The organism is Planococcus lenghuensis, assembly GCF_001999905.1.
Classification (GTDB): Bacteria; Bacillota; Bacilli; order Bacillales_A; family Planococcaceae; genus Indiicoccus; species Indiicoccus lenghuensis.
The window spans coordinates 12,501-70,171 of the sequence record NZ_CP019640.1; the positions used below are offsets into that span (position 1 = coordinate 12,501).

A 57,671-nucleotide genomic window follows, 5' to 3' on the forward strand; every position below is an offset into this window, starting at 1 on the left:
ATCGAACCTGGAGATAGCTGGTTCTCTCCGAAATAGCTTTAGGGCTAGCCTCAAGCGAAAGAGTCCTGGAGGTAGAGCACTGTTTGGATGAGGGGCCCATCCCGGGTTACCGAGTTCAGACAAACTCCGAATGCCAGTGACTTGTGCTTGGGAGTCAGACGGCGAGTGATAAGATCCGTCGTCAAGAGGGAAACAGCCCAGACCGCCAGCTAAGGTCCCCAAATATCCGTTAAGTGGAAAAGGATGTGGCGTTGCTTAGACAACCAGGATGTTGGCTTAGAAGCAGCCATCATTTAAAGAGTGCGTAATAGCTCACTGGTCGAGTGACACTGCGCCGAAAATGTACCGGGGCTAAACGGATTACCGAAGCTGCGGACTGTTCGTATGAACAGTGGTAGGAGAGCGTTCTAAGCCGCGTTGAAGCCGGACCGGAAGGACCGGTGGAGTGCTTAGAAGTGAGAATGCCGGTATGAGTAGCGAAAGAAGGGTGAGAATCCCTTCCACCGAATGCCTAAGGTTTCCTGAGGAAGGCTCGTCCGCTCAGGGTTAGTCGGGACCTAAGTCGAGGCCGAACGGCGTAGACGATGGACAACAGGTTGATATTCCTGTACCACCTCCCCGCCATTTGAGCAATGGGGGGACGCAGGAGGATAGGGTGAGCGTGCCGTTGGTTGCGCACGTCCAAGCAGTGAGGTGGGGAACGAGGCAAATCCCGTTCCCACAACCACCAGGCTGTGATGGCGAGGGGAAATATCCCCGGAGTCCCTGATTTCACACTGCCAAGAAAAGCCTCTAGCGAGGCGGGAGGTGCCCGTACCGCAAACCGACACAGGTAGGCGAGGAGAGAATCCTAAGGTGTGCGAGAGAACTCTCGTTAAGGAACTCGGCAAAATGACCCCGTAACTTCGGGAGAAGGGGTGCTCTTTTGGGTGAACAGCCCGAGAGAGCCGCAGTGAATAGGCCCAGGCGACTGTTTAGCAAAAACACAGGTCTCTGCAAAACCGTAAGGTGACGTATAGGGGCTGACGCCTGCCCGGTGCTGGAAGGTTAAGGGGAGCGCTTAGCGCAAGCGAAGGTGCGAACCGAAGCCCCAGTAAACGGCGGCCGTAACTATAACGGTCCTAAGGTAGCGAAATTCCTTGTCGGGTAAGTTCCGACCCGCACGAAAGGCGTAACGATCTGGGCACTGTCTCAACGAGAGACTCGGTGAAATTATAGTACCTGTGAAGATGCAGGTTACCCGCGACAGGACGGAAAGACCCCGTGGAGCTTTACTGCAGCCTGCTATTGAAGTTGGATACAGCCTGTACAGGATAGGTAGGAGCCGAAGAAGCGTGAGCGCCAGCTTACGCAGAGGCAATGGTGGGATACTACCCTGGCTGTATTGGACTTCTAACCCGCCGGCCTTATCGGCCGGGGAGACAGTGGCAGGCAGGCAGTTTGACTGGGGCGGTCGCCTCCTAAAGAGTAACGGAGGCGCCCAACGGTTCCCTCAGAATGGTTGGAAATCATTCGCAGAGTGCAAAGGCAGAAGGGAGCTTGACTGCGAGACAGACACGTCGAGCAGGGTCGAAAGACGGGCTTAGTGATCCGGTGGTTCCGCATGGAAGGGCCATCGCTCAACGGATAAAAGCTACCCCGGGGATAACAGGCTTATCTCCCCCAAGAGTTCACATCGACGGGGAGGTTTGGCACCTCGATGTCGGCTCATCGCATCCTGGGGCTGTAGTCGGTCCCAAGGGTTGGGCTGTTCGCCCATTAAAGCGGTACGCGAGCTGGGTTCAGAACGTCGTGAGACAGTTCGGTCCCTATCCGTCGCGGGCGCAGGAAATTTGAGAGGCGCTGTCCTTAGTACGAGAGGACCGGGATGGACACACCGCTGGTGTACCAGTTGTCTTGCCAAAGGCATCGCTGGGTAGCTATGTGTGGCCGGGATAAGTGCTGAAAGCATCTAAGCATGAAGCCCCCCTCAAGATGAGATTTCCCATTACGTTTACGTAAGTAAGATCCCTCAAAGACGATGAGGTGGATAGGTTCGGGGTGGACGCATGGCGACATGTGGAGCTGACGAATACTAATCGATCGAGGACTTAACCAAAGAAAAGCGCAGGTGGCCACGCAAGGCCCGACCGGCGTAGAGACGGCCCATGGCGGAAATCCTGATTTCCAGAATGGGACGGCTTACGACCCGAGGGCCTGGCCACCGAGCTAGACACCACAGCATTTCAATGTCGGTTATCCAGTTTTGAGTGAACAAGCACTCAACCAAATAAGTCCAGTGATGATGGCAGAGAGGCCACACCCGTTCCCATCCCGAACACGGCAGTTAAGCTCTCTTGCGCCGATGGTAGTTGGGGGCTTCCCCCTGTGAGAGTAGGACGTCGCTGGGCACCAGAAAAAACAGTCTTGAAAGCATTTGCTTTCAAGACTGTTTTTGTATTGACTTACATAATTTTAACGTGGTTTACACTAAGCTTCGCTAAGCCTCCCTTCTTGTGCTAATTTTTGTTTCCCTATACTCTTGAACTATAATGAGTTTACGAAGAAAGGGTGGATACAATGAACAATCTCTATAGTATTGAAGTAGAAAAACCGAATGGAGAAATGCAGTCGCTCAAGGAATTTGAAGGAAAACCGCTCATCATCGTAAATACAGCCAGCAAGTGCGGCTTCACACCACAGTTTGCGGAACTTCAGCAACTCTACGAAAATTATAACCAGCAAGGCTTAGAAGTGCTAGGTTTTCCAAGCGCTCAATTCAATAGTCAGGAATTTGATAATCAGGAAGAAACAATGACTTTTTGTCAGAAGAACTATGGGGTAACATTTCCGATGTTCGCTACAACAGAAGTTAAAGGTCCTTCAGCTAATCTTTTATTTAAATTCCTTACTTCTGAACAAAAAGGACTTCTGACCGGAACAATCAAATGGAATTTTACAAAATTCCTCGTTGACCGAGAAGGAAAGGTAGTGAAACGGTATGCTCCACAGACTTCTCCAGAAAAGATTGAAGAAGATCTGAAAAAGTTACTTTAAACGATAATTCGGAATTCTTTTACTTCTGGAACCTGTATTGACACTGCTGAAGGGCACTGATAACATTGCGATAATATTCAACAGGACCAGGAGGCGTGTCAAAAAATGTGGGAATCGAAATTCGCAAAAGAAGGACTAACGTTTGATGATGTATTGCTAGTACCTGCAAAATCTGAAGTGCTGCCAAAGGATGTAGATCTGTCAGTTGAGCTTACTCCTTCAATCAAATTAAATATTCCAATCATCAGTGCTGGCATGGACACTGTAACTGAAGCGAAAATGGCGATTTCTATGGCACGGCAGGGCGGTTTAGGAATCATCCACAAGAACATGAGCATTGAAGAGCAGGCTGAACAAGTAGATGCTGTCAAACGATCAGAGAACGGGGTTATTACTGATCCGTTCTTCCTTACTCCGGAACACCAAGTATTTGATGCGGAACATCTTATGGGTAAGTACCGAATCTCGGGTGTGCCGATTGTTAATAATGGGACCGAGCTTAAACTGGTGGGCATTATAACTAATCGTGATATGCGTTTCATTCAGGACTACTCCCAAAAGATCGATGAAGTTATGACGCGTGAAAATCTTATTACGGCGCCGGTCGGCACAACGCTTGATGGAGCTGAAAAGATCTTGCAGCAGCATAAGATTGAAAAGCTTCCAATTGTAGATGATACAGGTACATTAAAGGGACTTATTACCATTAAGGACATTGAAAAGGTGATGGAATTTCCGAACGCTGCAAAAGACCGACATGGGCGTCTCCTTGTAGGAGCTGCTGTAGGAGTTACCGGTGATACAATGAAACGAGTAGAAATGCTCGTAAAAGCCCAAGTGGATACTGTTGTTGTAGATACAGCACATGGGCATTCGAAAGGTGTTTTAGAAGTCGTGAAGGGCATTCGTGCTCATTATCCGGAACTCGTCATCATCGCTGGAAATGTAGCAACGGCAGAGGCAACCCGAGAATTGATCGAAGCGGGAGCAGATGTAGTAAAAGTGGGAATTGGCCCGGGTTCTATCTGTACGACTCGAGTAGTAGCAGGGGTCGGTGTTCCACAGATTACTGCTGTATACGATTGTGCAACAGAAGCACGAAAACATGGAAAAACAATTATTGCAGATGGTGGTATCAAGTTCTCCGGAGATATTGCTAAAGCATTAGCAGCTGGTGGCCATGCAGTGATGCTCGGCAGTCTGCTTGCAGGCACTTCGGAAAGTCCTGGTGAAACCGAAATCTTCCAAGGACGCCGATTTAAGGTTTATCGCGGAATGGGGTCGATTGGTGCTATGGAAAAAGGCTCGAAGGACCGGTATTTCCAAGAGGAAGCAAAGAAACTAGTGCCAGAAGGAATTGAAGGACGTCTCCCTTATAAAGGTCCATTGGCAGATTCAATTCACCAACTGGTTGGCGGAATTCGTTCAGGAATGGGTTATTGTGGTGCTGCTGATTTACAGGCATTACGGGAAGAGGCTCAGTTCATCCGTATGACAGGGGCAGGACTTCGGGAAAGTCATCCACACGATGTGCAAATAACGAAAGAATCACCGAACTACTCCATTTCCTAGGAAGCTAAATAACCCCCTTTCTGTTTACAAACAGAAAGGGGGTTATTTATCATTTGATACAGGACTATTAAATCTGTGCTAAAATAAATGGAATTAGATGGGGAGGTATGGCGGAACGTGAATAATAGGAACAGTAAATCGATGATTGCTGCACTAGTAGTGATCATGTTGTTGTCACTTGTCCCTCCAGGAACAGCTCGGGCAGAAGCACCTATTCTCTATGCCGATGCAGCGATTCTAGTCGATGCGGATACAGGCAGGATTTTATACGCTCATAATGCAGATGAATCGCTTGGTGTAGCGAGTATGACGAAGATGATGACTGAGTACCTATTACTGCAAGCAATTGCCGAAGGACGTGTAAGCTGGGATCAGGAGTATGAGGTGACGGATTTTGTTCACGCGTTGTCTATAGCCCCTGGATTAGCTAACGTGCCGTTACGGCGTGGAGAGACATATAGTGTAAAAGAGCTATACGAAGCGATGGCTATCTATTCTGCAAACGCAGCCACTGTAGGATTGACTGAGATACTGGCAGGTTCAGAAGGTGAGTTTGTTAAAATGATGAATGCAACAGCTGAGGAGCTTGGACTGGAAGGAACTGAATTCGTAAATTCCACAGGTCTCGGTAATTCAGACATGCTTGGTCACCCGCCAGCAGGGACAGACCCGGATGGTGAAAACGTGATGACCGCCCGTTCCGTTGCCAAGTTGTCAAAGCGTTTGCTGGAAGATTATCCTGAGGTATTAGAGACAGCAAGGCTTCCATATAAAACTTTCAGAAAAGGTACATCAGAAGAAATTCTTATGCGTAATTGGAATTTTATGTTGGAAGGCCTGACGTTAGAATACGAAGGAATGGACGGTTTAAAAACCGGAACTACGAATTTTGCCGGTTACTGTTTCACAGGGACAGCAAAGCGGGATGGCAGACGGCTTATCGCAGTAGTGATGAATACAACTAATGAATCAGGAGGCGGTTCGCATGTAACGCGTTTTCATGCAGCCCGCCAGCTATTGGATTATGGATTCGAAGAATTCTCAGTAGAAGAGATTGTTCCAGCGGGTTATCAGTTCCCTGCTCATGAAACTTTAATAGTTGAAAAAGGTAAACAGCAGCAAGTGGGAATTGCAGCAGCGGAACCGCTCCATCTCTTGATTGAAACGGCCGACAGAGCGCTTTATAGGCCAGAACTGATCCTGAAGAATTCCGTTGCAAAGAACGAAATGTTGGAAGCCCCTGTGAAAGAGGGCCAACAAATCGGGATTATAAAAGTAGAGCGAATAATGGGAACCGATTATGGTTTCTTGGATAGCCAATCAGCTGCCACTGGGGTAGTGACGACGGAAGCAGTAGAACGGGCAGGACGATTTGCGCTTGCGCTGGAATCTTCGATTGATTTTATGTCAGCTGCGAGGCTAAACGTGGCGGAATTCGTTCAAGAACTATTTTAAGACCAATCAAATTTAAGGAGACAGCACACGTTTCAGCAGTGTGCTGTCTTTTTTTTAATTGACCAGCTGGCCATTAATTTCTCGATCTGGCATACAATTTCCTCTTCTGCAAGACCGCCGAAACCAATCAGAATTTGCGGATTCCCAATCGGCTGACCAGCGACGCGGAAAGTTTCCAGCCCAGTTATATGAATCCCCTTACTGCGGGCCCGGCTCACTAACTCCTGTTCAGTAAATCCATTCTTTACTGTTAAGACAATATGCATGCCTGCCTGATCACCGGATACACTGACATAAGGCGAGAAGGCAGTTAAAGAGGCAGTCAGCAGTTCCCGCTTATGCCGGTAGATGGTTCGGATCCGATTTAAATGACGCTGAAAATGGCCTTTTTTCATAAACAGTGTGACAAGCTGCTGATCAGTTCTTGGCACTGTAGAGGAGTATAGCAGGAATGTCTCCCTGTACGCCTCCAGTAAAGGAAGCGGCAAGACCATATACGCAATCCGCAATGAAGGCATTAATGACTTGGAGAAGGTGCTTAGGTAGATAACCCGTCCATTCCTGTCCATGCTCTGAAGAGAAGGAACGGGCCGGCCGATGTAACGGAATTCACTGTCGTAATCATCTTCGATAATAAATCGATCCGGATGTCCGGCTGCCCATTTCAGCAGTTGAGTCCGTCTGGCTGCACTCATAACTGCTCCGGTCGGAAATTGATGGGAAGGGGTGACATAAGTAATATTCGCTGCTGATTCATGAAGTTTTTGAACAAGCAGGCCCTCGCCATCAACCGGAATCGGGACAGCGCTGCGATCGTAATGTGCAAATACGGTATGAGTCAACGGATAGCCGGGGTCTTCAAACGCAAAAATCGAAGAAGGAGCAAGCAGACGAATTAATAAAGGAAGCAGTTGTTCTGTCCCTGATCCGATAACAATTTGTTCAGGAGTACAATTAACCCCCCTGGACTGATACAGGTAAGCAGCGATTTCATTTCGGAATTCCCAGTCACCCTGGGGATGTCCGGACTCAAGCAGGCTGGTATTGCTGTCATCGAGCACTTCCCGCATCAGTTTCCGCCAAAGAGAAAATGGAAAAGAATTAGTGTCAACCTTACCAGGGCTGAAATCGGCTAACCGATCAGGCACTGCCGGCATGACAGGCACCTGATTCCGTTGGTATTCCACAGCAAGTTCTTCCACACTTTTCGCATAAAATCCCTGCCGCGGCAAAGCTTCAATATAGCCTTCTGCAAGGAGCTGATCATAAGCCTGTTCTACAGTGGTTCGGCTGATTGATAAGTAGTCAGCGAGCTTCCGCTTACTGGGCAGCTTATCGCCGACTGCTATTTTTCTTTGAAGAATGGCATTTCGAATTCCTGTATATAATTGCTCGTATAACGGTTCAGCAGCATTGCGATTTAGTTCTACCATCAGCATTTCCATTTCAATTCTCCAATCTGGCCTGCATAAGTTATGAGATATTAAGTTAATTGATATGTCCATTGCTAGTATAACGGAAAACGAAAAGAAAAGCAGAAGACTGAAAGAATAGAGCAGATTGGTTGGATAGGTCGATTATCGATCTGTCATCTATGCAAGACAAAAAAATTTATTGATTTACTAAAAAGATATTATTAGGTCTAACTTCTTTTGATATTTATGGTTCTTTTTTCCTTCTCATTGAAAATGACTACTGAGTTCACCTCCAAACAGCTCACAAACCAATAGTCAAAATAATAGTACTAGACTATGTTTTCTAACTACTAAAAGATATACACTTCGATTAAGCTGTTTTGATTCGGCTTATATTAGAATATAGGAGTGAAGCAAATGAAAAAGAAGACACTTGTTTTAAGTTTGGCGACAGCTGTCGCATTCTCCAATGTATTGATCCCTCCGGCTTTTGCAGAAAAGCCAGCCGCTGAAAAGGTAACATGGAATGCAGAAGCGAATGCACCTGTATTTGTCTCAGGAAAGCTTACTGAACCATCCAGTCAACCGGCGAAAGCTATTGTGTTCTCGTATTTAGCAGATAAGCAGGAATTGTTTAAGAGCGGTACTAATCCATCTGCAAAATTTAAAACAGTTGAAGAAACAATAGATGAACTGGGTTTTACACACGTGAAATTACAGCAAATACATAAAGGAGTACCGGTTTATGGAGCAATTCTGACAGCTCATGTAGACGCTCAAGGTGTGTTAACCGCAATATCAGGTGAACCAGTGCAGGAACTTGGAAGTGTCGGAGAGCTGAAAAGCGGAATGGCCATAAAGAAAAAGGATGCATCGGCAGCGGCACTGGCGGATGTGATAGCAAAAATCGGCGGGTCCCCAGAACTGGCACAGGATATTAAACCGGAATTGGTGATTTATGCAGAGAATGGCAGCGGTCGTTATGCTTATGCACTGGAAGTAGAGTTCTTGTATCCGGAGCCGGGGAACTATCAATACTTTATTGATGCACAAACAGGTGAAGTGATAGAGACATACAACCAGCTCCATGCAGCAAAACCGGGAAGCAACGAAGGACTGACAGGTACCAGCACTATCGGGACGGGACGCGGAGTACTTGGAGACACGAAAACGTTCAATACATTGACGAACAGCGATGGGTCTTACTTAGCAGACAGCAAACGGGGATCAGGGATTTTGACGTACGATGCACGAAACCGGACACGGGTTCCGGGGTATTTGTGGCTTGATGCAGATAATGTATTCAATGCATCCTATGATGCAGCAGCTGTTGATGCGCATGCATACGCTGCCCAGACGTATGACTACTACAAAAATGTATTTGCGCGCGATAGCTACGACGGTAATGGTGCGCAGCTTGTATCGACGGTCCATTACGGTCGAAGTTATAATAATGCGTTCTGGAGCGGCTCACAGATGGTATATGGCGATGGGGACGGGTATAACTTCGTACCGCTGTCCGGTGCGCTGGATGTCATCGCGCATGAGCTGACTCATGCTGTTACCGATACTTCAGCTGATCTCGTCTATCAAAATGAATCAGGAGCTATCAATGAATCGATGTCTGATATCTTCGGTACCTTGGTTGAGCATCATTTCAACAATGATCCGGACTGGCTCATCGGTGAGGATATTTACACGCCGACTATCAGTGGAGATGCGCTCAGAAGCATGGCGGATCCGACATTAAACGGGGATCCGGATCATTATTCAAACCGGTACATCGGCACCGAGGATAACGGCGGCGTACACTGGAACAGCGGCATCAGCAATAAAGCGGCTTACCTGCTGGCCAACGGAGGTACGCATTATAATGTGAACGTCAATGGCATTGGCAATCAGAAAGTGGGAGACATTTTCTATCGCACGCTCACTGTCTACTTGACACCGAACGCGACATTCAGCCAGTACCGGGCGGCAGCCGTTCAATCTGCCACTGATTTATACGGATCCGGCAGCACTGAAGTGGCAAGCGTAAAAGCAGCATTTTCTGCTGTAGGCGTGTATTAATCGGCGGACGGCTTGTCAAACGGAATTTCCTGTAGTAAAGTAGGGATAATTTCAAAGACGAAACGCTGATGGGAAGCAGTAAAATGTCCGTTTTTCTTAAGAGAGCCGGTGGGTGGTGCGAACCGGTGAAAAACGCGTTTGAATCCGTCCCTGAGTTGCATGGCTGAACTAGAGTAAGCCATCGCCGGTCCTGAGGCCGTTATGCAATGAAGAGGAATGGACACAGTCTGTTCAATCAGGGTGGCAACGCGGGTAGCTCTCGTCCCTAGCTTAGGGATGAGGGCTATTTTTGTTGCCTTTTTTCAGTCAGCGGAACGACAAAAGGAGGAAACCACATGTTGGACATCCGGTACGTACGGGAGAATTTTGAAGAAGTGAAACAGAAACTCGCAAAACGCGGGGAAGATTTGACGGACTTTGAAGGGTTCAAGGAACTGGACGAGAAACGCCGGGAACTGATCACGAAAACTGAGAAACTGAAAGCAGAACGCAATGAAGTCTCCCAGCAGATTGCAGTGATGAAGCGCAATAAGGAAAATGCCGATGAAGCGATCAAGAACATGCGCGAAGTGGGAGAAACAATCAAGGCAATTGACGTGGAGCTCAAAGAAACAGAGGACCGGCTGAATTATATCATGATGCGTGTGCCGAACATTCCACATGAAAGCGTACCGATTGGCGATTCGGAAGATGACAATGCAGAAATCCGCCAATGGGGAGAGCAGCCTGAATTTGGATTTGAAGCGAAACCGCATTGGGATATCGCAACTGGACTGGATATCATCGACTTTGAACGGGCAGGCAAAGTGACAGGAAGCCGTTTCGTATTTTACCGTGGCTTGGGTGCACGTCTTGAACGGGCATTGATCAATTTTATGATGGATCTACACAGCGATGAACACGGCTACGAAGAAATGTTGCCGCCGTATCTTGTAAACCGGGACAGCCTGACGGGAACCGGACAGCTGCCGAAGTTCGAGGAAGATGCGTTCCTGATTGAAAAGGAAGATTACTTCCTCATCCCGACATCAGAAGTGCCGGTGACGAACTTCTATCGGGACGAGATTTTGAATCCGGACTTGCTGCCGCAGGCGTTTGCTTCTTACAGCATGAATTTCCGCTCTGAAGCCGGTTCTGCGGGCCGGGATACACGCGGGCTGATCCGCCAGCACCAGTTCAATAAAGTCGAGCTTGTTCATTTTGTGAAACCGGAAGATTCATATGATACGCTGGAAACGCTGACCGGTCACGCAGAGAAAGTGCTGCAGCTTCTCGGTCTGCCATATCGTGTGCTGTTAATGTGCACAGCGGATCTCGGATTTACCGCAGCCAAGAAGTATGACATCGAAGTGTGGATTCCAAGTCAGGGTGTCTACCGGGAAATTTCTTCTTGCTCCAATTTTGAAGATTTCCAAGCACGCCGGGCAAATATCAAGTTCCGCCGGGAAGCGAACGGAAAGCCGGAATTCGTCCATACCTTGAACGGTTCAGGATTGGCTGTCGGCCGGACGGTTGCCGCCATTCTGGAAAATTATCAGCAGGAAGATGGAAGCGTCGTCGTGCCGGAAGTGCTGCGTCCGTATATGGGCGGAAAAGAAGTAATCAACTAACTGCCAACCGGAAACAGTTTCTGTTTCCGGTTTTTTATTTGCAGACAGAACGGGTATGGAGAAGAAAGTGAACGAAGGGAGGCGATTGTTTGTCCGCTGTTGAATTTCAGTACATTGAGACGAACGGGATTACACTGCATGCGGCTGTTGCAGGACCGGAAGAGGGGCCTCTCGCAATCCTGCTGCATGGCTTTCCGGAATTCTGGTATGCCTGGCACCATCAGCTTGCGCCGCTCGCAGAAGAAGGATACCGGGTTGTCGTGCCGGATCAGCGTGGCTATAATTTGAGTGATAAACCGGTTGATATTGAACAATACGTAATTGACGAACTTCGAGATGACATCATTGGACTGATCAGGCATTTCGGCAGACAAAAAGCTTTTATTATCGGTCACGATTGGGGTGGCGCCGTCGGCTGGCATTTAGCTGCAAGCCGGCCGGAACATGTGGAAAAATTGATCGTTACAAATATGCCGCATCCGCGCGCAATGCCGCAAGTGATGAAAAAGCATCCGACGCAGATTCTTCGCAGTTCCTATATCGCCTTTTTTCAGCTGTCTGGCATTCCTGAGAAATTATTTGAAACCGGAGACTTCAGCGGATTGAAGGAAGGACTGACCCGTACCAGTTTGCCGGATACATTCACGGATGCAGATCTCGAGAGATACAAGACGGCTTGGTCACGGCCTGGTTCGCTGTCCGGGATGCTTGCGTGGTACCGCGCTTTGCGTCATGGCAGTTTCAATCAAGTGCCAAAAACAGCAGTCACTGTGCCGGTCCGGCTGATTTGGGGTATGGGCGATCAATTTCTGTCTGATGCACTTGCTAAAGAGAGTTTAAAATTTTGCGAGGATGGCAAAGGGGTATTCATTGGAGAGGCAACACATTGGGTGAACCGGGAACAGCCGGAATTGGTAAATCAAATGATGCTGAGGTTTTTAAAAGAAGGGGAGCCGGAACCGTTATAGCCGGTTCCGGTTCTTTTTCTTCTGTTCCCGCAATGAGCGGAAAAAGCGGGAAAGCATGGCACCGCATTCCTCGGCCAGTACATTTTCTTTCACATCGCATTGGTGATTGAACCGTTCATCATTTAGAAGACGATACAGCGAATCCACGCTTCCGGCTTTCATATCCCGGGCTCCGTAGATGACGCGGGGAATTCGTGACTGCAGAATGGCACCCGCACACATCGGACAGGGCTCTAACGTTACGTAAAGGCTTGTATCTTCAAGCCGCCAGCTGCCGGTTGCGAGACATGCTTCCTGAATGGCGAGAAGTTCTGCATGGGTCACGGCGTTCTGAGTGGTTTCCCGGAGGTTATGAGCCCGTGCGATAATTTCGCCGTCATGGACAATGACTGCGCCGATTGGCACTTCGCCTTTTTCTGCTGCTTTTTCTGCTTCTTTGATTGCTTCTTTCATGAACAATTGGTCCTGCTCGATTCCATTCATTACATTATCGCTCCTTAAGCTGAATTGTAGCATCTATTGCAAGAGGGGGGACAGGTAAAAGAGAACTGCGGTATACTAAAGGAAATATGCAAAGAAGGAAGGGAATTATGAAGAAAGCCCACAAACGAGAATCCATATCGCACATGACGATTCGCTATATCCTTTTGTTGGCGGGAGCCTCAATGGCTGCCACTTCAATTGAATTATTCCTCATACCGAATTCCATCATTGATGGCGGAATCATCGGTGTAGCACTGATCTTGAACTATTTGCTCGATATCCCATTCAGTGTGCTCATCGTGATCATCAACCTGCCGTTCCTGTACTTCGGTTACAAACACATCGGTCGGAACTTCTTTATTTCTTCGATCTTTTCCATCATCGCACTTGCCTTTGTAGAGTCATGGCTTCATTCAGTAGCTGCATTCGTTACAGATCCGTTACTGGCGACGGTGTTCGGAGGACTGCTTCTTGGTGCAGGTGTCGGACTGGTCATCCGGAATGCAGGCGCCCTCGATGGCACTGAAATTCTTGGAATCCTGCTGACAAAAAAGATTCCTTTTTCCGTCGGTGAATTTGTCATGTTCTTCAACATTTTCATCTTCACGTGGGCCGGTTTCGTGCTCGGCTGGGAGGAGGCAATGTATTCCATCCTGACCTATTACATCGCTTCAAAAACGATCGATACAGTAATCCAAGGACTGGATGAAACGAAAGCTGTCATTATTATATCAGACGAGTATGAGGAAATGACTTCAGCGATTAATGACCGGCTTGGCCGGGGAGTGACCAAGCTGAAGGGGCAGGGCGGTTATACGGACGACCCAAAAGATGTTTTGTATGTTGTGGTCACGCGGCTTGAAATCTCAAAGCTCCGTCAGATTGTCGTCGATATTGACCGGACTGCATTTATGACAGTGATGGATGCGCAAGAGACGCATGGCGGCAATTTCAAGGCACCGATCCATTAAGCCCATTTGTTCTTTTCCATCTACATTTACATGTGCTTCTATGGTAAAATGAGGGGCACTGAAAATTGAGATACATAAGAAAAGAAGGGGGACTTTTTATGCCGGTACCATTCATTACGGTAGAAGGTCCGATCGGTGTTGGAAAGACATCATTATCCAAAGTGATTGCCGATCAGTATAAATTTCAGCTTTTAAAAGAAATTGTGGATGAAAATCCATTCTTGGATAAATTCTATGAGAACATTGAAGAATGGAGTTTCCAGACCGAGATGTTCTTTCTGTGCAATCGTTATAAGCAATTGTCGGATATACAGAAGGAATTCATCAATCGAAGTGAACCTGTTGTAGCCGATTATCATATCTTTAAAAACCTTATTTTTGCCAAACGCACACTGCCCATGATGGAGTATGCAAAATACAAAGCAATTTATAATATTCTGACGGCTGATATGCCAAAACCGAATATGGTCATTTATCTGCACGCAAGCCTCGATACATTGATGAAGCGCATTTCGCTGCGGGGGCGGGATTTTGAAAAAAATATTACCCGGGATTATATGGAGAAGCTGTCGGCAGACTATCATGATTTCATTGAGAACTTTGAACATGCCCACCCCGAAATTCCAGTCCTGCGCTTTAATGGAGATGAATTGGACTTCGTGCAAAATGAAGCGGATCTGGCTGTCATTATGGGACAAGTGGATCAGACGCTTCAGCAAAGGAGTTTACATGTATGAATATACGCGAAAAATATGGCATTCCCTCTAATGCCGTTATCACAGTGGCAGGTACCGTAGGTGTCGGGAAATCGACAATGACAACGAAGCTGGCTGAAGCTCTTCAGTTCCGGACATCTTTTGAAAAAGTAGATGCCAATCCTTATTTGGACCGTTTCTATGATGACTTCAAAAAATGGAGTTTCCATCTGCAGATTTACTTTCTGGCAGAGCGTTTCAAAGAACAGAAGCGCATGTTTGAATATGGTGGAGGATTCGTTCAGGACCGCTCGATTTATGAAGACACCGGCATTTTCGCCAAAATGCATTATGAAAAAGGTACGATGGATCCGATTGATTATGAGACATATACAAATTTGTTCGAGGCTATGGTGATGACACCTTATTTTCCACATCCGGATGTGCTTATTTATCTGGAAGGATCGATTGAAGATATTCTGGCGCGCATTCAAGAACGCGGACGGGCCATGGAACAGCAGACCCCGATTGATTATTGGTTAGAGATGCATGAAAGGTACGAGAAGTGGATCGATTCCTTCAATGCGTGTCCGGTCCTCCGGTTGAACATCAATGATTATGATTTACTGAACGATCCCAAGTGTACCGAACGGATCACAGAGCGCATCGGTCATTTCATGAAACAGACAGCTGTCTTGAGAAAGTAGTAAAAAAGAGATTCAGGCAACATAGCCTGGATCTCTTTTTATGTTGATGAAAAAAATCATTAACGCAGCTTGGGAACAGGGATTCACACAAAAAAGGCGACCTGGTGGCCGCCTGTATGTATAGTCTGTTTAAATTTTCCGACTTACGTTGTTTAAGAAAAATTCGTTACATAAAGTAACGAATCCAATCTCAAATTTACATGCGTGTGTGTGTAATTCAAAAATGGAGGAGGAAGAGGGATTCGAACCCCCGCGGGATTTGACTCCCCTGTCGGTTTTCAAGACCGATCCCTTCAGCCAGACTTGGGTATTCCTCCGTGTAAGACAAAGATTACTTTATCATGCGGCAAAAAACTTGTCAACGGTTTTTGCGTTTCTTTTCCTGTTTTTCTTGCTATTCTTATACAAACATAAGATTTGCATTTTTAGGCCGTACTTTGTATACTAGTAAATGCCGTGCTAGGTGGGAAGGTAGCGGTGTCCTGTAACCTGCAATCCGCTCTAGCAGGACTGAATTCCTTTCCGAGGCTGTCTGCATGTAAGGTCTGCCTCCTGCACGTAGTGTTGACGTCTGGGTCCCGCGCAATGGGTACCCATGAACCATGTCAGGTCCGGAAGGAAGCAGCATTAAGTGGATCAACTCATGTGCCGCGGGGTCGCCTAGACCGAGCTAACGACAGGAGTAACGCTTATGTGCAGCAGTCGAAGAAAGGTGCACGGCCTTAACTTAAAAATTAGCCTGTCCGCATATGTGGGCAGGCTTTTCTTATGTCAAAAAACGGATTGGCTATATACGCAGCATTAAAAAATAAAGGCATCACTGAATGAAGTCCATCCAGTGATGCCTTTACTTGTTATCATGCATGAATGCGCCGGGTTGTTTCAGGATTGAAAAAATGAGCCCGTTTTAGATCCAACATTAATGGCAACGTATGGCCTGCCTGGATTTCGGTGTGCGCTTCTACCCGTGCAATGAAGTTCTGCTCGCCTAAACGGGAATAGAGCATGGTCTCTGCACCCGTAAGTTCAGATACATCGATATAGGCTTCCACTACAGCACCTGGTGCATTGCGGATATCTTCTTCTTCCGCACTGATATGCTCCGGCCGGATACCGAGGATAATTTCTTTCCCTTCGTATCCTTCTGCCTTTAACAAGCTGAGATGATCAGCTGGTACATCGAGTGCAACGTTATTCGTGATGAATTTCCCGCCTTCAAGCACACCATCGAAAAAGTTCATAGCTGGTGAACCAATGAAACCGCCGACAAATAAATTTTCCGGATAGTCGTACACTTCTTTCGGTGTACCGACCTGCTGGATAAACCCATCTTTCATGACGACAATCCGGTTTGCCATCGTCATGGCCTCTGTCTGGTCGTGTGTTACATAGATGGTTGTCGTTTTCAGCCGCTGGTGAAGCTTTGTGATTTCCGCCCGCATCTGCACGCGCAATTTGGCGTCCAGGTTGGAGAGCGGTTCATCCATCAGGAAAACCTTCGCATCCCGAACAATTGCCCGACCGAGTGCCACCCGCTGCCGCTGCCCGCCTGACAGCGCTTTTGGTTTCCGCTTCAGGTAATCAGTCAGACCTAAAATCTGTGCAGCATCTTCCACCCGCTGTTTAATTTCTGCTTTTGGCAGTTTACGGAGCTTGAGGCCAAATGCCATATTGTCATATACAGTCATGTGCGGATAAAGTGCATAGTTCTGAAACACCATTGCGATGTCCCGGTCTTTTGGTGCTACATTATTCATCTTGCGATCATCAATATAGAAGTCGCCGTCCGTGATTTCTTCGAGCCCTGCAATCATGCGTAATGTCGTGGATTTACCGCAGCCGGAAGGACCGACGAACACAATAAACTCTTCGTCGTTAACATGGAGATTAAAATCCGAGACAGCGGTAACTTTGTTATCATAGCTTTTATGGATATGCTCAAGCTTAATTTCTGCCATTCCAGTTTCCCCTTTCGATTTCGCATAAAAATATACAGGTAACAACCTTACAGCAAGTATAACTTAAACAGCAAAAAAAGTCAGAAGAAGTGCCATGTGTGGTATAATAAAGGAATGAAATCAATTTTTTCAGAAGGAGAGAGGAACGTTGGCATACCAAGCTTTTTACCGGGCGTACCGGCCGCAGTCTTTTTCGGAGATGACGGGCCAGACGCATGTGAAACAGACACTGCAGAACGCTCTCCTTTACGGAAAAACAACGCATGCCTACCTATTTTCCGGCCCGCGGGGCACCGGGAAAACAAGCGCAGCTAAAATATTTACAAAGGCGTTGAATTGCGAACGGGCACCAGTCTCGGAACCCTGCAATGAATGCCCGTCCTGCATCAGCATTTCAGAAGGCTCCAATACCGATGTCATCGAGTTTGATGCAGCATCCAATTCCCGGGTGGAAGAGATGCGGGACATTATTGAACGGGTCCGGTTCTCCCCGGCAAATTCACGCTTTAAGGTATATATCATTGACGAAGTGCATATGCTGTCCAATAGTGCGTTCAATGCATTGCTGAAAACATTGGAAGAACCGCCGGAGCATGCGGTATTCATCCTGGCAACAACCGAGCCGCATAAGCTGCCGCTGACCATCATCTCACGCTGCCAGCGGTTTGATTTCAAGCGGCACGCTCCTGTCGATATTGTCAAACGAATGATTGAAGTGCTGGAAGACGCCGGGATTCCGTATAATGAACAAGCGCTGAAGATCATTGCACAGGCGGCTGCCGGCGGAATGCGGGATGCATTGAGCCTCCTGGATCAGGTAGTATCGTTCAGTGGAGATGAAATGCAGGAAGAGGACGCTTTGCTTGTTACCGGGTCGATCAGTCAGGACACGTTTTATCACATTGCAGGGGCGCTCGTGGATAAGGATATTGCACAGGCGCTGTCGCTGCTGGAAAAACTGGTACAGGACGGAAAAGATCCGGTCCGGCTGGTGGAGGACTTCGTTACATTCTTCAGGGACTTGTTGCTGATTAAAACAGCTCCAGGGCTGGAAGCCATGCTGGAACTGGCATCTGCTGAACCACATTTTGTGGAGCTGGCTGACCGGCTGGAAGCGTCGGCTCTTTATGATTGGATCAGCATTCTGACGAAAACACAGCAGGAGATGCGATTCTCAAATCACACGAAAATCTATATGGAAACCGCTCTTCTGCAAATGGTTCAGGCAGCGCCTGCTGTACATGCGGCAGCTCCCCAACCGGAGCTGGAAGCGAAAATCAGTGCGCTCGAAAGCATGGTGCATGAACTTCAGCAGCAGCTGAAAAATGGCGCTGCTGCTCAAGTGGCAGCGCCTGCTGCTGAACCGCAGAAACGGGCCCGTCCGAAATCGCAGAGCCGGTTCAGTGTGCCGGTCGGCCGGATTCAGGAAGTATTGAAGCATGCAACGAAAGACGATATTAATGCAGTCAAAACAAATTGGGCTTCTGTGTTGGGCAATCTGCAGCGGTCACATGCCGCATTGCTGAATGATGCAGAGCCCGTAGCGGCATCGGCGAACGCTTTTGTGTTAAAATTTAAATATGACATTCACTGTCAGATGGCCTCGGATAATCAGACGTTTGCAGCGGCTTTCAATCAGCTGCTTCAGCAGTATACAGGCAAGTCATATGATCCGGTTTTTGTGCCGGATGAGAATTGGCTGAAGATCCGGGAAGATTTCATCAAAACGAATGGCCTGAAACAGCAGACTGACGAATCGGAAGAGTCTGAATCAAATGATGATAATCCATTCGGAGCAGGAGCTGCCGCCGAAGAAGATCCATTCATTGCAGAAGCGGAGAGGCTGTTCGGTAAAGATTTTGTTGAAGTCCATGATGATTAAGACAGTTAAAGGAGGAGTTATAATGCGCGGCGGAGGAAACATGCAGGGCATGATGAAACAGATGCAGAAAATGCAGAAACAAATGGCGGAAGCACAAGAAGAACTCGGAACGAAGGAGTTTGAAGGAACTGCCGGAGGCGGCATGGTCAAAGTCACGGTATCCGGGCATAAACAAGTGCTGGATATTAAACTTGATCCGGAAGTTGTTGATCCGGATGATGTGGAAACACTGCAGGATGTACTGGTGGTAGCAGTGAATGATGCATTTAAAAAAGCTGATGACCATGTCAACGCTACAATGGGGCAGTTCACGAAAGGCCTTAATCTTCCGGGAATGTTCTAGGAGGAAAACGAATGCATTATCCAGAACCGATATCACGATTAATGGACAGTTTTATGAAACTGCCAGGCATCGGGCCTAAAACTGCTGCCCGGCTGGCGTTTTTTGTGCTAGGCATGAAAGAAGATACTGTACTCAATTTTGCAAAAGCGCTGGTTGATGCAAAACGGAACCTCGGCTTCTGTTCAATCTGTGGTCATATTACAGATACAGATCCATGCTATATCTGTCAGGATAAATCACGTGATGCTTCCACTGTGTGTGTCGTACAGGACCCAAAAGATGTAATCGCCATGGAAAAGATGCGGGATTACAGTGGCTTGTATCATGTATTGCATGGCTCGATTTCGCCGATGGATGGCATTGGGCCGGAAGACATTAATGTGCCATCACTTCTGACCCGTCTTCAGAACGAGGAGATCCAGGAATTAATTCTTGCGACGAATCCTACGATCGAAGGGGAAGCGACAGCGATGTATATTTCGCGTCTGGTCAAGCCTTCCGGTATCCGGACGACCCGGATTGCCCACGGTCTGCCGGTTGGCGGCGATTTGGAGTATGCAGATGAAGTGACGCTGTCAAAGGCATTGGAAGGACGCCGGGAACTGTAGTTGAATGAAAGCACGCAATCCGGAGGCATTATGCTTCCGGTTTTTTGTGTTCATAATAAATTAAATGATGTTTTCGGCTATCAGGACTGACGGGGCGCTTGCGCTTTTCTCGTGTCCAGACTTCAGCGCCCAGCCCCTCAAGGTCGTGTCTGGCTTACCCGCGATGGCAAAGAACGCCATCTTCGGTGAGCCCTCCATCGATTGTCGGGGGCCCGCAGGAAGCGGGTCAGGCAACCGTTGCGGCACGATGCCGCGTTTTAGGTTGCCTTCCTCTATTCGGGGCGCTTGCGCTTTTCTTCTTAGGATCGAAACAGTGACCATATTGCGGTATACTGAAAGGAATGAATGAAATGGTGAGGGTGCAGATATAATGCAAAGGGTGCAGCGGCGTCCGCTCGTGGATGCTCTTTTAAAATTTCAGCAGGGAAAGCCGGTGTCTTTCCATGTTCCCGGTCATAAAAATGGGTTGCTGTCAGCACTGCCGGAAGAAGTCCGGCAAGCAATGAAATATGACGTAACGGAACTTCCAGGATTGGACGATTTGCATTATCCGGAAGAAGCGATCAGAGAAGCACAAGAGTTACTGCAGGAGACATATGGTGCACAACACAGCTTTTTCCTGGTGAATGGGTCGACAGCCGGTAATCTGGCTATGGTACTTGCTGCGTGTGAAAAAGGAGATACGGTGCTGGTTCAGCGCAATTCGCATAAATCCATCTTTCACAGCATTGAGTTCGCCCAATTGCAGCCGGTTTACCTGACACCGGAGTGGGATGAACGGACCATGACGGCAACACATGTCTCACTTAAAACAGTTCAGCAGGCATTTGCCGAATATCCGAATGCCAAGGCTCTTATCCTGACATATCCCAATTATTATGGAATGACCGGCCCTGATTTGAAAAGTATTATCCTTCTTGCCCATGCGAGAGGAATACCGGTCCTGGTGGATGAAGCACATGGAGCCCATTTCACAGCGGGAGCTCCATTTCCAAAATCGGCGCTTGCACTTGGTGCAGATGCAGTTGTTCAGTCCGCGCATAAAACGTTGCCTGCAATGACGATGGGTTCATTTCTTCATATCCGATCGGAATTACTGGATACAGAGCGGGTAATGAAGTATCTCCGGATGATTCAGTCCAGTAGCCCTTCTTATTTGATCATGGCTTCATTGGATGATGCCCGGGCATTTATTCAAACTTACAGTCGGCTGGACAGCCGGTATTTACTTGAAAAACGTCAGCAATTCATTGATAGTCTGAAGACGATTGATGGACTGATTACCATTGAAACAGCAGATCCGCTGAAGCTGATTCTGCGTGCGGAAAGGGTCAGCGGTTATGACTTGAAGGAGGCGCTGGAGCAGGAAGGAATTTATCCCGAACTTGCCGATCCGAACCAAGTATTGTTTGTTCTTCCGCTTCTGAAAGTTCGGCATTCCTATCCTTTTGCAGGAGTGCGAAGCCGGATTAAAGAAGTCATGCAGGCACTTGAGAAGAAACGGTCCGACCAACCGATCCCAGTGCATGAACAGCCGTCTGTAACAACGCCGGAAGTTCTGCAGGCGGATATAAACAAAGCCAGCACAGAATGGATTCCGGTAGCCAGAGCGATCGGCCGAATCGCAGCAGGTGCTGTTATTCCATATCCGCCTGGGATTCCGCTGGTTGTGCCGGGAGAAAAATGGACAACAACGAAATTGGAAGAATTGATGGATTTCATGGCTGAAGGAGCGACTCTCCAAGGAGAACACAGGCTGGAGGACAAGCTGTTGTACGTATTACAGGAGGACCAGACATAATATGAGCAAATCAGGATTATTTATTACATTTGAGGGGCCGGAAGGTGCAGGGAAGACGACTGCGATTGAATGGGTACAGGAAGCGCTGAAACGTGAAGGAATGCCGGTCATTGTAACCCGGGAGCCGGGGGGGATCGCCATTGCTGAACGGATTCGGGAAGTAATCCTGGATCCTGTAAGTACCGAGATGGACGGTCGGACAGAAGCGTTATTGTACGCAGCTGCAAGGCGCCAGCATCTGATTGAGAAAGTGATGCCGGCACTGCAGGAAGGCCGTATTGTGCTGTGTGACCGGTTCATTGACAGCTCACTCGCTTATCAGGGACATGCCCGCGGCATCGGCATCCAGCAAATCCTGGCAATCAATGAATTCGCTATTGAAGGAATGATGCCGGACTTGACCCTGTTGTTTGACCTGCCGCCGGAAATTGGACTTGCCCGCATTGCTGAAAACAAAGAGCGGGAACAGAATCGCTTGGATAAGGAAAAACTGCCGTTTCATCAGCTCGTGCGCAATGGCTATCAGCAAGTGGCGGCCATGTATCCGGAGCGCATTAAAACAATCGATGCCTCGCAAACTGCCAGTAGTGTAGCAGAGACAGCTCTCCAACTGATCAAAAAGCAATTGGAAAGTGATAGGGAGTAAACCTTGTTCATGATACAATGAAAAAAAGCAGATGATAAAGGGGAGAATGGCGATGAAGCTTGTGGTAGCGGTTGTACAGGATCAGGATAGTAACCGGCTGTCCAATGCCCTTACAAAAAATAATTTCCGGGCTACGAAACTGGCGAGTACAGGCGGTTTTCTCCGTTCAGGTAATACGACATTCCTGATCGGGGTTGAAGATGATCTCGTACCGGAACTTCTGGATTTGATCAAAGACAATTGCCGGTCCCGCGAACAGATGGTGGCACCGGTATCCCCAATGGGCGGAAATGCGGATTCTTATATTCCGTACCCGGTGGAAGTCGAAGTCGGCGGTGCTACTATTTTTGTGCTGCCAATCGAACAGTTTTATCATTTCTGAAGTAATAGAGAATAACCGGTAGACGCCAAAACACATGATTCATTCCTTATTTGATGCCCGGAGTCCCCAGACTCCGGGATTTTTCAAAATTTTAACCGGCAGGAGGCAAAACGGTGCAGAAACCACTTGAAGACTATGAAAAAATGCAGCCTGTAGCGATGGAACGAATTCGCCGGGCCTTCCAAAAAGACCGGCTTGCCCATGCCTATCTGTTTGAAGGGGCAGCCGGGTCGGGGATTGAAGACATGACACGCTTTTTTGTGCAGCTCCTGCTGTGTCAAAATCCTTCAGATAGTGTGCCATGCGGGCACTGTCGGGATTGCCGGCTGTACCTTTCCGGTAATCACCCTAATGCTGCCAAGCTCGAACCTGACGGTCAGTATATCAAGATTGATCAGATCCGGGAACTGATTTACCGGATGAATAAAACCGGTTTCAGTGAAGGACGGAAAGTATATGTGATCCGCCAGGCAGATCGGATGAATGCTTCTTCCGCCAACGCATTGCTGAAGTTTCTGGAAGAACCGGAAGCGGATGTAACAGCTATTCTGCTCACTGACCGCCTTCATGCCATGATGGATACGATCCAGTCGCGCTGCCAGCTCATTACGTTCCGGCAGCTGCCCAGGGAGCAACTGATCCGAGAATTGGCCGGACAGGGAGTTACGGAATCTATGGCCGCTACGGTTTCCATGCTCACACAGAGCAAGGAAGAGGCAAAGGCTCTTGCAGAAGAAGAGCAGTTTGGACAGGCACGGAAGACAGTGGTAAAATTGGTGGAAGTCCTGAATGCAAATGTGCATGAAGCACTTTTGCTGCTGCAGACGGACTGGATTCCGCTGTTTAAAGAGAAAGAAGAAGCGGAACGCGGATTGGATATGCTTCTGTTCGCGTACCGGGATATCGCCTCAGTGAAAGCAGGTCTCGAAGAGATGCTTACGTACCCGGATATGAAAGAAACTTGGAAGCAGATTGCTCTTCAGCGCTCATTCGCTGTGCTGTCTGAACAGCTTCAGGCGATTTTGACAGCGAAACAGCAGCTCAGCCGGAATATGAACCGTACGCTGATGATGGAGCAGCTGGTGCTGAATCTGCAGGAGGGATAACAAGTTGTATAAAGTAATCGGTGTCCGTTTCAAGAAAGCGGGTAAGATATATTATTTTGATCCTGGCGAGTATACGGTCAAGGAAGAGGATTGCGTGATCGTGGAAACTGCCCGCGGGGTGGAGTACGGGAAAGTTGTCGTGCCGGTGAAAGAAGTGGGAGAAAACGATGTCGTGCTTCCGCTGAAGCAGGTCATCCGGATTGCCAGTGAAAAAGACCGGCAGCAAGTGGAAACGAACCGCCTTGAAGCAGCGCGTGCTTTTGAAGTAGGCCTTAAAAAGATCATTGAACATAAACTCGATATGAACTTGGTGGAAGTCGAATATACATTCGACCGAAATAAAGTGATCTTCTATTTCACAGCAGAAGGCCGTGTGGATTTCCGGAATCTTGTAAAAGACCTTGCTTCTGTCTTCCGCACACGGATTGAACTGCGGCAGATCGGTGTTCGGGATGAAGCGAAAATGCTTGGCGGAATCGGCCCATGCGGCCGGATGCTGTGCTGTTCGACATTTTTGGGGGATTTTGAACCGGTATCGATTAAGATGGCAAAAGATCAGAACCTGTCATTGAATCCGTCTAAGATTTCCGGACTCTGCGGCCGGCTGATGTGCTGTCTTAAGTACGAGAACGATGAGTACGAGGAAGCCAAAAAAGAAATGCCGGACGTTGGCACACGGATTGCAACGCCGGATGGAGATGGCCGGGTAGTCGGCATAAACCTGCTTGAACGGGTGCTGAAAGTCAAACTGACGGAGCAGGAACAAGTGCTGGATTACTCGCTGGAGGAAATCACAGGCCAAAGAACGAGAGCGTGAGGTGGACGTGGTGAAAGAAAAAAACTTTCTGGATACCATCATGGAGTTCGAGCAGCAGCTCGATTCCATGCAGCGGCAGTTCAGTGAATTGAAAGAGATTGTCGCGCAAACAATGGAAGAACGCCATGCACTGCAACTGGAGAACCATCATCTTCGCGCTCGCCTTGAAGAATTTGATGCGGAACAGATGGCGGCCGGCCGTAAAAAAGCCAAACAGGCTGCTGTTGATATTGGCGAAGGCTACGATAACCTGGCAAGGTTATACCATGAAGGCTTTCATGTATGCCATGTACATTTTGGGAGTTCCCGAAAAGGAAATGACTGCCTGTTTTGCCTGTCATTTCTGAACAAGCAAAACAATTAAATAGGAAATACAGACACAGAAGACGGCGATAGTCGTCTTTTGTTTTGTGAAAAGGAGAGTAGAACATGCTGAAACAGGATGAACGGCTGGATTATCTGCTGGCAGAAGAGTTGCGGATTATTCAAAGCCCTTCAGTTTTTTCATTTTCTCTGGATGCAGTGCTGCTTGCCCGTTTTGCATCTATTCCATTTAAGCGGGGTACAATTATTGATCTTTGCACTGGGAATGGCGCAATTCCGCTGTTTTTGAGCGCTCGGTCAGAATCGCGCATCATTGGCGTCGAACTGCAGGAACGGCTGGCGGATATGGCAACACGAAGTGTCACTTACAATCAGCTTGACCAGCAGATCGATATCATTCGCGGGGATGTAAAAGAAGCGCCATCGCTGCTTGGTTACGAGAAATTTGACACTGTCACGTGTAATCCCCCTTATTTTCCGGCTCATGAATTAAGTGACCGGAATATCAGTGAGTATCATGCTATCGCCCGCCATGAGCTGCATTTAACACTTGATGAAGCAGTCTGTGCAGCAAGCCAGCTCCTGAAACAGAGAGGGAAAGCAGCGTTTGTCCACCGGGCGGACCGGCTTATGGATATGCTGGAGGCAATGCGGCGGAACCGGCTAGAACCGAAACGGCTTCGGCTTGTCCATCCAAAGGCGGGTAAAGAAGCAAATACGTTATTGATCGAAGGTACAAAAGATGGGAAAGCGGCCTTGAAAATTCTGCCGCCGCTCATCGTGTATAATGCTGATAATGAATACACAGAAGAAGTGCGGGAATTGCTGTATGGCAAAAGCTGATCATTATTTTTATGTGCTGGAATGCAGTGACGGCACTTATTATGCCGGTTATACAAACAATCTGGAAAAACGGCTCAATGCCCATAACAGTGGTAAAGGAGCAAAGTATACGAGGGCGAAGCGGCCGGTTACATTGATTCATCGGGAGACTTATGAAACAAAGCCTGAAGCGATGCGGGCAGAGTATGCATTCAAGCAATTGACACGGCCGCAAAAAGACGGCTATATTATGCGAAAGAAGGAGGCGGAGCAGTGAAGTCACAAAAGAGTTTCAGTGCTGAGCAGGCAACGCTCCATCTGGTTGCAACCCCTATCGGAAATTTAGAAGATATCACATTCAGGGCAGTCCGGCTCCTGAAAGAGGCGGATGTAATCGCGGCGGAGGATACACGGAATACAAAAAAATTATGTAACCATTTTGCTATCCAGACACCGCTGATCAGTTATCATGAGCATAACCAGGAAGCCGGCGGCGAGAAAATCCTCGCCTATCTGAGAGAAGGAAAAACCGTTGCGCTTGTCAGTGATGCCGGGATGCCCTGCATTTCAGATCCGGGTACTGCTATTGCAGCGCAGGCAGCAGCAGCGGGATATCCAGTCGTGCCGGTACCCGGAGCCAATGCGGCACTCAGTGCACTCATTGCTTCCGGGCTTTCTTCAGACGCCTTTCTGTTTTACGGCTTTTTGCCGCGCCACAAGAAAGACCGGCGCCAAGCGCTTGAAAAATTAAGCCAGCGGGAAGAGACGGTGCTGTTTTATGAGGCACCTCATCGGCTGAAGGATACACTGCAAGCTTTGAAAGAATCGTGTGGCAGCGACCGGCGGATCGTATTGGCCCGCGAACTGACAAAGAAATTTGAGGAATTTTTGAGAGGAACAATCGGTGAAGCGGCAGCCTGGGCAGCAGAAAATGAAATCCGGGGAGAGTTCTGCATCGTTCTCGAAGGCGGTTCAGGAACGGAAGCAGCAGCTGATGAGTCGAATTGGTGGAAACTGCTGACAGTAGAAGAACACGTGGAGGAGATCATTCGGCAACGAGGTTTGCTGCCAAAAGATGCAGTCAAGGAAGCCGCGAAAGAGCGGGGGGTTCCTAAACGGGAAGTTTATCAGATTTATCATCAGCAATAAAAAAACAGACCCTGAAATAATTTTTCGGGTCTGTTTTCATATTACTTATTAAGATTTGTCTGAATCTCTCTTATAAGTTGCTCGGCGCCTTCCGGGCTCAGGATAAGCTTGCCGCCAACGAGACGGAAATTATTATCCGAAACTTCTCCGGTTACTGCGCATGTCATATTTGGCATGTACTTTTTGAGAATAATTTTATCGTCGTCCACATAAATTTCCAGCGCATCTTTTTCTGCGATGCCGAGTGTGCGGCGAAGTTCGATCGGGATGACTACGCGGCCCAATTCATCTACCTTACGGACAATTCCTGTCGATTTCATGTTCTTGTTCCCCTTTCGGATTTTGAGTCTTTCGTCAAAATTCGACAAAATCCTTTCTTGTCGCTTATCATACCAAGTAATGGGAATTTGGTCAATAAAAATTATGTAATTAATAATAAAATTTTGAAACTCGTTTTATTCGTTAGCAGAATAAAGCATTGGCTTGAAAGACACACAACAAGCGACAGAGCGAGAAATATTGTGCAAATAACATCCCTTCGCTACAATAAAACAGAGATTGAACAAACTGGAGGAATTGGTGTGAGTGAGCAACGCAAGACATTTTATATAACAACTCCGATTTACTATCCGAGCGGTAAATTCCATATCGGTACAGCTTATACAACAGTTGCTTCTGACGTAATTGCCCGTTATAAACGGTTGCGCGGATTCGATGTGCGTTTTCTGACCGGGATGGACGAGCACGGCCAGAAAATTGAGGAAAAAGCACAGGAAGCAGGAAAAGAACCGCAAGTATATGTGAATGAAATTGCGGAAGCCGCAAAGCAAGTATGGGCAACGATGGATATCACCTATGATGACTTTATCCAGACAACAGAAAAACGGCATACGGCTTCCGTCGAGAAGATTTTCCAGCGATTCTTAGATAATGGTGATATTTACAAAGGTGAATATGAGGGCTGGTACTGTACACCGTGTGAATCGTTTTTTACAGAAAGCCAGTTGGATGAGCACCAGCACTGCCCGGACTGCGGGCGCCCCGTCCATAAAGTCAAAGAGGAATCCTATTTCTTTAATATGAAGAAATATGCAGATCGCCTGCTGAAGTTCTATGAAGACAATCCGCATTTCATTGAGCCGGAATCCCGGAAAAATGAGATGGTCAATAATTTCATAAAGCCGGGCCTTGAGGATCTATCGGTCTCCCGCACATCGTTCGACTGGGGAATTCCGGTGCCGGGTGATCCAAAACACGTCATTTATGTCTGGGTGGATGCGCTGTCGAACTACATTACGGCGCTTGGATACGGCTCAGAAGATGAATCCCTGTTCCATAAGTATTGGCCGGCGGACGTACACGTTGTCGGGAAGGATATTGTGCGTTTCCATACGATTTATTGGCCGATCTTCCTGATGGCGCTTGATCTGCCGCTTCCAAAGAAAGTATTTGCCCATGGGTTCATCATGATGAAAGACGGTAAAATGTCCAAATCAAAGGGGAATGTCATTTATCCGGAAACTCTTGTGGAACGGTATGGATTGGACGCGACACGTTATTTCCTTCTGCGTGAACTTCCATTCGGTTCGGACGGTGTGTTTTCACCGGAAGCATTTGTTGAACGCACGAATTTCGACCTTGCAAACGATTTGGGTAACCTGCTGAACCGGACGATTTCCATGGTCAATAAGTATTTTGATGGAACGATTCCGCAAGTGGCAGGAACTGTAACTGCTTTTGACGAAAGCCTTCAAAAAATGGCGGCAGATACAATTGCTTCTTACGAGAAGCATATGGAAAAAATGCAGTTCAGTATTGTCCTGAGTGAATTATGGTCATTTATTTCACGGACCAATAAGTATATTGATGAGACACAGCCATGGGCGCTGGCGAAAGATGAAACAAACCGGGATCAGCTTGCTTCTGTCATGGCTCATCTGGCCGAGAGCCTGCGCTTTGCCGCAGTTATGCTGCAACCGTTTATGCCACATGCGCCGAAAAAAATCATTGAACAGCTTGGCCTTGCGGAAGAGCTGCTAAAATGGGAAACACTCAATGAGTTCGGCGGGATTCCGGAAGGGATAAATGTGGTTCAAAAAGGAACACCGATTTTCCCGCGCCTCGAAGTGGAACCGGAAGTTGCGTATATCCGGGAGCAGATGAAAGGATCGGCGCCGAAAGAGGAAGAAGCTGAAGTGCCGGCGGAAACGCCGGAAGCACCTGAGACGGATGAAATCACAATCGATGAATTTGCGAAAGTGGATTTGCGCGTGGCAACAGTAACGGATTGCGAACCTGTTCCTAAAACATCCAAACTGCTGAAACTGCAGGTGAATTTGGGATACGAACAGCGGCAGGTTATATCCGGTATCGCTGAGCATTATCAGCCGGATGACTTGATCGGCAAGAAAGTGATCGTTGTGACCAACCTGAAACCAGTCAAACTCAGAGGAGAACTGTCAGAGGGAATGATCCTTGCAGGCGAAGGCAGCGGATCGCTTAATGTCGTGACGGTTAATGATCATTTGCCGAATGGCACGCAGATCAAGTAAGGCAGAAAAGGCATCCCGTCAACTGACGGGATGCCTTTTGTATTAGAATAGTCATTATTTGTAATCACAATGTAATGATGCCGTGAACTATGAAATAGGTTTCTTTACTATAATGAATCCATGAAGCGAGGAGAATGACAATGTTTATTGATACACATGTTCATTTGAATGCAGACCAGTACGATGAAGATTTGAACGAAGTTATTCAGCGGGCACTGGACCAGCAGGTAAATACGATGGTGGTCGTGGGATTTGACCGCAAGACGATTGAACGGGCCATTGAACTGGCGGATAATTATGATTTTATCTATGCAACAATCGGATGGCATCCCGTTGATGCAATTGACTGTACGGACGAGGACTTGAAATGGATCGAGAAACTGGCGGCTCACCCGAAAGTAGTTGGAATCGGGGAAACGGGTCTCGATTATCATTGGGATAAATCACCAAAAGAAATTCAGCAGGAAGTATTTCGGAAGCAGATTGCACTGGCGAAACGAGTAAGTCTGCCAATTATCATACACAACCGGGAAGCCACAGCGGATGTGCTGCACATTCTGCAAGAGGAAAATGCAAAAGAAGCAGGCGGTATCATGCATTGCTTTGCAGGCACTCCGGAAGAAGCACAGGAAAGCATTGACATGAATTTCAAGATTTCACTTGGTGGCCCGGTAACATTTAAGAATGCTAAGCAGCCAAAAGAAGTAGCGAAAGCAGTTGCGCTTGAGCACTTGTTGATCGAAACGGATGCTCCTTATCTGGCTCCGCATCCGTATCGCGGCAAACGGAATGAACCATCCTATGTTCCGCTTGTAGCAGAGGAAATCGCACGGCTGAAAGAGCTGTCAATTGAAGAAGTTGCAAAAGCAACAACAGAAAATGCCCGGAAGTTTTTTGGCCTGACGCACTCGTAACGCTTTGGGAAAAGTGCTGCACACAGAGTCTGGTTTCGGTAGGGTCGTGCTGTTCTGCTCATTGTGTTAAGGAGGAAAATCTATGTTCATCAATTTCAACAGGCGTTCAGTCATAAGTAGTAAACAAAAGAAAAAGATCGGCTCCATAATTGTTCTGGTTCTGTTGTTATTAGGTGCTATGACTGCTTTAATGGTTAATGAAAATTCGAAAAATACCATTACGTTTACTGCAAACGGCCAGACTGAACAGGTCCAGACACATGCAAAAACGGTCAATGCGTTTCTAAAAGAACAAAATGTGGATTTTGGTGAACACGATTATATTTTCCCTTCAGTGAACCAGTCAATTCATGGCGACATGGCGATCGAATGGGCACAAGCAGAACAGTATGCTATCTCATTGGAAGATAAAAAAATCACCGCCTGGGCAACAAGCAATCGAGTGAAGGATATTCTGGAAAAAGCGGATGTTACGTTATCTGAACACGAGCGTGTAACACCTGGACTTAGTGAAAAAGCACAGGCTCATATCCCGATTACTATCGAGAGCATTGAAGCAAATGTGGATCAGCAAGCAGCCGGCCGGCATGAGAGCGCTTCTGCAAACTGACTGAAATAATTACCGTTGCAGGCCTTTCCAAAAGAGGAAAGGCTTTTTTGATGTTCAGTTTCACTTAGGTAGCCCGCAAGCTCATTTCATTTGTTCCCGTGAAATCAGCGTTTAACTGTCACAAGACCAATTTGGGTTTGTATAGCTCTCTCTGCTTTTCTGGCTTCTGATCCATCTGTGCGGTAAAATAAGCAAGGATTAAGGGAATGGAGAAATGAACGTGAATATACAAGAAGTGATCGTAGTAGAAGGAAAAGACGATACAGTAGCAGTAAAGCGTGCGATAGGTGCAGATACAATTGAAACAAACGGATCAGCAGTTTCATTTCGAACGCTCGAACAGATTGCACACGCGTTTGAAAAGAGAGGTGTAATTGTCTTCACCGACCCCGATTATCCGGGCAGGCGAATCAGAGCCATCATTGAAGAACATGTGCCGGGTGTGAAGCATGCATTCCTCGAGAAGAATAGAACGCTTGCACCAAATGGCAAGGGGTTGGGGATAGAACACGCAACAGATGAAGATATTCGGGAAGCACTGGCCGCAGTCTATACCAGACGGGATGCAGGTGCTATGTGGCAACCGACACTTACGGATTTATTGGAACATCGGCTGACTGCTCATCCGGCTGCGCGCCTCAGACGTGAGCGGCTGGGAGATCTGTTGAAAATCGGTTATACGAATGCGAAAGGTCTACAGAAGCGGCTGCGCATGTTCGGCATAACAGCCCAGCAATTCGAGGAAGCAGTCCGGACCTTAGATCAGGAGGAAGAGCATGATTAAAGATATTGCAACACCAGTCCGAACAAAAGAAATTATGGCAAAACATGGACTCACGTTCAAAAAAAGCCTGGGGCAAAATTTTCTGATCGACCCGAATATCCTGCGGAATATCACAAGCCACGCCGGTCTGACTAAAGAAACAGCAACAATAGAAATTGGACCGGGAATCGGCGCACTGACAGAACACCTTGCCCGCACTTCTGGGAAAGTGGTTGCGTTTGAGATTGACCAGCGGCTCCTGCCGGTATTGAAAGATACACTCTCTCCTTATGACAACGTTGAAGTAATCCACTCGGATATTCTTAAAGCGGATGTCGGGGAAGTAATTGCGCAGGAATTTGCCGGCTATGAGGATATTATGGTTGTGGCCAATTTGCCTTATTATGTAACGACCCCGATCATTCTTAAACTTTTGTTGGAAAAACTGCCTATTCGCGGACTGGTCGTTATGCTGCAAAAAGAAGTGGCTGAACGTATTACCGCCAATCCAGGGACAAAAGCATATGGTTCCCTGTCAATCGTCATCCAGTACTATACAAAAGCGGAGATGGTCATGACCGTGCCGAAATCGGTCTTTATGCCGCAGCCCAATGTGGATTCGGCTGTTATCCGGATGACCCGGCGAGAAGTGCCTCCAGTTGCTGTAGTGAATGAAGATTTTTTCTTTGAAGTGACACGGGCTTCGTTTGCACAGCGACGAAAAACATTGCTGAATAACTTACAGGCTCAGCTGCCAAACGGGAAAGCGAAAAAAGAGCAAGTACTTTTGGCATTGGAGACAGCAGGGATCGATTCTGGAAGAAGAGGTGAAACTCTCTCGCTTAAAGAGTTCGGCCGCCTGGCAGATGCACTTTATCCTGAATTCGGTTAATTAAGAAACAGGACTTTACGCCAGTTTATGAAAAAGTAAAAAAAGGACATTACTCAGTTGACATCGAATAATGAATGTTGCTAAAATGTTTAATTTATTTGACAAATTGAATTTTTTGTGCTACACTTCTGACATAGTGAGGTGTAGACAAAATGCCAAGAACATTAGCGGATATCAAAAAATCACTGGACTTGCATTTAGGAAAGCGGCTTCTACTGAAAGCGAACGGCGGACGCAAAAAAACCGTTGAGCGAGCGGGGATACTGCGTGAGACCTATCCTTCCGTTTTTGTCGTGGAGCTCGATCAGGACGAAAATGCGTTTGAACGAGTGTCTTACAGCTACACAGATGTATTAACAGAGGCAGTAGAGGTTACTGTCTGCAGCGGACAGGAAGAAGCCTTGGCTGTAAAGTAAAGCAGAGTTTCGTTTTGTGAAAAAAGCACACAATGCCAGAGATGGCGTCGTGTGCTTTTTTTGCGTCTCTCTGTGGTAAACTAAATTCACGAGTATGCGGAAAAGGAGAGAACAGAATGCTTTACGTTAAAGCGCCGGCCAAAATCAACCTGACACTTGATGTTCTCCATAAGCGGGAGGATGGCTATCATGAGGTTGAAATGATTATGACAACAGTGGACCTGGCCGACAGGATCGGATTAACGGCAACAGCCGGAGAAATTCGGATTGATTCCGCAGATCGGTTTGTACCAAGTGATGCACGGAACTTGGCGTATCAGGCTGCACAATTATTGAAAGATACATATCAGGTAAAACAGGGCGTCGCCATCACAATCGACAAACAGATTCCGGTTGCTGCCGGCCTTGCAGGCGGCAGCAGTGATGCTGCAGCAACGCTTAAGGGATTAAATCAGCTGTGGCAATTGAACTTGTCCGAAGATGAACTTGCACATCTTGGTGCACAGATCGGTTCCGATGTGTCATTTTGTGTATATGGTGGAACCGCACTTGCAAAAGGCCGCGGAGAGAAGATTAGGCATTTGCCATCGCCTCCGAGCTGCTGGGTGATCTTGGCGAAACCGTCAATCGGCGTTTCGACTGCTGAAGTGTATGGCGGATTTAATCCCGAAAAGGCGGTTCATCCGGATACCCAAGGAATGATCCGGGCAATCGAGACAGGGAATTACACAGACATGTGTGCATTATTGGGGAATTCACTGGAAAGTGTCACGCTGGATATGCATGCTGAAGTTGCACAGATTAAAGAACAGATGAAAAAATTCGGAGCTGATGCCGTGTTGATGAGCGGCAGCGGCCCCACTGTATTTGGACTGGTGGAACAGGAACTTCGGATTCCGAGAATTTATAACGGGCTGCGGGGCTTTTGTGATGAAGTTTATGCAGTCCGCCTGCTTGGTGATCGGCAGCCTCTTGCTTAAAGGCGGATATTTATGTTAAATTTTTAATAAATTATTCGGATTTAGGAGAGGGATTAATGAAGTGGAAGCGCAGTGAACGTTTGGTTGATATGACATATTATTTATTGGAACACCCGCATAAGTTAATTCCACTCACTTACTTCTCAGAACTTTATGAGTCTGCTAAGTCCTCGATCAGCGAAGACTTGGGAATCGTGAAAGAGACGTTCGAAACAAAAGGAATTGGTTTGCTTATCACTGTTCCCGGTGCAGCCGGCGGCGTAAAATATGTGCCGAAACTGCATCTGGATGAAGCAGAAAACACAGTGAGTGATTTAATAACGGAGCTAAGCAGATCTGACCGGCTCTTGCCCGGCGGTTATTTGTTCATGACCGATGTGCTCGGTAATCCGGAAATGATGAACCGGGTCGGGAAAGTATTTGCAACGGCCTATGCATCCGAAAAAGTGGATGCAGTCATGACGGTTGCCACAAAAGGAATCCCGATTGCCCATGCAATTGCCCGGCATTTGAATGTTCCGGTTATCGTTGTACGGCGGGACAGCAAGGTGACGGAAGGGCCGACAGTCAGTATCAATTATGTGTCAGGATCTGCAAGACGCATCCAGACGATGGTGCTTTCAAAACGCAGCATGAAAAGCGGTCAGCGGGTCCTGATCACTGATGACTTCATGAAAGTCGGCGGGACAATGAATGGCATGAAAAGCCTGCTGGAAGAGTTCGGCTGTGCACTCGCCGGCGTAGCAGTACTCGTTGAAGATGGCCATGCGGATAAACAGCTTGCTGATGATTATTTATCACTTGTAAAATTATGTGATGTCGATGAACGGAACCGGACCATTCAATTGGAAGCCGGAAACTTTTTAACAGAAGGAGGATTTACTTCATGAAGTATGTAGCAACAGATAAAGCACCGGCAGCAATCGGGCCATATTCGCAGGGAATTGCAATTAATGGAATATTCTACAGTTCAGGACAGATTCCATTAACTGCTGCAGGGGATCTGGTGACCGGCACAATCACCGAACAGACGCATCAAGTATTCGCAAACCTGCAAGCCGTACTTGAAGAAGCCGGGTCTTCGCTGGATCGGGTTATAAAAGCCACTGTATTCGTTAAGGACATGAGCGATTTCGCGACATTAAATGATGTCTATGCTTCTTATTTTGGTGATCATAAGCCTGCGCGTTCTACTGTGGAAGTGGCACGGCTTCCAAAAGACGTGAAAGTTGAAATTGAAGTGATTGCGCTCATTGGTAGCTAACGAAGAATATTACTGCAAAATTTTTGAAAAAAACAGTTTAATTTAAAAGAGGAACTTCCACTTCTATGTCGAAACCATATAAGACAAAGTCTCTATGACTTTATAAGGCTTTACGACGAGAGGTGGTGAGAGAATGGAAGTCACTGATGTACGGCTGCGCCGGGTCGAGACAGAAGGAAGAATGAAAGCCGTCGCTTCCATCACGCTGGATGGGGAATTCGTCATTCATGACATCCGGGTGATTGAAGGAAACTCGGGCCTGTTTGTGGCCATGCCGAGTAAACGGTCACCGGACGGGGAATTTCGCGATATCGCTCATCCGATCAATCCGGATGCACGTGGGAAAGTTCAGAAAGCGGTGCTGACAGCTTATGAACAGAGCGCAGAACCGGAGCGCGTCCAAGAAGCTATCCTTTAATTTAAGTCTGCAGTAAGAGTCTCCGATCGCGATGAGGCTCTTTTTTTTGTGCTGAAAAAGCCAATGGTTTCACCGATCAGCGCCGTACCTTGAAAAACGAGGGGGTTTGGGCTACTCTTAATAGTGAATCTACGAATAAGCGGAGGCTGAGAGATGACTCATACATATGCAGTAATTCTGGCTGCAGGACAAGGGACACGCATGAAATCAAAATTATATAAAGTGTTGCACCCAGTCAGCGGTATGCCGATGGTTGAGCATGTCGTGCGCAATGTCAGTGAAATTGGTGCTGATAAAATTGTGACCGTCGTCGGCCATGGCGCTGAAAAAGTGAAAGAACAGCTTGGCGACAGAAGCGAGTACGTGCTGCAGGAACAGCAGCTTGGAACTGCGCATGCGGTTCAGCAGGCAAGTTCATTGATCGAAGGCCTTCCAGGCGTCACGCTGGTGGTATGCGGTGACACGCCACTTATCCGGCCGGAGACGATGCAGGCGCTCATGCAGCATCATGAGGACGAAAAAGCGAAAGCCACCATCCTTACAGCAATTGCGGAAAATCCGACAGGTTATGGACGCATCATCCGGGATGCCGGCGGGGATGTAGCAAAAATCGTCGAGCAGAAAGATGCTTCACCGAAAGAGCGGCAAGTAAAGGAAATTAATACAGGCACTTATTGCTTTGATAATAAAGCGCTATTTGAAGCGCTGAAGCAAGTATCAAATGAAAATGCACAAGGTGAGTACTACCTTCCGGACGTCATCGAAATTCTTCAGCAGCAGGGAGAAACAGTCTCTGCCTATGCAACAGAAGATTTCAGTGAAACGCTCGGTGTGAATGACCGGGTGGCATTAGCGGAAGCTGAGCGGCTCATGCGGCTGCGCGTTTCAGAAAAACATATGCGGAACGGTGTCTCCATTATCGATCCCGCTTCTGCTTATATCAGTCCGCTGGCGGAAATCGGCCGGGATACGATCATTCAGCCGAATGTGATGATCGAAGGTGCGGTGAAAATCGGAGAAGATTGCCTTATCGGGCCGAACAGCCAGATTGCAGACAGTGAAATCGGTGATCGGACAACGGTCCATTCATCTGTCATTCGAAACAGCAAAGTCGGAGCTGATACATCCGTGGGACCATTTGCGAACATCCGCCCGGATTCACGCCTTGGCGATGCTGTGAAAATCGGCAATTTCGTTGAAGTGAAAAAGTCGACACTTGGAAAAGGAAGTAAAGTGTCTCACTTAAGCTATATCGGGGACGCGGAAGTGGGCACGGATGTCAATGTGGGCTGTGGCACAATCACTGTTAATTATGACGGTAAAAATAAACATTTGACCCAGATCGGTGATGATTCGTTCATCGGCTGCAACTCGAATCTGATTGCACCAGTGACAATCGGAAAAGGTGCTTATGTGGCAGCCGGCTCCACCATTTCCAAGGATGTCCCTGAAGAAGCACTGGCCATTGCCAGAGCCCGTCAGGAAAACAAAGAAGATTATGTGCAAAAACTAAACCTGAAAAAGTAGGAGGGACTCCGTCCGATGGGTTATGCGTTCGATGGAAGCACGAAATTGAAAATCTTCTCACTCAACTCCAATGAACCGCTGGCAGCTGAAATTGCTGCCGAGGTTGGTTTGCCCCTTGGCAGATGCTCAGTCAACCGCTTCAGCGATGGTGAAATCCAGATCAATATTGAAGAAAGTATCCGGGGATACGATGTGTTCATCGTACAGTCAACTTCTAAACCGGTTAATGAAAACCTGATGGAGCTGCTGATTATGATTGATGCTGTAAAACGGGCTTCGGCCCGGACGGTGAATGTGGTCATCCCTTATTACGGCTATGCCCGTCAAGACCGGAAAGCGAGATCACGGGAGCCGATTACGGCAAAGCTGGTGGCCAATCTGCTGGAAACAGCCGGAGCAACGCGAGTCGTTGTGCTTGATCTTCATGCCCCGCAAATCCAAGGGTTTTTCGATATCCTGATTGATCACCTGCTCGCTGTGCCGCTCTTATCAGATTACTTTAAGAAACAGAGCGGGATCAATTTGGATGACGTTATCATCGTATCGCCGGACCATGGCGGTGTAACACGCGCCCGGAAGATGGCCGACCGGCTGAAAGCGCCGATTGCCATTATTGACAAACGACGTCCCCGTCCGAATGTGGCAGAGGTGATGAATATTGTCGGTAACGTGGAGGGCAAGACAGCCATCCTTATTGATGACATCATTGATACCGCAGGCACCATCACAATTGCTGCCGATGCGTTGATTAAAAACGGGGCAAAAGAAGTTTATGCCTGTTGTTCTCATCCGGTACTTTCAGGGCCGGCTATGCAGCGGATTGATGATTCACCGATCAAGGAACTCGTGGTGACGAATTCCATTTACCTGCCGGCAGACGAACGCTCTGCAAAAATCAAGCAATTATCAGTAGCCAGCCTGCTTGCAGAAACAATTGCTCGTGTATATGAACAAAAGTCCGTTAGCTCACTGTTTGACTGAGCGTCCATGTTTTGATTTCCTTCCTTAGGGTAAATACCTACTATCGATAAATATGCAGAGAATTCAGGAGGGTGACAAACACATGGCTACAATTATGACTGCTCAAACAAGAGAAAGTAAAGCGCCGAATTCGGTGCTGACAGAACTCAGGAACGGCGGTTTCGTCCCTGGCGTGGTATATGGTTACCAAACAGAAACGTTATCAATTACTGTTTCAGAAAAAGATTTAATCCGCACGCTGCGAGAGACAGGACGCAATGGCGTTATCTCGCTTGAAGTGGATGGCAACAGAACCAATGTCGTATTGAACGATTATCAGATGGATGCACTGAAAGGCAGTTTCGAACATGTGGATTTCTTAGCGATCAACATGACTGAAGACCTTGAAGTGGAAACGGTCGTACACCTGATCGGAGAATCGAAAGGTGTGGAAGAAGGCGGCGTCTTGAACCAGCCGAATCGAGAAATCACATTGAAAGTGAAGCCGTCCGATATTCCGGATGCTGTCGAAATTGATGTGACGGATCTGGATATTGGCGATTCCCTGACAGTAGGCGATGTGCGTGAGCGCATTCCATATGAAATCTTAAGTGAAGATGATTATGTGCTTGTAAACGTATTTGCGCCTCGTGTCGAAGAGGAGCCGGAAACGGAAGAAACAGACGAAGAAGCTGAAGCGGGAGCTGAAGAGACTCCAGCTGAAGGCGACAAAGCAGCGAATACTGCTGAAGACGGAGAAGAAGCACAAGAATAAGATGGCAACGAGCTATTGGGGACTGTCCATCGGCAGTCCCTTTTTTTGTGAAGATGAGGTGAAGGAAATGAAATTAATTGTCGGGCTTGGAAATCCGGGAAGAACTTATGAAGATACCCGTCACAATATTGGGTTTAAAGTCATTGACCGACTCGCAGCTGAGTGGAATGCCCCGCTGATGCAGTCGAAATTCAATGGGGTTTTTGCGACTGTTCACCGACCGGGAGGCAAGGTGGTTCTCTTAAAGCCACTGACCTATATGAATCTGTCAGGTGAGTGCGTCCGGCCGCTGATGGATTATTTCGATATCGGACCCGATGAATTGACAGTCGTTTATGATGACCTTGATTTGCCGACCGGCCAGGTTCGGCTTCGGCAAAAAGGCAGTGCCGGTGGACATAACGGTATTAAATCACTTATTGCCCATCTCGGCACGCAGCAATTTAATCGGATCCGCATTGGAATCAGCCGGCCGCCTGCCGGTATGCGCGTGCCTGACTATGTATTGTCAAAGTTCCGGGAAGAAGAAGAACAGCCGGTTGCTGAGGCGGTTAAGAATGCAGCGGCAGCATGTGAATACTGGCTTGAAAAGCCGTATCCAGAAGTCATGAACAAATTTAATGGATCATAATGCTTTGGCGTCTAGACGCACAAAGCCTTTTTCTATTTTTAATTATATGGAGGAGGTACAGGAATGGAGCCGATACTACAGTCATTTACAACAGAGGAAGCCATCCGGACATTTCTGGGAGACCTGAAAAACGGAAAGGACCGTCAGCTCATTTCAGGCTTGTCCGGCAGCGCCCGTCCTGTATTATATAAAGCCGTCCAGAAAGAGCTTGGAAAACCATTGCTGGTTGTCGCACCGACCCTGTTTCACGCACAGCGGGTTTATGAAGATCTCGTGCGGCTTGCCGGTGATGAAAGTGTCCGGCTTTACCCGGCGGATGAATTGCTGGCAGCCGAACTTGCATTTTCGGGTCCTGAATTGCGTTCCCAGCGAATTGAAACACTCGATCATATGGCGAATGGCGGAACGGGAATATATGTAACGTCGCTGGCCGGGCTCAGAAAACATTTACCTAAACCCGGACGCTGGGCTGCTTTTTCTCTATTTGCAGAAGAAGGCGGAGAAGTGGATGCGGGTAAATGGCTTCAGAAATTAGTCGCAATGGGATACGAGCGGGCCGGCATGGTCACGACACCTGGAGAGTTTGCCCTGCGTGGCGGCATTCTGGACATTTATCCGCTTACATCTGAACATCCGGTGAGAATTGAACTATTTGATACAGATGTTGATTCAATCCGTACATTTTCAGCTGAAGACCAACGCTCACTTGATAAACTGAAAACTATTCACGTTCTTCCGGCGACGGAATTTATTCTGGAACAGACGGACAGAGAGCAGCTTGCAGAGCGACTCGAAGAGCAATTGGGAATGACATTGAGAAACGTAAAAAATGACGAGGTAAAACAAGCCCTCTTGAAATTTGTCCGGCATGATGTTGAGCTGCTGAAGGAAGGGAATATGCCGGAACAGGGAACAAAGTATGCTGCCCTTACGGAAGGACAGACGGCCTTCTTGACTGATTATTTTCCATCAGATGGTTTGGTGTTTCTGGATGAAATTGGACGAATTCAGGAAACCGAAGAATCACTCGACCGCCAAGAAAATGAAATGGCGGTATCGCTTCTGGAAGAAGGGGAATTTGTGCATGGCATTCAACTTGCCCATTCTTTCCGAGATTGCTTGGATCGAATGGACCAGCAGGTGACATTCCTGTCCCTGTTCGCCCGCTCATTCTCAGGCATGCAGCTGAAAAAAACCGTGAATTTCTCCTGTAAACCGATGCAGGCATTCCACGGTCAGATGAATTTGCTGAAAAGTGAATTTGATCGCTGGCAGCAAGGGAATTTCCAACTCTTTATTACGGCTCGCGGCGATGACAGAATGGATAAAGTGCAGGCGGTGCTGGCAGACTATGAAATGGAAGCGGCACGCTGGACGCCGGATACCCGACTGCAGGACGGGAAAGCCTATATCGTAGATGGTGAATTGTCTGCCGGATTCGAGCTTCCGCTTCAGCGACTGGCTGTTATTACAGATGCAGAACTGTTCAAACAGCAAGGCAAAAAGCGGAAAAGACGGCCGCAGAAGCTGTCAAACGCAGAGCGCATTAAGAGCTATTCGGAGATCAAACCAGGCGATTATATTGTACACGCACATCATGGGATCGGCCGGTATATCGGTATTGAAACACTTGAAGTAAACGGCAATCATAAAGATTATTTGCATATCCGTTACCGGGCTGATGACAAATTATATGTTCCGGTCGACCAGATCGATCTTGTTCAGAAGTATGTCGCTTCAGAAGAGCGGGAACCGAAGCTTCATAAAATGGGCGGCGCTGAGTGGAAGAAGACGAAATCGAAAGTATCCGCTGCAGTCAAGGACATTGCAGATGATCTGATCAAGCTGTATGCGGAACGGGAGTCAAAGAAAGGGTTCGCTTTCTCGGAAGACCAGGAACTGCAAAGCCAGTTTGAAGCGGAGTTTCCATACGAGGAAACAGATGATCAATTGCGCTCGATTCATGAAGTCAAACGGGATATGGAAAAAGAGCGGCCGATGGATCGCCTGTTATGCGGAGATGTCGGATACGGAAAAACAGAAGTGGCGATCCGGGCGGCTTTTAAAGCAGTATTGGATGGCAAACAAGTAGCCTTTCTTGTCCCGACAACTATACTTGCTCAGCAGCATTACGAAACGATGAAAGACCGCTTCAAGGATTATCCGGTCGAAATAGGTTTGCTGAACCGTTTCCGCACAAAGAAAGAGCAGGCAGAAACCACAAAAGGATTGAAAACAGGAACAGTTGATATTGTCGTCGGTACGCATCGCTTGTTGTCGAAGGATGTGGTATATCAGGATCTTGGTCTGCTCGTCGTCGACGAAGAGCAGCGATTCGGTGTGACGCACAAGGAAAAAATCAAACAGCTAAAAACGAATGTGGATGTTCTGACGCTGACAGCTACTCCGATTCCGCGTACCCTTCACATGTCCATGGTCGGTGTCCGGGACTTGTCTGTTATTGAGACACCACCGGCTGATCGGTATCCGGTGCAGACGTATGTTATGGAATCGAACGGCGGTCTTGTCCGGGAAGCGATCGAGCGGGAAATGGCACGCGGGGGTCAGACATTCTATTTATATAACCGGGTGGACGATATGACCCGGAAAGTAAGTGAAATTCAGGAACTTGTCCCGGAAGCCCGTGTGGGACACGCGCATGGACAGATGTCGGAGACAGAACTTGAGTCGGTCATCCTGAGTTTTCTGGACGGGGAATATGATGTGCTGGTGACAACAACCATTATTGAGACCGGTATTGATATTCCAAACGTCAATACGTTGATCATTCACGATGCAGATAAAATGGGGCTTTCCCAATTGTATCAGCTGCGGGGGCGTGTCGGACGTTCAAACCGGGTGGCTTATGCCTACCTGCTGCATGAACGTGATAAAGTGCTGACAGATGTTGCTGAGAAACGGTTGCACGCCATCAAGGAATTTACGGAACTCGGATCCGGCTTTAAAATCGCCATGCGGGATCTATCCATCCGGGGAGCCGGAAACCTGCTTGGCTCACAGCAGCACGGCTTCATTGATTCTGTTGGGTTTGGTCTGTATTCGCAAATGCTTCAGGAAGCAGTCGAAGAAAAACAAACAGGCACACCAAAAGAAGCAGTGCCTGAAGTTGAGATTTCACTCGATACCGATGCGTACATTCCAGACAGTTATATTCCGGATGGTTACCAGAAGATCCAAATGTACAAGCGGATCAAAGGAATCGATACGGCCGAGGAAATGGAAGAGCTGCAGGATGAAATGATTGACCGGTTCGGAGACATACCGCTTGAAGTGGATCAATTGCTCCGAATTGCCCGTATGAAAGTCTGGGCACGCACTGCCCGGGCATTTTCCATAAAGCAAAACGGCCAATATACGGAAATCCGGCTGACCCAGGAGGGCTCCAAGTCAATTGATGGCGGAAAATTGATGCAAGACACAGCTGTTTTTGGCAAAGCTGTCGGTTTCCAGGTGAATGGTCAGGAACTTGTCTTGCGGATTGACGAGAAAAAAATAGCGAAGAACCATCCGTTCGATGTGCTTGAATCTGTTATGAAAATGCTGCCTGACTCACTCCGGAATGCGGCATAGTCAATGGCGAGAACGGGAATGAATGCAGGCATGAAAGACCGGTCAACCATGGCTTCTTTTATGAAAGGGGCTTCCCTGCTGTTGATGGCAGGGTTTATTGTGAAACTATTAAGCGTCGCATACCGGGTGCCTTTTCAGAACCTGGCAGGAGACAGAGGATTTTATGTATACCAGCAGATCTATCCGTTCGTCGGAGTGTTCACAGCCTGGACTTCCTACGGTTTTTCAGTAGCAGTGTCGAAAATGCTGGCTGACAGCCGCGAAGAAGAGGAAGGGGCCATATTACGGATAGCGTTTGGTTGTATTTCAGGTTTCGCCATTATTGTATTCGGACTGCTGTTTTTCGGCTCCCCGCTTCTGGCGGATTGGATGGGGGATTCCGAGCTGGCGCCGCTTTTAAAAATCAGTGCGCTGGCGGTGCTGCTGATGCCTGTACTTGCCGTATTAAAAGGATTCTCTCAAGCTGACCAAGATATGGGTCCTGTTGCATCTGCACAGGTTTTCGAACAGACAGTTCGTGTCTTTGTTATATTGATTGGAACATGGATCGTTGTATCATACGGATTTTCAATCTATGCGGCAGGCGCAGCCGCGTTATGGGGAACAATAGCAGGCGAACTGGCGGGCGTTACGCTGCTGGTTTTATATACGGCGAGAACCGGGTGGGGTTTCACTGTGCGGTCAAAGGTAGCATTATGGCCGACTGTCCGTAAAATGACGGCACTTAGCGTAAGCCTCAGTTTCAGTTCTCTGCTGCTGCTGCTTTTTCAGCTTGCCGACTCCTTTACCGTTTTTCGATTACTGGAAGAAAGCGGCTTGCCGCGATTGGAGGCAATGGAACGCAAGGGAGTCTATGACCGGGCGCAGCCATTGGTTCAATTTGGTCTTCTGCTCGCGTCCTCACTCGCACTGTCCATTGTCCCGCTCGTCGCCCGCATGGACCGAAAACCCGGCGGGCGCCCACCGGAGCATTATGTCCGCCTGTCATTCCGGGCAGCACTGTTAATTGCGGCAGCGACAACAGCGGGTCTTATACTGACAATGCCTTATGTCAATGAAATGCTGTTTAAGACAACGGAAGGGTCAGCAACGTTGGCAGTCTTCAGCATCCAAGTGATGTGGGTCTCGCTGCTGCTGGTCTGGATGGCCATCCTTCAAGGTGCCGGGAAAGAAAAGGTGCCGGCACTGCTGCTGCTTGCTGGCCTGATCCTGAAATGGACAGGGAATGTTGTGCTGGTTCCGGCGCTTGGCATCATGGGTGCAGCGCTTGCCGGCAATATCGCGCTCATCATTTCGACAGCAAGTCTTTACTATTACTTTAAACGAACATGGCCGATTCGTTTCGCTCCGTTCGCTTATTACAGGAAAATGGCCGCTGCATTGGTGTCGATGGCTGTGTGTGTTCTCAGCTGGATTTTATTGGCGGATAGTTTGCTGTTTAATAGCTTGCCGGATCGCTTATCAGCTGCCTGCACAGCATTGACCGCCGCAGCAGTCGGCGCAGCAGTTTTTCTTGCAGCCGCTGCTAAAATGCGTATCCTTTCTGAGAAGGAGTGGTATGTTATTCCTTTTGGAAGGAAAATGGCCAAGTTTCAGTTATGGATGAATAAGAACAAAAGAAAGGGGGAACTTCGTTGAACACAATTCAAATCATCGGTCTCGGAGCAGGGGATTTAGAACAGCTCCCGCTCGGGTGCTACAGAAAACTAAAAAATGCGGAACAGCTTTTTGTCCGGACTGCCGACCACCCGGCGTTGACTGACTTGGCGGCTGAAGGAACGGTTTTCAGCAGCTTTGATGAGGTTTATGAAAAACATGATACATTTGAGCCGGTATACCGGGAAATTGCGGATAGCCTCCTGACACTTGCATCCGAAGGGGATATAACTTATGCGGTGCCCGGGCATCCGCTCATTGCAGAAATGACCGTACAGCATTTGATCGATTATGAGCGGCAGGGAAAGTGCTTGATCCGAATTGAAGGAGGCCAGAGTTTTCTGGATCCGCTTTTCAGCGCTCTCCGCATTGATCCGATTGATGGGTTTCAGCTGGTCGATGGCACTTCGTTTGATATACAACGGATTAATATGACTCAACATATTCTGATTGCGCAAGTGTATGATATGTTCAGTGCTTCCGAAGTCAAACTTGCTTTGATGGAAAAATATCCGGACGATTACCCGGTAACGATTGCAACAGCGGCGGGTTCTAAACAGGAACTGATTCGGACAGTTCCGTTATTCGAGCTTGACCGGTCGGCTGAATTGAATAATTTAACGACGGTTTACGTGCCGCCGGTAACAGAACAGGAAGAGCGACTGCGGGAGTGGCAGACGTTCCGCGATATTATCGCAGTGTTGAGAGGTCCTGGTGGTTGTCCGTGGGACCGGGAACAGACGCACGAATCACTCATGCCGTACTTACTGGAAGAAACCCACGAGCTGCTGGCGGCCATTCAGCAGGAAGATGATGAAGCAATTGCAGAAGAGCTGGGTGATGTGCTGCTTCAGGTATTCCTGCATGCCCAAATCGGACAGGATAACGGCTATTTTCAGCTGGAAGATGTACTGAATAAGGTCAGCGAAAAAATGATTCGCCGGCATCCGCATGTGTTTGGGGACGTGAAGGCAGAAACATCGGAAGAAGTGACGGCAAACTGGCAGCAGATCAAGAAAAACGAAAAGGAACTCCCCGTTTCCTTGCTGGCTGACCAATTCCGGTTCAGTTCTTCCCTTCAGACATCATTCAATTATCAGAAAGAAGCAGCGAAAGTAGGCTTCACATGGCGTGACAGCGAAGGTGCCTGGGATAAATTCCAGGAAGAGCTGCAGGAATTCAAACAGGAAGTGGCGAATGGGACAACAGATGATCAGCTTGAAGAATTTGGTGATCTGCTGTTTACACTCGTCAATATTGCGCGATTTTATAATCTTTCACCGGAAGAAGCGATGGTAAAGGCGAATGCTAAATTCCGGGAAAGGTTCGGCTACGTGGAAAAACGGGTGGCGAAAGACGCCGGTCGGTTTGAAGCATATACACTTGAAGAACTGGACGGTTTCTGGAACGAAGCGAAACAGCTGAAGAGAAAGGAATGAGATAATGCGACTGGATAAATTTTTGAAAGTATCCCGGCTGATCAAGCGGCGGACATTGGCAAAAGAAGTGGCAGACCAGGGCCGCGTAGCGATTAACGGTAAAAAAGCGAAGGCAAGTTCCGTCTTGAAAGAAGGCGATGAACTGGAGATCCGCTTCGGGCAAAAAGTAGTGATCGCAAAAGTCGATCAGCTGCGTGAAAACGCCAGAAAAGAAGAGACGGCAGCCATGTACACCATTTTACGGGAAGAAAAACTGGCGAAAGTCGAACCGGAATTTATTGATGATGAAACATAATGTAAAAAAGTGAAAAAAGGGGGGACTCCCCCCTTATGTTCACAGTGGAATTTTTGTATAATAAAACCAGCACAGCGTGAGGAGGGTAGGTCATGGGCTTGAAGAACAAACGAAAATCGACGGATCAGGGAGTTACTTCAATCCAGAATGACTATGTTCGCTCTGTTGAATTGCAGGAAAAAAAGCAGCAAGCGCATAAAATACGACTAGTTAGAAGGCTATCTGTTTTCGGTATCCTTGCGGCAATTTGCCTGCTATGGATCGTAACTACTATGTATTCACAGACACGGGATATTGCAGATAAAAAAGAGGAAAAAGCGGAAGCGGTTGCGGAACTTGAAGCAGCAGAGGATAAACAAATAAAGCTCGAAGAACATATTCAGCTGCTGAATGATGAAGACTATCTCGCAAAATTAGCCCGGAAAGAGTATTTCCTGTCAGAAGAAGGAGAAATCATCTTTTCGATTCCTGAAAATGAAGAAAATGAAGACGGAAAAGAGTAGTCAGTTGACACTCTTTTTTTGATGTTTATAATTAAGGTAACGGGTGGAGTCTCGCATGCTTAATATGATAGCAGGGATGACGCCATAAAATTTTAAGGAGGAACATTTTTTTTATGTCAATTGAAGTAGGCAGCAAGGTAGAAGGAAAGGTTACAGGGATCACGAATTTTGGAGCTTTTGTAGAGCTTCCAAACGGCAAAACGGGCCTCGTGCATATCAGTGAAGTGGCAGATAATTATGTAAAAGACATTAATGATCACTTGAAAGTCGGCGAAATGGTTGAAGTGAAAGTGATGAATGTTGAAGCTGACGGAAAAATCGGCCTTTCCATCCGTAAAGCAAAACCGCAGCCTGAAGGGACGACAGAGCGTCCACGACGTCCTCGGCCAAACCGTTCATTTGATCGGCAGCCACCAAAAGAGAATTTTGAATCAAAAATGGCGAAGTTTCTGAAAGACAGTGATGAACGTCTGTCAACATTGAAACGGGCAACCGAATCAAAACGCGGCGGTCGTGGAGCGAAAAGAGGCTAACTTGCTGATTGTTTTAATGGCATAGAAAAAATGCTTAAATGACAGCTGAACAGTTGTTGATTGAGACGCTTCTTTCGGGAAGCGTTTTTTATCATCTTCTAAATAAGGACAGCCATAGGCAGTATGAACGTTCAATTGTCATGCATAAAACAGAAAAGCGGCACTCCGATTGGAATGCCGCTGTAAATTCAGTGATGACTTCTGCAGGATTTGAATCCGTTGTACGCTTGTCGTGACAAGCAGACGGTTCAGCTTCCCTTTTCTTGAAATGGCGGCAGAGGGGATCGAACCCCCGACCTTACGGGTATGAACCGTACGCTCTAGCCAGCTGAGCTACGCCGCCTTTATTCAAACGAACAAGAATTATCATACTACCGTTTCCGGTAAAGTGTCAAACAGTTTTTTAATGTAGTTTTTATCTGGAGGTACAGGGAAATGAGGGGTTTTCCACAACAAGTCCTGGCATTTATTAAGAAAAAAAGATTGCTCAGGGCCGGTGACCGCGTGTGTGTCGCCTGTTCAGGCGGCGCTGATTCTATAGCCCTTCTGCACGTACTGAAGCAGCATGAACAGACGCTGGATATTCAGCTCAGTGCTGTGCATGTTGACCATATGCTCCGTGGTGAAGAGTCTGCAGCCGATCGCTTGTTTGTTGAGGAAGTATGCCGGAAGTGGGGAGTGCCATGTTACAGTACGGCTATTCCAGTGCCTGATCTGCTGAAAGCGGAAGGTGGAAACCGGCAGGCTGTAAGCCGAAAGGTACGTTACCAGTATTTTACTGAAGTGATGAAAAGAGAACGGATTCAGAAACTGGCCACTGCACACCATGCGGATGACCAGCTGGAAAGCCTCTTGATGACGGGGCTCCGCGGTACATTACAGACCGGCAGTTTTGGCATACCTGTCAGCAGACCTATCGAAGGCGGACAACTCGTCCGTCCATTTTTGACGGTAAGTCGACTGGCAATTGAGAACTATGTCGCTGCGTCAGACCTTGCTTTTAGGCAGGATCCTAGCAATTTTTCAGCTGCATACACACGCAACCGGCTCCGCCTGCAGGTCATACCGCTTTTGAAAGAGGAAAACCCTGAGGCGGCGGTTCAGGCTGCTTTACTTGCAGAGAGCGTGCAGCAGGACCAGCAATACTTAGAGGAAGCAGCCGGTCAGCGACTTGCTGAACTTGTGAGCAAGTCCAAGTCAGGGAACCATATTGAAATGTCAGCTCAAGCGTTCCGCCAGTGCCCGGCCGCTTTACAAAAAAGAATGCTTCCTCTACTATTAAGCTATCTATACCCGAAAAAACATGTGAACTTGACGGTACAGCTGGCTGAACAAATGCAAGAGATTCTGCGCTGTTCATCAGGTACTGTTTTTCTGCATTTACCGCATGATCTGCTCATGATCCGCGAGTATGATGATGTCCGCTTTCTTTCGGCTGACCGAGCAGAACAGGCGTCTGATGACCGGGAAATTATCATTGGCTCCGACTGGTCAGAACCCGTGGCCGGTTATCGCTTCAAGGTAGTATCTGCTGCGGAGAAGGCTGAGATGGGAGATGTGGCAATCTGGTATTTCTCACCGGAGGAAAGACTGCCACTGATCATCCGAAAGCGGAAAAATGGTGATCGCATCCAACTGGCGGGAATGGACAGGCCTAAAAAAGTCGCACGTCTGATGATTGATGAAAAAGTACCGCTCGTCCTGCGGGAAAATTGGCCATTGATTGTTACGAAGGAAGATGAGGTACTGCTAATACCCGGATTTAGAGCGTCCAAGCATTTAACGGAATCGCCGGCGCATGGCGACTGGCTGCTGATAACACAACCGGTTACAGGGCAGGCAGAAAAGTGAACAGAATTTAGGAGGACACAATGCTACGTAATGACATCGAAGAAATTTTAATTGCAGAAGAAGAAATCCGTGAAAAAACGCGTGAGTTGGGTGATCAGCTGACTCGGGACTATGAGGATAAATTCCCGCTGGCGATTGGTGTATTAAAAGGCGCACTGCCATTCATGGGTGATTTGATCAAGCGCATGGATTGCTACCTCGAAATGGATTTCATGGATGTGTCCAGCTATGGAAATGCCACTGTATCTTCAGGAGAAGTTAAAATTATTAAGGATCTGAATACAAGCGTTGAAGGACGCGATATTTTGATCATTGAAGACATTATCGATAGCGGACTGACATTAAGCTATCTCGTTGATCTATTCAAGTACCGGAAGGCGAAATCGATTAAGATCGTAACGCTGCTTGATAAACCGAGCGGTCGCAAGGTGGATTTGAAAGCGGATTATATCGGCTTTGAAGTGCCGGATGCATTCGTGGTCGGATATGGACTTGATTATGCAGAGAAATATCGCAATCTGCCGTATATTGGTGTTTTAAAACCATATATATACGGCGGCGAAGAAGCTTAGTCAAAAACTATTCACAATTCTGTAAATACCGATTTGATGTAAGGGCTTTTCATTGTCCGGTCAATTGTCACTGTGGTAGTATTTAGTATAGTTTTTGCAAACCTTGTGAGGAGGCTCGGGATGAATCGGATATTTCGATACACCATATTCTATCTATTGATATTCCTGGTTATTATCGGGATTTTGGGAACATTTAACAACAGCAATCAGCCGACAGAGAATATAGGGTATGATGAATTCTTGACTGCTCTTGCTGAAGGCGACATAACGGAAGTGACGATTCAGCCGGATGCCATGGTATATGAAGTAAGAGGTGAATTGGCGGACTATGAAGAAGGTGAATCCTTCATCACAAATATCCCGCTGGAAAACGATGAACTGATTAACCAGATTGATGAACTGGCACTTAGCGAAGAGGTAGTGGTCAATTACCTGAAAGCACCGCAGACAAGCGGATGGGTTCAGTTCCTTACTGGCATTATCCCGTTTGTGATCATTTTCATTCTGTTCTTCTTCCTGCTTAACCAGGCTCAGGGCGGCGGTGGCCGTGTCATGAACTTCGGAAAGAGCAAAGCGAAGCTGTATAATGATGAAAAGAAGAAAGTCCGTTTCCGCGATGTTGCGGGAGCAGATGAAGAAAAACAGGAACTTGTGGAAGTGGTTGACTTCCTGAAAGATCCACGAAAATTCTCTAGCATCGGTGCACGGATTCCAACAGGGATTTTGCTTGTCGGACCTCCGGGTACTGGTAAAACACTTCTTGCACGTGCAGTTGCCGGAGAAGCAGGCGTACCGTTCTTCTCCATCAGTGGTTCGGATTTTGTAGAGATGTTTGTAGGAGTCGGGGCATCCCGTGTCCGTGACTTGTTTGAAAACGCGAAGAAGAATTCACCATGTATCATCTTTATTGATGAAATTGATGCAGTTGGACGCCAGCGTGGCGCCGGTCTTGGCGGTGGTCACGATGAGCGTGAACAGACGCTGAACCAATTGCTCGTTGAAATGGATGGATTTGGTGCAAATGAAGGAATCATCATTATCGCAGCAACGAACCGTCCGGATATTCTTGACCCGGCACTTCTGCGTCCAGGCCGTTTCGACCGTCAGATTACTGTTGGCCGTCCGGATGTTAAAGGGCGTCAGGAAGTCCTGCAAGTACACGCACGCAATAAGCCGCTAAGTGACACTGTAGACTTAAAAGCTGTTGCCCAGCGTACACCAGGCTTTTCGGGGGCGGATCTTGAAAATCTCCTGAATGAATCAGCACTCGTGGCGGCGCGCCGTAATAAAGATAAGATCGATATGTCTGATATTGATGAAGCAACAGACCGGGTCATCGCTGGACCAGCGAAGAAGAACCGGGTAATCTCTGAGAAAGAACGGAATATCGTGGCTTTCCACGAATCCGGTCACACAGTCGTCGGATTGACGCTTGATGATGCAGATGTAGTTCACAAAGTCACAATCGTCCCGCGTGGCCAGGCTGGCGGGTATGCGGTAATGCTTCCAAGAGAAGACCGTTACTTCATGACCAAGCCCGAACTTCTTGATAAAATTGCCGGTCTCCTTGGCGGCCGTGTTGCAGAAGATATCATTTTTGGCGAAGTTTCAACCGGTGCGCATAATGACTTCCAGCGTGCGACACAGATTGCACGCAGCATGGTCACTGAATACGGGATGAGTGATAAGATCGGTCCTGTTCAGTTCGGCCAGGCTTCTGGAGGAAATGTATTCCTGGGTCGCGATTTCAATTCTGATCAAAATTACTCGGACGACATCGCATTCGAGATTGACCAGGAGATGCAGCGCATTATTAAAGAACAGTATGAGCGCACGAAAAAAATTCTGACTGAAAAAGAAGATCTGCTTCGGTTGATCGCAACAACCTTGCTTGAAGTGGAGACACTTGATGCCGCACAGATCCTTCACTTACAGGAACATGGTACACTGCCGGAGCGTGAATATGAAACGCTCAACGGGGAGTACGGAAATGACGTAGTAGACGAAAATGATAAAGAAAAAGTGAATCCGGATGTTACAGGTTCTCCAAACGATCCTTCCGCTGGTGACTTGCCGGCAGAAGAAGCGGGAGAAGACAACCCGCGCGGACCTTTCCAGGAAGACCGCAAGTAAGAATGCATGAAGCTGATTGATCATTCCCTTATAATAAGGGAAGTCAATCAGCTTTTTTCTTCTAGTGTGAATGTGGTATGATGTGTTGGAAATTTCAGAAGCTGGACAAAAAGTGAGGCAGAAAAATGATTTTAGTGCTGGATGTAGGCAATACGAATATCATGCTCGGTGTTTATAGCGGGGATCAGCTGACTCACTACTGGCGGATGGAAACAGATCGCCGCAAGACAGAAGATGAATTCGCGATGCAGCTGAAACAGCTCCTGAATCATGTCGGGTTATCGTTTGAAAATATTCAAGGGATTGCTATATCGTCGGTAGTGCCGCCGATCATGTTTTCACTTGAGCGGATGTGTGAAAAGTACTTTCAGCTAAAACCGCTCATTGTCGGTCCAGGCGTAAAAACCGGCTTGAATATCAAGTATGAAAATCCGCGGGAAGTAGGCGCGGATCGGATTGTGAATGCAGTTGCTGCAATACACGAATATGGAAGCCCGCTGGTTATCGTCGATTTCGGTACAGCAACGACGTATTGCTATATTGATGAATCTGCTCGCTATATCGGCGGTGCAATTGCTCCAGGGATTGGAATTTCAACAGAAGCGCTTTACACGTATGCATCCAAACTGCCTCGAATTGAAATTGTACGGCCTGAGCAAGTAGTCGGTAAAAATACCGTCACTGCCATGCAGGCCGGCATCGTTTTTGGGTACGTCGGTCAGGCGGAAGGTATCGTGAACCGTATGAAAGCACAGAGCAGAAAAGAACCGACTGTTATTGCGACAGGCGGCTTGGCGAAGTTAATCGCTGCTGAGTCCAATGTAATTGATATTGTCGATCCTTTTTTGACATTAAAGGGATTGCATTTAATTTATAAACGGAATGATACGCAAAGAAAGGAACGATTTTGATGGGAGATTATTTAGTAAGAGGACTTGCTTTTGATGGACAGGTCCGTGCATTTGCTGCAGATACAACTAAAACAGTAGGAGAAGCTCAGCGACGCCATATGATGTGGCCGACAGCTTCTGCTGCGCTTGGACGTACGATGACAGCGGGTGTCATGATGGGGGCTATGCTGAAAGGTAATGATAAAATTACTTTGAAACTGGAAGGTAAAGGACCAATTGGTCTGGTACTGGTAGACAGTGATGCTAACGGCGGAGTGCGCGGTTATGTAACCAATCCGCAAACCCATCTGGATCTGAATGAACAAGGGAAACTGGATGTCCGAGGGGCTGTTGGAACAGAGGGAATGCTTTCTGTTGTGAAAGATTTGGGCCTTCGTGATTACTTTACGGGGCAAACGCCAATCGTGTCCGGTGAAGTCGCTGAAGACTTTACGTATTACTTTGCTGTCTCTGAGCAAGTACCTTCTTCAGTTGGCCTTGGTGTATTGGTCGATACAGACAATTCTATTATTGCAGCAGGCGGGTTTATTATTCAGCTCATGCCTGGAACAGATGACGAAACAATTGCTAAAATTGAAGAGCGAATTTCAAGTGTTGAACCAATTTCAAAACTGATTCAGCGCGGACTGACACCTGAAGAAGTGTTGGCAGAAGTTCTTGGGAAAGAAAATGTTCAAATTTTGGATAAAAAGCCGGTGCATTTCGATTGTAATTGTTCAAAAGACCGATTTGCCCGTGGAATTATGGGACTTGGTGAACAAGAGATTCAAGATATGATCGAAGAGGATGGAATGGCGGAAGCACAATGCCATTTTTGCATGGAAAAGTATGAGTATTCAAAAGGCGAACTTGAAACATTGATCGAAGAACTTCGCGCTTAATCAAACCGAATATAGCAAACTAGAAAACGCCCTTTTTCGAGGGCGTTTTTTAGTTGATTTTAAATCCGTATTCCGTTGCCCTGTGAATCGGAAACAGTAGCAGTTAACACGTTATGTTGCGGGCGGCTTGAATAACCATCAATTTCTTGATTGTTCAAAATTGACCGTAAACAGGAACATTGATACGATTGTACTGGAACATAACCGATAAAACTAGTGGGGATTAGGAGTGGATAGCATGGCTCGAATTGGAAACTCAGTAAATGATCTGATTGGACAGACACCTATCGTAAAATTGAACAGACTGACAGGACCGGAAGATGCAGAAGTATATGCAAAACTGGAATTCTTCAACCCGGGCAGTAGTGTAAAAGACCGGATTGCTTTGGCTATGATTGAAGCAGCCGAAAAAGCCGGCAACCTGAAGGAAGGCGACACAATCATTGAACCGACCAGCGGAAACACGGGAATCGGTCTGGCAATGGTGGCGGCAGCAAAAGGGTATAAAACAGTATTAGTTATGCCGGACACGATGAGTATGGAACGCCGGAATCTCCTCCGGGCTTATGGAGCGGAACTTGTCCTTACTCCTGGAGCAGGTGGTATGAAAGCAGCCATTGGAAAAGCGGAAGAACTGGCACAGGAAAATAATTATTTCATGCCGCAGCAGTTCAAGAACGAAGCAAACCCGGAAATCCATCGTCTGACAACAGGACCTGAGATTGTTGAAGCAATGGGCGATCAGCTGGATGCGTTTGTCTCCGGGATCGGCACAGGCGGCACCATCACAGGGGCAGGCAGTGTACTGAAAGAAAAGTACCCGGAAATTTTGCTTGCAGCGGTTGAGCCGGCGGATTCGGCAATCCTTTCTGGCGGACAGCCAGGCCCTCATAAAATTCAAGGTATTGGAGCTGGATTTGTGCCGGATGTGCTGGATACTGAAATCTACGATGAAGTGATCCAGGTTACAAACGACCAGGCATATGAAACTGCCCGGACTCTGGCGCGCACTGAAGGAATTCTAGGCGGCGTTTCCTCTGGAGCGGCAATCTATGCAGCCCTGCAGCTGGCTAAGCGACTGGGGAAAGGGAAGAAAGTGCTTGCTATTCTTCCATCTAATGGCGAACGCTATTTGAGTACACCGCTGTATCAATTCGAAGAAAAATAATAGTTGAAACAGGAAAAGCATGCCATTGCGCATGCTTTTCTTTATGTTTCAGCTGAATTCGGCGTTAAAATGGAGAAAGTTGAATGAGCGAAAGGTGAGAACTTATGAACTTTGATTTTGCAAACAAAACCCATGTAATGGGAATCCTGAATGTGACACCGGATTCGTTTTCGGACGGTGGCCAATTTAGATCAGTTGAACGTGCATTAACGCATGCAGGGAAGCTAATAACAGATGGAGCGGATATTATTGATGTGGGCGGTGAATCAACACGTCCAGGACATGAACAAATTTCAGAGGAAGAAGAAATTGAACGAGTGGTGCCGGTCATTCGATTACTGAAAGAACAGTGGGATATTCCTGTCTCCATTGATACATATAAATCGAAAGTTGCGCATGCGGCACTTGAGGCAGGAGCAGATATTATCAATGACATCTGGGGTGCAAAATATGATCCTGAAATAGCAGCGGCAGCGGCTAGCCATGGGGCCCCGATTGTGTTGATGCATAACCGGAAGCGGGCGGTATATGAAAACTTCTGGGAGAATGTACAGCAGGATATTGGAGAAAGCATCAATATCGCCAGAGCTGCCGGCGTGAAGCAAGAAAAGATTTGGCTTGATCCGGGAATTGGTTTTGGAAAGACAGCTATTCATAACATAGAGATGATGCGGCTATTAGACCAATTCTGTATGCTTGGTTACCCCGTTCTGCTTGGAACTTCGCGGAAGTCCTTTATCGGGAAAGCATTGAGTGGAGCTCCTGTATCTGAACGGCTGGAAGGATCGCTGGCAACGGCTTGTTATGGCGCAGAAAAAGGCTGTGAAATTATCCGGGTCCATGATGTAAAAGAAACAGTACGTGCTTTGCGAATGATCGATGTATTGACCGGGAAGCAGTCTTTAGAGGAGGAGAGATAATGGATTTTATTCATATTAACGATATGGAGTTCTATGGCTATCATGGTGTGTTACCGGAAGAGACCAAACTGGGGCAACGGTTCCGTCTGACTGTTTCTCTAGAAGTGGATTTGAATCGGGCTGGGCAGACAGACGAGCTGGAGTACACTGTCCATTATGGTGAAGTATATGAACTATGCCGGCGGATTGTGGAAGGAGAACCAAGGAAACTAATTGAAGCCGTTGCGGAAGACGTGGCAACGAATATTTTAAAAAGTTTTCCGCTCGTTCAGTCGCTTCGGGTTCAATTTATGAAACCTGATCCGCCTATCCCGGGGCATTACCGCTCTGTGTCAGTCGATATCACAAGGGGACGGTGTAATGAATAGAGGCTATATATCCCTTGGGTCAAATATGGGGAATCGCTTACACATGCTGCAACGAGCTGCTGGATTGCTAAATGCCCATTCTAAAGTGGAGGTGGACGGCATCTCATCTGTTTACGAGACGGAACCGGTGGGGTTTACAGACCAGCAGGCTTTTCTCAATATGGTAATAACCGTTAAGACATCACTTTCTTCACTGGAACTTCTCAAGGTGTGTCAGGTGATTGAGCAGCAGCTGCACCGGGAACGGCTTGTTCGATGGGGACCACGGACAATAGACCTTGACATTTTGCTCTATAATCAAGACAATATGGAAACGGAGGAACTGACTATTCCGCATCCCCGTATGTACGAGCGTGCTTTTGTTCTCGTTCCGTTGCTGATAATGGAACCGGATTTACAGGATCCCCGAAGCGGACGGTTGTTTAAGGAATTGGTGCGAGCTGCAGAAGGAGATGTGCAGCTATATCGTACATATCCGAATCTAACGGTGTTTCTCAATGCCAGCGAGTAAGTTAACACCTGCGGTTTATTTTACTTCCTAAATATAGAATACAAAAACTGTTTGATCAGGCAGACAGGAACAGCAGTCTACTGTAAGTATCGTTAACTATCTTGCTGAATAATTGACTGAGTGTGAGTGCCGAGTCGTATATGAATGGCAAATTTGCTGCCACATGCCGTGGTGGCTTTTTTGTGTGGACATGCGCTTATGTGTACAATAGAAAGATGATGAAAATTGTAAGGCCTAAGAATTGAAGGAGTGAACAGAATGTCAGAAGAATTGAATGACCAGCTGGTGGTCAGACGCGAAAAAATGCAGGAGTTCCGGGAACGAGGGATGGACCCGTTCGGAAAGCGCTTTGAACGAAGCCATTCAACCGCACAAATAAAAGAACAATTTGATCAGTTTACAAAAGAAGAATTAGCTGAAACTCCACACGAAGTTATTATTGCAGGGCGTATAATGACAAAACGAGGCAAGGGGAAAGCTGGATTCGCCCACTTGCAAGATCTGGCTGGCCAGATTCAAATATATGTACGGCAAGACACAGTTGGAGAAGAAATATATGAATTATTCAATACAGCTGATCTTGGCGATATTGTAGGAGTAAAAGGAACTGTCTTCAAAACAAAAGTTGGCGAATTGTCAGTAAAAGCAACAGAAGTTGAATTTCTTTCAAAAGCTCTTCGGCCGCTTCCGGATAAATTCCATGGCCTTAAAGACGTGGAACAGCGTTACCGTCAGCGGTATCTGGATCTCATTGTAAGTGAAGAAAGCAAAGAAACTTTCATTCTTCGTAGCCGGATTATTCAGTCGATGCGCCGAT

At 47.4% G+C, this 57,671-nt stretch carries 55 protein-coding genes, 2 tRNA genes, 2 rRNA genes, 1 other RNA gene and 1 other annotated feature (2 of these 61 cut by a window edge); of the genes, 54 read left to right on the forward strand and 6 right to left on the reverse strand.

The genetic code is table 11. The features are described from left to right. The 5 genes from B0X71_RS00040 to B0X71_RS00060 all read left to right on the forward strand — a co-directional run. Positions 1 to 2,098 (forward strand): 23S ribosomal RNA (locus B0X71_RS00040) (it extends 836 nt beyond the left edge of the window). A 176-nt stretch (positions 2,099 to 2,274) separates the two neighbouring features. After that, positions 2,275 to 2,390, forward strand: a 5S ribosomal RNA gene (gene rrf, locus B0X71_RS00045). A 169-nt stretch (positions 2,391 to 2,559) separates the two neighbouring features. After that, on the forward strand, positions 2,560 to 3,036 hold the full coding sequence (locus tag B0X71_RS00050; protein WP_077587558.1) for a glutathione peroxidase: 477 nt from the start codon (positions 2,560 to 2,562) through the stop codon (positions 3,034 to 3,036). 105 nt (positions 3,037 to 3,141) lie between these two features. Next, positions 3,142 to 4,608 carry an IMP dehydrogenase gene (guaB, locus tag B0X71_RS00055; protein ID WP_077587559.1) on the forward strand — a complete coding sequence of 489 codons (1,467 nt, stop codon included), beginning with the start codon at positions 3,142 to 3,144 and terminating at the stop codon, positions 4,606 to 4,608. 141 nt (positions 4,609 to 4,749) lie between these two features. Beyond that, a complete protein-coding gene (locus tag B0X71_RS00060; RefSeq protein WP_232336744.1) occupies positions 4,750 to 6,063 on the forward strand; it encodes a D-alanyl-D-alanine carboxypeptidase family protein in 1,314 nt (437 codons plus the stop codon). Positions 6,064 to 6,095: 32 nt separating this feature from the next. Here B0X71_RS00060 and pdxR read toward each other — a convergent pair whose 3' ends face one another. Continuing rightward, positions 6,096 to 7,508, reverse strand: coding sequence for a MocR-like pyridoxine biosynthesis transcription factor PdxR (gene pdxR / locus B0X71_RS00065; RefSeq protein ID WP_077587561.1), 1,413 nt, complete (start codon positions 7,506 to 7,508; stop codon positions 6,096 to 6,098). A 387-nt stretch (positions 7,509 to 7,895) separates the two neighbouring features. Here pdxR and B0X71_RS00070 point away from each other — a divergent pair, with 387 nt between their 5' ends. The 3 genes from B0X71_RS00070 to B0X71_RS00080 all read left to right on the forward strand — a co-directional run bounded on the left by B0X71_RS00070 (position 7,896) and on the right by B0X71_RS00080 (position 12,126). Beyond that, positions 7,896 to 9,548 (forward strand): M4 family metallopeptidase, encoded by a 1,653-nt coding sequence (locus B0X71_RS00070; RefSeq protein WP_077587562.1) that lies wholly within the window; start codon positions 7,896 to 7,898, stop codon positions 9,546 to 9,548. 56 nt (positions 9,549 to 9,604) lie between these two features. Then, positions 9,605 to 9,818 (forward strand) — a binding site (T-box leader). 65 nt (positions 9,819 to 9,883) lie between these two features. Then, positions 9,884 to 11,158: a serine--tRNA ligase gene (gene serS / locus B0X71_RS00075; protein WP_077587563.1), complete on the forward strand. Its 1,275-nt coding sequence runs from the start codon at positions 9,884 to 9,886 to the stop codon at positions 11,156 to 11,158. An 89-nt stretch (positions 11,159 to 11,247) separates the two neighbouring features. Then, positions 11,248 to 12,126, forward strand: coding sequence for an alpha/beta fold hydrolase (locus B0X71_RS00080; RefSeq protein WP_077587564.1), 879 nt, complete (start codon positions 11,248 to 11,250; stop codon positions 12,124 to 12,126). On the opposite strand, the gene tadA is transcribed toward B0X71_RS00080, so the two are convergent. Then, positions 12,121 to 12,609, reverse strand: coding sequence for a tRNA adenosine(34) deaminase TadA (tadA, locus tag B0X71_RS00085; protein WP_077587565.1), 489 nt, complete (start codon positions 12,607 to 12,609; stop codon positions 12,121 to 12,123). The genes B0X71_RS00080 and tadA overlap by 6 nt on opposite strands. A gap of 104 nt (positions 12,610 to 12,713) precedes the next feature. Between tadA and B0X71_RS00090 the strand changes: the two genes are divergently transcribed. From B0X71_RS00090 to B0X71_RS00100, 3 genes are all read left to right on the forward strand, one after another. Then, positions 12,714 to 13,580: a YitT family protein gene (locus tag B0X71_RS00090; RefSeq protein WP_077590838.1), complete on the forward strand. Its 867-nt coding sequence runs from the start codon at positions 12,714 to 12,716 to the stop codon at positions 13,578 to 13,580. Between the two features lie 98 nt (positions 13,581 to 13,678). After that, positions 13,679 to 14,317, forward strand: a complete 639-nt coding sequence (locus B0X71_RS00095) for a deoxynucleoside kinase (protein ID WP_077587566.1) — start codon at positions 13,679 to 13,681, stop codon at positions 14,315 to 14,317. Continuing rightward, positions 14,314 to 14,982, forward strand: coding sequence for a deoxynucleoside kinase (locus B0X71_RS00100; protein WP_077587567.1), 669 nt, complete (start codon positions 14,314 to 14,316; stop codon positions 14,980 to 14,982). Before B0X71_RS00095 ends, B0X71_RS00100 begins: the two co-directional genes overlap by 4 nt. 224 nt (positions 14,983 to 15,206) lie before the next feature. On the opposite strand, the gene B0X71_RS00105 is transcribed toward B0X71_RS00100, so the two are convergent. Further along, positions 15,207 to 15,299: transfer RNA gene (locus B0X71_RS00105), tRNA-Ser, on the reverse strand. 137 nt (positions 15,300 to 15,436) lie between these two features. Between B0X71_RS00105 and ffs the strand changes: the two genes are divergently transcribed. Further along, positions 15,437 to 15,702, forward strand: an RNA gene (gene ffs, locus B0X71_RS00110) — signal recognition particle sRNA large type. A gap of 137 nt (positions 15,703 to 15,839) precedes the next feature. Here the strand turns inward: ffs and B0X71_RS00115 are convergent. Next, on the reverse strand, positions 15,840 to 16,940 hold the full coding sequence (locus tag B0X71_RS00115; protein WP_077587568.1) for an ABC transporter ATP-binding protein: 1,101 nt from the start codon (positions 16,938 to 16,940) through the stop codon (positions 15,840 to 15,842). A 148-nt stretch (positions 16,941 to 17,088) separates the two neighbouring features. Between B0X71_RS00115 and dnaX the strand changes: the two genes are divergently transcribed. From dnaX to rsmI, 12 genes are all read left to right on the forward strand, one after another. Further along, positions 17,089 to 18,822, forward strand: coding sequence for a DNA polymerase III subunit gamma/tau (gene dnaX, locus B0X71_RS00120; protein WP_077587569.1), 1,734 nt, complete (start codon positions 17,089 to 17,091; stop codon positions 18,820 to 18,822). 22 nt (positions 18,823 to 18,844) lie between these two features. Beyond that, positions 18,845 to 19,165: a YbaB/EbfC family nucleoid-associated protein gene (locus B0X71_RS00125; RefSeq protein ID WP_077587570.1), complete on the forward strand. Its 321-nt coding sequence runs from the start codon at positions 18,845 to 18,847 to the stop codon at positions 19,163 to 19,165. A gap of 11 nt (positions 19,166 to 19,176) precedes the next feature. Continuing rightward, a complete protein-coding gene (recR, locus tag B0X71_RS00130; protein ID WP_077587571.1) occupies positions 19,177 to 19,773 on the forward strand; it encodes a recombination mediator RecR in 597 nt (198 codons plus the stop codon). Between the two features lie 370 nt (positions 19,774 to 20,143). Beyond that, on the forward strand, positions 20,144 to 21,574 hold the full coding sequence (locus B0X71_RS00135) for an aminotransferase class I/II-fold pyridoxal phosphate-dependent enzyme (protein WP_077587572.1): 1,431 nt from the start codon (positions 20,144 to 20,146) through the stop codon (positions 21,572 to 21,574). A gap of 1 nt (position 21,575) precedes the next feature. Next, entirely contained in the window at positions 21,576 to 22,220 is a 645-nt protein-coding gene (tmk, locus tag B0X71_RS00140; protein ID WP_077587573.1) for a dTMP kinase, read from the forward strand. A gap of 52 nt (positions 22,221 to 22,272) precedes the next feature. After that, complete coding sequence (locus B0X71_RS00145) at positions 22,273 to 22,602, forward strand: cyclic di-AMP receptor DarA (RefSeq protein ID WP_077587574.1); 330 nt, start codon at positions 22,273 to 22,275, stop codon at positions 22,600 to 22,602. A gap of 113 nt (positions 22,603 to 22,715) precedes the next feature. Continuing rightward, a complete protein-coding gene (holB, locus tag B0X71_RS00150; protein ID WP_077587575.1) occupies positions 22,716 to 23,708 on the forward strand; it encodes a DNA polymerase III subunit delta' in 993 nt (330 codons plus the stop codon). A 4-nt stretch (positions 23,709 to 23,712) separates the two neighbouring features. Beyond that, a complete protein-coding gene (locus tag B0X71_RS00155; protein ID WP_077587576.1) occupies positions 23,713 to 24,525 on the forward strand; it encodes a PSP1 domain-containing protein in 813 nt (270 codons plus the stop codon). A 10-nt stretch (positions 24,526 to 24,535) separates the two neighbouring features. Then, positions 24,536 to 24,889, forward strand: coding sequence for a DNA replication initiation control protein YabA (gene yabA / locus B0X71_RS00160; RefSeq protein ID WP_077590839.1), 354 nt, complete (start codon positions 24,536 to 24,538; stop codon positions 24,887 to 24,889). Positions 24,890 to 24,954: 65 nt separating this feature from the next. After that, positions 24,955 to 25,692, forward strand: a complete 738-nt coding sequence (locus B0X71_RS00165; protein WP_077587577.1) for a tRNA1(Val) (adenine(37)-N6)-methyltransferase — start codon at positions 24,955 to 24,957, stop codon at positions 25,690 to 25,692. Further along, on the forward strand, positions 25,679 to 25,948 hold the full coding sequence (locus B0X71_RS00170) for a GIY-YIG nuclease family protein (protein ID WP_077587578.1): 270 nt from the start codon (positions 25,679 to 25,681) through the stop codon (positions 25,946 to 25,948). Before B0X71_RS00165 ends, B0X71_RS00170 begins: the two co-directional genes overlap by 14 nt. Continuing rightward, entirely contained in the window at positions 25,945 to 26,820 is an 876-nt protein-coding gene (gene rsmI / locus B0X71_RS00175) for a 16S rRNA (cytidine(1402)-2'-O)-methyltransferase (protein WP_077587579.1), read from the forward strand. The genes B0X71_RS00170 and rsmI overlap by 4 nt, the downstream gene beginning before the upstream one ends. Positions 26,821 to 26,861: 41 nt before the next feature. Here rsmI and B0X71_RS00180 read toward each other — a convergent pair whose 3' ends face one another. Next, positions 26,862 to 27,140 (reverse strand): transition state genes transcriptional regulator AbrB, encoded by a 279-nt coding sequence (locus B0X71_RS00180; protein ID WP_077587580.1) that lies wholly within the window; start codon positions 27,138 to 27,140, stop codon positions 26,862 to 26,864. A gap of 261 nt (positions 27,141 to 27,401) precedes the next feature. On the opposite strand from B0X71_RS00180, the gene metG reads away from it, so the two are divergent. From metG to B0X71_RS00280, 20 genes are all read left to right on the forward strand, one after another. Next, positions 27,402 to 29,372, forward strand: a complete 1,971-nt coding sequence (metG, locus tag B0X71_RS00185) for a methionine--tRNA ligase (RefSeq protein ID WP_077587581.1) — start codon at positions 27,402 to 27,404, stop codon at positions 29,370 to 29,372. A gap of 140 nt (positions 29,373 to 29,512) precedes the next feature. Beyond that, a complete protein-coding gene (locus B0X71_RS00190; RefSeq protein ID WP_077587582.1) occupies positions 29,513 to 30,286 on the forward strand; it encodes a TatD family hydrolase in 774 nt (257 codons plus the stop codon). Positions 30,287 to 30,368: 82 nt separating this feature from the next. Further along, positions 30,369 to 30,896 (forward strand): ubiquitin-like domain-containing protein, encoded by a 528-nt coding sequence (locus B0X71_RS00195; protein ID WP_077587583.1) that lies wholly within the window; start codon positions 30,369 to 30,371, stop codon positions 30,894 to 30,896. A 220-nt stretch (positions 30,897 to 31,116) separates the two neighbouring features. Beyond that, positions 31,117 to 31,680, forward strand: a complete 564-nt coding sequence (rnmV, locus tag B0X71_RS00200; protein WP_077590840.1) for a ribonuclease M5 — start codon at positions 31,117 to 31,119, stop codon at positions 31,678 to 31,680. Continuing rightward, complete coding sequence (gene rsmA, locus B0X71_RS00205; protein WP_077587584.1) at positions 31,673 to 32,551, forward strand: 16S rRNA (adenine(1518)-N(6)/adenine(1519)-N(6))-dimethyltransferase RsmA; 879 nt, start codon at positions 31,673 to 31,675, stop codon at positions 32,549 to 32,551. The genes rnmV and rsmA overlap by 8 nt, the downstream gene beginning before the upstream one ends. 152 nt (positions 32,552 to 32,703) lie before the next feature. After that, positions 32,704 to 32,967: a biofilm formation stimulator Veg gene (gene veg / locus B0X71_RS00210; protein ID WP_077587585.1), complete on the forward strand. Its 264-nt coding sequence runs from the start codon at positions 32,704 to 32,706 to the stop codon at positions 32,965 to 32,967. A 116-nt stretch (positions 32,968 to 33,083) separates the two neighbouring features. Beyond that, on the forward strand, positions 33,084 to 33,947 hold the full coding sequence (gene ispE, locus B0X71_RS00215; RefSeq protein ID WP_077587586.1) for a 4-(cytidine 5'-diphospho)-2-C-methyl-D-erythritol kinase: 864 nt from the start codon (positions 33,084 to 33,086) through the stop codon (positions 33,945 to 33,947). Positions 33,948 to 34,003: 56 nt separating this feature from the next. Then, positions 34,004 to 34,837 (forward strand): pur operon repressor, encoded by an 834-nt coding sequence (purR, locus tag B0X71_RS00220; protein ID WP_077587587.1) that lies wholly within the window; start codon positions 34,004 to 34,006, stop codon positions 34,835 to 34,837. Further along, complete coding sequence (locus B0X71_RS00225) at positions 34,834 to 35,211, forward strand: RidA family protein (RefSeq protein ID WP_077587588.1); 378 nt, start codon at positions 34,834 to 34,836, stop codon at positions 35,209 to 35,211. The genes purR and B0X71_RS00225 overlap by 4 nt, the downstream gene beginning before the upstream one ends. Before the next feature lie 133 nt (positions 35,212 to 35,344). Next, on the forward strand, positions 35,345 to 35,629 hold the full coding sequence (gene spoVG / locus B0X71_RS00230; protein WP_077587589.1) for a septation regulator SpoVG: 285 nt from the start codon (positions 35,345 to 35,347) through the stop codon (positions 35,627 to 35,629). Positions 35,630 to 35,782: 153 nt separating this feature from the next. Beyond that, on the forward strand, positions 35,783 to 37,156 hold the full coding sequence (gene glmU, locus B0X71_RS00235; protein ID WP_077587590.1) for a bifunctional UDP-N-acetylglucosamine diphosphorylase/glucosamine-1-phosphate N-acetyltransferase GlmU: 1,374 nt from the start codon (positions 35,783 to 35,785) through the stop codon (positions 37,154 to 37,156). A gap of 15 nt (positions 37,157 to 37,171) precedes the next feature. Next, positions 37,172 to 38,137, forward strand: coding sequence for a ribose-phosphate diphosphokinase (locus tag B0X71_RS00240; RefSeq protein ID WP_077587591.1), 966 nt, complete (start codon positions 37,172 to 37,174; stop codon positions 38,135 to 38,137). Between the two features lie 82 nt (positions 38,138 to 38,219). Beyond that, positions 38,220 to 38,891, forward strand: coding sequence for a 50S ribosomal protein L25/general stress protein Ctc (locus tag B0X71_RS00245; protein WP_077587592.1), 672 nt, complete (start codon positions 38,220 to 38,222; stop codon positions 38,889 to 38,891). Between the two features lie 67 nt (positions 38,892 to 38,958). Then, positions 38,959 to 39,522 carry an aminoacyl-tRNA hydrolase gene (gene pth / locus B0X71_RS00250; protein ID WP_077590841.1) on the forward strand — a complete coding sequence of 188 codons (564 nt, stop codon included), beginning with the start codon at positions 38,959 to 38,961 and terminating at the stop codon, positions 39,520 to 39,522. Positions 39,523 to 39,585: 63 nt separating this feature from the next. Next, positions 39,586 to 43,113, forward strand: a complete 3,528-nt coding sequence (mfd, locus tag B0X71_RS00255) for a transcription-repair coupling factor (protein WP_077587593.1) — start codon at positions 39,586 to 39,588, stop codon at positions 43,111 to 43,113. 3 nt (positions 43,114 to 43,116) lie between these two features. Next, entirely contained in the window at positions 43,117 to 44,751 is a 1,635-nt protein-coding gene (locus B0X71_RS00260) for a putative polysaccharide biosynthesis protein (RefSeq protein ID WP_232336745.1), read from the forward strand. Next, complete coding sequence (gene yabN / locus B0X71_RS00265; RefSeq protein ID WP_077587594.1) at positions 44,748 to 46,208, forward strand: bifunctional methyltransferase/pyrophosphohydrolase YabN; 1,461 nt, start codon at positions 44,748 to 44,750, stop codon at positions 46,206 to 46,208. Before B0X71_RS00260 ends, yabN begins: the two co-directional genes overlap by 4 nt. A 4-nt stretch (positions 46,209 to 46,212) precedes the next feature. Next, complete coding sequence (locus tag B0X71_RS00270; protein WP_077587595.1) at positions 46,213 to 46,503, forward strand: RNA-binding S4 domain-containing protein; 291 nt, start codon at positions 46,213 to 46,215, stop codon at positions 46,501 to 46,503. A gap of 92 nt (positions 46,504 to 46,595) precedes the next feature. After that, positions 46,596 to 47,006 carry an FtsB family cell division protein gene (locus tag B0X71_RS00275; protein WP_077587596.1) on the forward strand — a complete coding sequence of 137 codons (411 nt, stop codon included), beginning with the start codon at positions 46,596 to 46,598 and terminating at the stop codon, positions 47,004 to 47,006. Between the two features lie 113 nt (positions 47,007 to 47,119). Then, positions 47,120 to 47,539 carry a S1 domain-containing RNA-binding protein gene (locus B0X71_RS00280; RefSeq protein ID WP_077587597.1) on the forward strand — a complete coding sequence of 140 codons (420 nt, stop codon included), beginning with the start codon at positions 47,120 to 47,122 and terminating at the stop codon, positions 47,537 to 47,539. 269 nt (positions 47,540 to 47,808) lie between these two features. Here B0X71_RS00280 and B0X71_RS00290 read toward each other — a convergent pair. Further along, positions 47,809 to 47,882 (reverse strand) — tRNA-Met (locus B0X71_RS00290). Between the two features lie 92 nt (positions 47,883 to 47,974). Here B0X71_RS00290 and tilS point away from each other — a divergent pair. The 10 genes from tilS to lysS all read left to right on the forward strand — a co-directional run. Then, a complete protein-coding gene (tilS, locus tag B0X71_RS00295) occupies positions 47,975 to 49,390 on the forward strand; it encodes a tRNA lysidine(34) synthetase TilS (RefSeq protein ID WP_077587599.1) in 1,416 nt (471 codons plus the stop codon). A gap of 20 nt (positions 49,391 to 49,410) precedes the next feature. Beyond that, on the forward strand, positions 49,411 to 49,962 hold the full coding sequence (gene hpt / locus B0X71_RS00300; RefSeq protein ID WP_077587600.1) for a hypoxanthine phosphoribosyltransferase: 552 nt from the start codon (positions 49,411 to 49,413) through the stop codon (positions 49,960 to 49,962). Positions 49,963 to 50,082: 120 nt separating this feature from the next. Continuing rightward, entirely contained in the window at positions 50,083 to 52,095 is a 2,013-nt protein-coding gene (ftsH, locus tag B0X71_RS00305; protein WP_077587601.1) for an ATP-dependent zinc metalloprotease FtsH, read from the forward strand. Positions 52,096 to 52,220: 125 nt separating this feature from the next. Continuing rightward, positions 52,221 to 53,006 (forward strand): type III pantothenate kinase, encoded by a 786-nt coding sequence (locus B0X71_RS00310; RefSeq protein WP_077587602.1) that lies wholly within the window; start codon positions 52,221 to 52,223, stop codon positions 53,004 to 53,006. After that, the gene (gene hslO, locus B0X71_RS00315) at positions 53,006 to 53,887 is read left to right on the forward strand and encodes an Hsp33 family molecular chaperone HslO (RefSeq protein ID WP_077587603.1); all 882 of its coding nucleotides are present in this window, start codon (positions 53,006 to 53,008) and stop codon (positions 53,885 to 53,887) included. Before B0X71_RS00310 ends, hslO begins: the two co-directional genes overlap by 1 nt. 238 nt (positions 53,888 to 54,125) lie before the next feature. Continuing rightward, positions 54,126 to 55,055, forward strand: coding sequence for a cysteine synthase A (cysK, locus tag B0X71_RS00320; protein WP_077587604.1), 930 nt, complete (start codon positions 54,126 to 54,128; stop codon positions 55,053 to 55,055). Between the two features lie 104 nt (positions 55,056 to 55,159). Continuing rightward, positions 55,160 to 55,975, forward strand: a complete 816-nt coding sequence (folP, locus tag B0X71_RS00325) for a dihydropteroate synthase (RefSeq protein WP_077587605.1) — start codon at positions 55,160 to 55,162, stop codon at positions 55,973 to 55,975. Continuing rightward, positions 55,975 to 56,343 carry a dihydroneopterin aldolase gene (folB, locus tag B0X71_RS00330; protein ID WP_077587606.1) on the forward strand — a complete coding sequence of 123 codons (369 nt, stop codon included), beginning with the start codon at positions 55,975 to 55,977 and terminating at the stop codon, positions 56,341 to 56,343. The genes folP and folB overlap by 1 nt, the downstream gene beginning before the upstream one ends. Further along, on the forward strand, positions 56,336 to 56,854 hold the full coding sequence (gene folK, locus B0X71_RS00335) for a 2-amino-4-hydroxy-6-hydroxymethyldihydropteridine diphosphokinase (protein ID WP_077587607.1): 519 nt from the start codon (positions 56,336 to 56,338) through the stop codon (positions 56,852 to 56,854). The genes folB and folK overlap by 8 nt, the downstream gene beginning before the upstream one ends. Positions 56,855 to 57,112: 258 nt before the next feature. Next, on the forward strand, positions 57,113 to 57,671 hold the 5' end (the start) of the coding sequence (gene lysS, locus B0X71_RS00340; RefSeq protein ID WP_077587608.1) for a lysine--tRNA ligase. The gene runs 926 nt beyond the window's last position; 559 of the gene's 1,485 nt are visible here — the first part of the coding sequence; it begins with the start codon at positions 57,113 to 57,115; its stop codon lies off the right edge, out of view.

What these genes read in the sequence shown, in the direction of transcription:
- B0X71_RS00050 (WP_077587558.1), top strand. Translation starts at nt 2,560, where the DNA reads ATGAACAATCTCTATAGTATTGAAGTAGAAAAACCGAATGGAGAAATG.
- guaB (WP_077587559.1), top strand. Translation starts at nt 3,142, where the DNA reads ATGTGGGAATCGAAATTCGCAAAAGAAGGACTAACGTTTGATGATGTA.
- B0X71_RS00060 (WP_232336744.1), top strand. Translation starts at nt 4,750, where the DNA reads ATGATTGCTGCACTAGTAGTGATCATGTTGTTGTCACTTGTCCCTCCA.
- pdxR (WP_077587561.1), bottom strand. Translation starts at nt 7,508, where the DNA reads ATGGAAATGCTGATGGTAGAACTAAATCGCAATGCTGCTGAACCGTTA.
- B0X71_RS00070 (WP_077587562.1), top strand. Translation starts at nt 7,896, where the DNA reads ATGAAAAAGAAGACACTTGTTTTAAGTTTGGCGACAGCTGTCGCATTC.
- serS (WP_077587563.1), top strand. Translation starts at nt 9,884, where the DNA reads ATGTTGGACATCCGGTACGTACGGGAGAATTTTGAAGAAGTGAAACAG.
- tadA (WP_077587565.1), bottom strand. Translation starts at nt 12,609, where the DNA reads ATGAATGGAATCGAGCAGGACCAATTGTTCATGAAAGAAGCAATCAAA.
- B0X71_RS00095 (WP_077587566.1), top strand. Translation starts at nt 13,679, where the DNA reads ATGCCGGTACCATTCATTACGGTAGAAGGTCCGATCGGTGTTGGAAAG.
- B0X71_RS00100 (WP_077587567.1), top strand. Translation starts at nt 14,314, where the DNA reads ATGAATATACGCGAAAAATATGGCATTCCCTCTAATGCCGTTATCACA.
- B0X71_RS00115 (WP_077587568.1), bottom strand. Translation starts at nt 16,940, where the DNA reads ATGGCAGAAATTAAGCTTGAGCATATCCATAAAAGCTATGATAACAAA.
- B0X71_RS00125 (WP_077587570.1), top strand. Translation starts at nt 18,845, where the DNA reads ATGCGCGGCGGAGGAAACATGCAGGGCATGATGAAACAGATGCAGAAA.
- recR (WP_077587571.1), top strand. Translation starts at nt 19,177, where the DNA reads ATGCATTATCCAGAACCGATATCACGATTAATGGACAGTTTTATGAAA.
- B0X71_RS00135 (WP_077587572.1), top strand. Translation starts at nt 20,144, where the DNA reads ATGCAAAGGGTGCAGCGGCGTCCGCTCGTGGATGCTCTTTTAAAATTT.
- tmk (WP_077587573.1), top strand. Translation starts at nt 21,576, where the DNA reads ATGAGCAAATCAGGATTATTTATTACATTTGAGGGGCCGGAAGGTGCA.
- B0X71_RS00145 (WP_077587574.1), top strand. Translation starts at nt 22,273, where the DNA reads ATGAAGCTTGTGGTAGCGGTTGTACAGGATCAGGATAGTAACCGGCTG.
- B0X71_RS00165 (WP_077587577.1), top strand. Translation starts at nt 24,955, where the DNA reads ATGCTGAAACAGGATGAACGGCTGGATTATCTGCTGGCAGAAGAGTTG.
- B0X71_RS00170 (WP_077587578.1), top strand. Translation starts at nt 25,679, where the DNA reads ATGGCAAAAGCTGATCATTATTTTTATGTGCTGGAATGCAGTGACGGC.
- B0X71_RS00180 (WP_077587580.1), bottom strand. Translation starts at nt 27,140, where the DNA reads ATGAAATCGACAGGAATTGTCCGTAAGGTAGATGAATTGGGCCGCGTA.
- B0X71_RS00190 (WP_077587582.1), top strand. Translation starts at nt 29,513, where the DNA reads ATGTTTATTGATACACATGTTCATTTGAATGCAGACCAGTACGATGAA.
- B0X71_RS00195 (WP_077587583.1), top strand. Translation starts at nt 30,369, where the DNA reads ATGTTCATCAATTTCAACAGGCGTTCAGTCATAAGTAGTAAACAAAAG.
- rsmA (WP_077587584.1), top strand. Translation starts at nt 31,673, where the DNA reads ATGATTAAAGATATTGCAACACCAGTCCGAACAAAAGAAATTATGGCA.
- veg (WP_077587585.1), top strand. Translation starts at nt 32,704, where the DNA reads ATGCCAAGAACATTAGCGGATATCAAAAAATCACTGGACTTGCATTTA.
- ispE (WP_077587586.1), top strand. Translation starts at nt 33,084, where the DNA reads ATGCTTTACGTTAAAGCGCCGGCCAAAATCAACCTGACACTTGATGTT.
- purR (WP_077587587.1), top strand. Translation starts at nt 34,004, where the DNA reads ATGAAGTGGAAGCGCAGTGAACGTTTGGTTGATATGACATATTATTTA.
- B0X71_RS00225 (WP_077587588.1), top strand. Translation starts at nt 34,834, where the DNA reads ATGAAGTATGTAGCAACAGATAAAGCACCGGCAGCAATCGGGCCATAT.
- spoVG (WP_077587589.1), top strand. Translation starts at nt 35,345, where the DNA reads ATGGAAGTCACTGATGTACGGCTGCGCCGGGTCGAGACAGAAGGAAGA.
- glmU (WP_077587590.1), top strand. Translation starts at nt 35,783, where the DNA reads ATGACTCATACATATGCAGTAATTCTGGCTGCAGGACAAGGGACACGC.
- B0X71_RS00240 (WP_077587591.1), top strand. Translation starts at nt 37,172, where the DNA reads ATGGGTTATGCGTTCGATGGAAGCACGAAATTGAAAATCTTCTCACTC.
- B0X71_RS00245 (WP_077587592.1), top strand. Translation starts at nt 38,220, where the DNA reads ATGGCTACAATTATGACTGCTCAAACAAGAGAAAGTAAAGCGCCGAAT.
- pth (WP_077590841.1), top strand. Translation starts at nt 38,959, where the DNA reads ATGAAATTAATTGTCGGGCTTGGAAATCCGGGAAGAACTTATGAAGAT.
- mfd (WP_077587593.1), top strand. Translation starts at nt 39,586, where the DNA reads ATGGAGCCGATACTACAGTCATTTACAACAGAGGAAGCCATCCGGACA.
- B0X71_RS00260 (WP_232336745.1), top strand. Translation starts at nt 43,117, where the DNA reads ATGGCGAGAACGGGAATGAATGCAGGCATGAAAGACCGGTCAACCATG.
- B0X71_RS00270 (WP_077587595.1), top strand. Translation starts at nt 46,213, where the DNA reads ATGCGACTGGATAAATTTTTGAAAGTATCCCGGCTGATCAAGCGGCGG.
- B0X71_RS00275 (WP_077587596.1), top strand. Translation starts at nt 46,596, where the DNA reads ATGGGCTTGAAGAACAAACGAAAATCGACGGATCAGGGAGTTACTTCA.
- B0X71_RS00280 (WP_077587597.1), top strand. Translation starts at nt 47,120, where the DNA reads ATGTCAATTGAAGTAGGCAGCAAGGTAGAAGGAAAGGTTACAGGGATC.
- tilS (WP_077587599.1), top strand. Translation starts at nt 47,975, where the DNA reads ATGAGGGGTTTTCCACAACAAGTCCTGGCATTTATTAAGAAAAAAAGA.
- hpt (WP_077587600.1), top strand. Translation starts at nt 49,411, where the DNA reads ATGCTACGTAATGACATCGAAGAAATTTTAATTGCAGAAGAAGAAATC.
- ftsH (WP_077587601.1), top strand. Translation starts at nt 50,083, where the DNA reads ATGAATCGGATATTTCGATACACCATATTCTATCTATTGATATTCCTG.
- B0X71_RS00310 (WP_077587602.1), top strand. Translation starts at nt 52,221, where the DNA reads ATGATTTTAGTGCTGGATGTAGGCAATACGAATATCATGCTCGGTGTT.
- hslO (WP_077587603.1), top strand. Translation starts at nt 53,006, where the DNA reads ATGGGAGATTATTTAGTAAGAGGACTTGCTTTTGATGGACAGGTCCGT.
- cysK (WP_077587604.1), top strand. Translation starts at nt 54,126, where the DNA reads ATGGCTCGAATTGGAAACTCAGTAAATGATCTGATTGGACAGACACCT.
- folP (WP_077587605.1), top strand. Translation starts at nt 55,160, where the DNA reads ATGAACTTTGATTTTGCAAACAAAACCCATGTAATGGGAATCCTGAAT.
- folB (WP_077587606.1), top strand. Translation starts at nt 55,975, where the DNA reads ATGGATTTTATTCATATTAACGATATGGAGTTCTATGGCTATCATGGT.
- folK (WP_077587607.1), top strand. Translation starts at nt 56,336, where the DNA reads ATGAATAGAGGCTATATATCCCTTGGGTCAAATATGGGGAATCGCTTA.